We start from the raw sequence: 57,671 nt of genomic DNA, 5'->3' as shown, positions 1-57,671 counted from the left end.
CCACTCGCTCCTAAAATCCCAACTTTTATTTTCATCTTTATCCTTTAAATGTAAAAGGAAGTATTATAAACAAAAAAAGTTAAAAATTTTAACTATTATTCTCTTCAACCTTATCTTTATTGCTCGAAAATCAAAACATCTGAAAAAATAAAATTAATTTAATCATGCAAAATAAAAAATAATTTTAGCAACAAGAATTTAATTTTTAACTAAAATATAAAGTTGTTCATGAAGATGGATATTACGATTTTTAAGATTGCGAGAAGCTCTAAAAGTATTATATTTTTGTTCTAAAATCCGACATTTTCCAAGAGTACTTAAACGCTTTAAAAAAATTTCTTTTTTTACAAAACCTTCACAATTATAAGAAAGTAAAATCACTCTTGCTTTTAAATCATTAATGAGTTCAAATAAAGCGTCTTGGGCAAATTTTGACTTATTAAAAGTACTACGATTCCAATCTTTTGGAATGCCACTGATTTTAGAAATTTCTTCAGGTTTTTTATAATTTGCGATTAAATTTAACATAAAATAATTAGAACTATAAGGATGTTGATTATAAGGAGGATCAAGATAAACCACATCAAAAAAATCAAGTTCTTTTGCAAGCATGCTTGCATCCTTTTGCATCACTTCAAATTCACAAGAAAAATTTGAAAAAATAGGCATTTTAAGCTCTATTTCTCCTTTAATGCGTTTAAGTGCATTTTGTCCTTCGCCACCAAATTTTCCGATACCATCCTTACCCTTATAAAAACCTTTAAAAACTCCACTAGTATTTGAATGCACACTAGCTTCATAAATTAAAGGGGCTATAAAGAAATGTCTCAATTCTTTTGGAATTTCATTTTCAATTCTTTGTCTCATAGTATCAAGATATAAAGCATTTTTAAAAGTATAAAAAACCCTTTCATTTTTTTTAATATCATCATCATCTTTTGGAGCATAAAGCTCACTGATAAAACCTTTTTGAAAACCTAAATTTTGGATTAAATTTTTATAATACTTTTTTATATTTTGAAGCAAATCTTTGTCTTTATTAGCAAGATAACACTCATTGATGAGTTTTGAATAATCTTCTAAATCATTGGCTAAAATATAATTTGAGTGTGCTTTTGCAAAACGACTTACAACACCTGAGCCACTAAATATATCACAAAAACTAAATTTATCTTTACCAAGTTCTTTTTTAGCTACCTTAAAGCCCTTATTTAAAAAACTTAAAAGTGCTCTTTTATTTCCAAGATAAGTTATAATTTGCTCTTTTAAAAAAGAAGGATTTTCTTTCAAAATTTAAAACCTTTAAAAGCTTTATCCACAAAAATGGATTAAGCTTTTTTTGGAGTTACAAGCATATTTACATAACGACCTTCAAAATTTGGCTCTTTGTCACGATTAGCTTCATTTTCTATCATAGTCCAAATTTTTTTAAGCAAGGCTACACCTGCTTCAGGAGTTGCCATTTCACGTCCTTTTAAGAACACACGAAATCTCACATGCTTACCTTGTTCTAAGAATTCTAAAGCATGTTTTACCTTGTAATTAATATCATTTTGAGCAATTTTTACAGAAAGTTTGATTTCTTTTATATCAATCACTTTTTGTTTTTTCTTTGCTTCTTTTTGTTTTTTCTCTTGTTGATAACGGAATTTACCATAGTCCATGATCTTGCAAACAGGTGGCTTAGCATCTGCAGCTATCATTACAAGATCAAGTCCTAAACGATTTGCAATTTCTAAAGCTTCATCACTACTAATAATACCATAAACCTTGCCATCATCGCCAACACATCTGATTTCATCCGCTCTTATTTCTTCATTGAGCAATACTTCTTTTTCTTTACTCAAAAGTGTACCTCACTCATTTTCTCCTTAACTAATTTAATAAATTCATCCAAGCTAAGATTTTTTTGTTCTTTAGCTCTTCTATCTCTTAAAGCAACGCTACGCTTTGCCACCTCATCATCGCCTAAAACTAAAATCATAGGTAATTTTTGTTTTTCAGCGATACGAATTTTCTTACTTAAACTCTCATTTTTTTCATACACCTCGCTATCAATATTAAGCTCTAATAATTCTTTTTGAATTTCTTTTGCGTAAGCAATATGTGCTTCGCCTATTGGCACTATACCCACCGCAGTTGGTGCGATAAAAAATGGAAACTCACCCGCACAATGCTCGGTTAAAATTCCTATAAATCTTTCAAAAGAACCTAAAATCGCACGATGCAACATTACAGGTTGTTTTTTTTCATTATCACTATCAGTGTATTCAAGTTTAAAACGACTTGGCAGGTTAAAATCTACTTGTATGGTTCCGCATTGCCACTTTCTTTTTAAAGCATCGGTGATTTTAATATCGATCTTTGGACCATAAAAAGCCCCACCACCTTCGTCAATACCGTATTTTAAACCTTGTTCATCTAAAGCTTCTTTTAAAGCCTTAGTTGCTACTTCCCAAATTTCATCATTACCTATGGCTTTTTCAGGTTTAGTTGAAATTTCCATCTCATAGCTAAAATCAAATAATTTCATCAAATTATCCACAAAAGCTAAAATTTCTAAAACCTGCTCTTTAATCTGACTTGGCATACAAAAAATATGTGCATCATCTTGAGTGAATTCTCTCACCCTAAAAAGTCCATGCAAAACCCCACTTTTTTCATGACGATGCACTACGCCATATTCAAAAAATTTCAAAGGCAAATCACGATAACTTCTTACATCACTTTGATAAATTTTAATATGCCCCACACAGTTCATAGGCTTAATGCCATATTCTTGTTCATCAATTTGTGTAAAATACATATTTTCTTTATAGTTTGCATAATGCCCACTGATTTTCCATGCATCTGCTTTTAAAAGTTCAGGCCCACGCACAGGTTCATAACCACGCAAACGATGGATCTTATAAAGCATGTGTTCAAGTTTAGATCTAAGTCTTGCACCGTTACTCAACCAGATAGGAAGACCTCCTCCAATCTCATCATCAAAAGTAAAAAGCTTAAGTTCTGTTCCAAGCTTTCTATGATCGCGTTTTTTAGCTTCTTCAATAATAGTTAAATACTCTTTTAAACTTTCCTTATCTGCAAAAGCGGTTCCATAAATTCGAGTAAGCATTTCTCTTTTTTCATCGCCACCCAAATACGCTCCTGCAACACGAGTGAGTTTAAAAAAGCGTAAAAATTTCGTATTTGGCACATGAGGACCACGACACAAATCTTCAAATTCACCTTGTTTATAAATACTTACAGCTCCATCAGGAATACGCAATAAAACTTCTTGTTTTAAATCATCATTTTGAAATTTAGCCAAAGCTTCGCTTTTTGTGATTTCATATTTTGAAATTTCAATCTTTGCTTCAGCAAGTTCTTTCATCTTTTTTTCAATTTTTACTAAATCTTCTTCGCCAATCTTACTTTCTACACGAAAATCATAATAAAATCCATCTTCTATAACAGGACCAACGAAAAATTTAGCTTCAGGATACAAACTCTTAATCGCCTGTGCCATTAAATGCGCACAAGAATGACGGATTACTTCTAAACTTTCTTTAGAATTATCAAAATAAATTTCTTTTAAATTTGTATTTTTCACACTTTGAGAGTCAATTATTGTCTCATTGTCCAAATACGCAATAACTTCTTTTTCCATATTTTTAACCCTTTGTCGCTCACTTACCCTGTGAGTGTTTATAAAGTTCTAATTTTAACTTTCTAAGACTTAATTATTTTTGAAATTCAGCTTATTTTTAAAAAAATCTTAGAATAAATTTAATATTTATTTATAGCTTAAATTCACTTCCAGCATTTAAAATCCCACTATAATACACATAAAAGAAAATAAGCCCCAAAATAATGCGATAAATTCCAAAAGGGATAAAATTAAATTTAGAAATAAATTTTAAGAAAAATTTTATAACTAAAACCGCAACGACAAAAGCAGTGATAAAACCTATGCCTAAAGGAATTAAAGAATTTGCGTTACTCAGTAATTCAGGCTCTTTATAAATACTATAAGCTGTAGCAATAATCATCGTTGGAATGGCAAGCAAAAAACTAAACTCAGCCGCAACTTTTCTATTAAATCCTAGCAAAAGTCCACCAATAATACTTGCTCCACTTCTTGAAGTTCCAGGAATCATGGCTAAAGATTGAAAAATACCTATACAAAAAGCTTGTTTAAAGCTTATTTCTTCTAAAGAATTGATACGATATTGTTTATTTTTGTGCGCAAGTTCTATAAGAATAAGCACAACACCACCAAAAATGAACATTCCAACCACAACCCAACCATTAAATAAAGCATTTAAGTATTTTGCCACAAAAAGCCCTATAACTCCAGTAGGAAAAAATCCCACTGCAAGTTTTAACCAAATATCAAGCCCTTGAAACAATTTACGCCAAAATACAAAAATTACCGCCAAAATAGAACCAAGCTGGATAATAATCAAAAAACTTTTCCAAAGCTCATCTATATCAATACCTAAAATAGTCGTACCTAAAATCATATGTCCTGTTGAAGAAACAGGTAAAAACTCAGTCAGACCTTCTATAATTCCAAGTATTAAAGCATATAAATTTTCCATTTTAATCCTTGAATGATAATTACAAAAGAAAAATTATATCAGAATGGATTAAATGGGGTTTTAACCCCAAAAATTAAGCATCTTTTTTAACAATACGCTTAATGAAATATAATACAACTCCCACAAAAAAGATAAGTGCTAAAAGCTCGCTATCATGAAAATTTGTTAAATTTAAAGCTAAAGGATTTTCACTACCACCCATACTTACTGAAAATACAGTAATTCCTGCGATAATTACCCCAAAAATACTTTCACCCACTATAAGCCCTGAAGCAAAAAGCGTGCCTCTTTGCTCACAACTTGCAAGTTTTTCTTCTTTATGAGAATTTTTTGCATATTTTTTAGTCAAGTATTGCATTACAATATATTTTAAAATTCCGCCTATAACTAAAGGTATATTTACAGCAGGCGGAAGGTAAATACCTATTCCAACGGCTAAAGGCGGCAAAGACATTTTCTGTGTTCTTCTTAAAATTTTATCTATAATAATCATTAAAATTCCTACAAATACACCAAAAGCCATATAACCCCACTCTATATTGTGATGAAAAATTCCTTGAGCGATAGTACTCATTAAATTCGCTTGCGGTGCTGCTAAAGCCGATGAAGCATCCATACCTTCTCTTGGCATTGCTCCAACAAAACCATAGGCTTGATAAAGCAAATTTAAAACAGGAACTATAGCCAAAGCACCAAAAACACAGCCTACAAGTAAAGCAACTTGTTGCTTCCAAGGAGTAGCTCCGACTAAATGTCCTGTCTTTAAATCTTGTAAATTATCATTCGAAATAGCAGCTGTAGCCAAAATAACACTAGTAGTAAAAATAGCTAATGCTACTGCAAATTTAGAAAGCATAGGATCTTGAAAAAGTTCCACACCTAAAACCAAAAAAACAATAGAAGAAATAATAACACCAATAAGTCCGATTCCAGAAATAGGACTAGAAGAAGATCCTACAAGTCCTGCCATATATCCGCAAGCTGCTGCAACAAAAAAACCTATTAAAACAGAAACTAAAGTTCCAACAAATGAAAATAGCATTTGATAATAAATACTTAAGTTAGCATCTTCAACAAAACTATAAAAAGTAATAAATAAACCCACAACCATTAAAACAAAAAGTATAAAAATACTTTTTAAAGAAAGGTCTATATTTGTTCTTTCATTTTTTTCTTGATTAGTAATTTTAACATTTTTAACAATTTCTTTAATACCTTCAATAACGGGTTTTAAAAGTTCTATTAAAGTCCAAAGCGCTGCTATAGCAATAGCTCCTGTTCCTATAAGCCTTACTTTAGAACTCCATACACTAGAAGCTAAATCTACGGCATTTTTTGCACTATCGAATTCAAAATTTGAAAGATAGGGAGTAAAAATACCCCAAGCTAAAAACATACCTACAAAAAGAGCTATAGCACCTGCTAAACCAACTAAATAACCTGCTCCTAAAAGTGCCAAAGAATATCCCATAGAAAAACCAAAAGCCATTTTATTCCAAATAAAAGCAAAATTACTCTCACTTGCGGCGAGTTTAAAACCATTGCTTAATAAACTAAAAATAGCAGCTATAAAAGAGCCTAATGCTATTTCTTTAATGCCTTGTTTTCCTTTTTTATTACTCTGATCTTTATTGGCTACTTTTAAAATTTCAGCTGCGGCTCTACCCTCAGGATAAGCAAGTTTGCTTTCAACCACCATAGCCCTTCTTAATGGTATAGTAAAAAGCACTCCAAGTCCGCCACCACAAAGACATATCATAAAAGTTTGCCAAAGTGGAAATTCACTCCAATACCCACACATAAAAAGCCCTGGGATAACAAAAATAACTGATGATAAAGTTCCTGCTGCTGAAGCTTGAGTTTGAACCATATTATTTTCTAAAATATTTGAAGTCTTAAAAAGACTCAAAACCGCCATGGAGATGACCACAGCTGGAATTGATGATGAAAAAGTAAGTCCCACTTTTAACCCCAAATATACATTTGAAGCTGTAAAAATAATAGTTAAAATACTTCCCAAAATCAAACCCCTTAAGGTAAGTTCTGGTAAATTTTGTTTTTTGTACATCATTTCTCCGTTTTAAAATTTACTTTCAACTTAAAAAATATTCTTATAAGTTTAAATTTATAATTTTTCTCTAAAGCAAAATAAAATAATACAAAAAAACGCTTATATTTTTATAAATTTTTGACTCAAAAATATCATAAAACAATGAACCAATCATTGAAAAATTAAAAGTTCTTTTATTTTAATTATATTATCCCAGCTACCTCAGCAAAAATCAAGCAAATAATACTTATACCCCATATATAAAAAAAGCTTCTTTTGATATGATCTTTAATATTAACCTCTGCTAAACCGCAACCTAGCAAAGTTGCAGGCACAACAGGAGAAATAAATGTCGCACAATTTCTTGCTATCACCATGATAATAGCTATAGTCAAAGGTTCAGCGCCAAAAGCCTTAGTTACACTCAAAACTATAGGCATCACTCCATAAAAATAAGAATCTGTACAAAAAATAATTGCCATTGGAACAGCCAATATCCCTACCATCAAAGGAATATAAGCACCTAAATAATCTGGAACAAAATTTAAAATCAAAACACCCATTTTCTCCATAATACCACTTTTATCAAATACACCTATTAATATCCCAGCACCAATTAAAGTAATATACATAAGCATTGCACCAGCACTTGCACGATCTAAAACTTTTTTAGCTATTTTTAAATTAGGATAATTAAGCGGTAAAATTATTGCAAGTCCTATCATAAAGCAAATATAACTAGGAAAAATACCACTAATTAAAAGCCCAATAACCCCAATAGCTACAAGTAAATTTAACCAAAACCATTTTTCATTATGGTGTTCGCTTTTTTCTATATTTAAATTTATTCCAGACAAGTTACCTGCGCCTGCACCTCTTTTTATTTCTATCTTAGCAATCCAAATTGCCAAAAGAAGGGATAATACCAAACCTACAATCTGAATAGGTATAATATGGTGCCAAAGCAAATTTGCATCCATTCCTATATTAGTAGCCGCTCTTAGAGTAGGACCACCCCAAGGAATAACATTCATAACCCCCATAGCCGAAGTAATAATCAATAACATTGAAGTCTTTCTTATACCTAGGCGCTCATAAATAGGTAATAATGCAGGTATTACAATAAGAAAAGTAGAAGCACCTGAACCATCTAAATGTACAGCAGCAGTAATAAAAACAGTAAGAATGCAAACTTGATATACATTAGCTTTCATTTTTGATAAAAACGCATTTAAAATTTTAGTAAAAAAACCACTTGCATTTAAAACACTAAAAAAGAGTATAGAAAAAACAAACAAAGCTGCCGTATCCGTTACGCTTTTGACTCCATCTTTAATAAAAGCAACCAATGTTTTAATATCAAAAACACCTCCTTTAACCCCTAAAGCTGCACCCACGCCAAAACCAAGCTGTTCAAGAATAAGTAAAATACAAGCTACGCTAATACTTACACTTATAAAAGCTAATGCCGGAGTAGTATAATCTTTTAGCAAAAGCCAAACTATCAATCCTAATGAGAAAAAACCCAATAAAGCTAAAAAAAATTCCATATCCTATCCTTTTGTATCATTTTTATTCAATAATAAAATGGATATTTTAAGTCCAACTTATATGTGTTTAAATTTATAGCTTTTTGGAAAAAATATATTTTCTAATGTAACTATTTTAAACAAGAATAAAAAATAATTTTTAATTATTTTTGATAAAGTATTCACTCTTTTAAATTTACAACTAGAAGTAACGATAGTCAAAATATAATAAGTTGCATAATATTATCAAAACTAAAAAGTCAAAATTTTAACTTCACATTCACTTCACTTAAAAAGTTTATAATGTTATCACTTTACATTACAAGGAGAAATAATTATGAAAAAAAGTATTTTATTTACATCAGCACTTTTAGCTAGCTCAATGCTTTTTGCAGATAGTCTAAAACTTGAAGGTACTATTGCACAAATTTATGATAACAATAAAACCTTGCTTATTGACTCTATTTATGGCGGACAAATGGCTATAAAAGTTCTACCAAATACCGAAATAGAAATGGATGATTGTGGTATTTTTGGAACAGATAAAGATGGAACTTTTAAAGATTTACAGGTTGGAAATTTTTTAGAAAGTAAAATTTCTTATGGAACACCTGCTACGCCAAATACTCAGGCTATTCCAGTAGCTAGAAAAATTGAAATTCAATGTTATAAAAAAGCTTATTAATATAAATCCCTTAACAAGGGATTTATAAAAATCATTCTTTGCTAAACTACTTCATTACTCTTAAATAAAAATTTAAACTCTTTTTTAACAAGCAATTTATAAAATAACACTTATATTTTCATCCAAGGCAAATAATGAAAAAATGGATTTTTATTGTTTTTTGTTTTATATTAGGTTTTATTATTCATATATTTTATATAGGATACACTAACGAACTTTTATTTAATAAATTTATTAAAAATAGCAATCCTGATTATACAATTACAGATATTTACTTCAAAAAAGGTTTTTTAACTTCTAAGGGAAGTTTTACTTTAAATCACTCTCATACACAGCTTTCAACCAAAATCGACCTTAAATTTAATAATTATTTTTTGTTAAATAAAATTATAAAAGGAAATTTTACAAATCCTTTTGATTTTTTAGATGAAGTGTTAAAAAACAATAAATTAGGAACTTTTACTCTCAAATTACACGATAATAACTCTAAAATATTTCTAAATATTAAAGATATAAATTTAAGCAATGAAGGCGGAGATACCATCATAAACGGCGGATATATTGAAGTTTTAATGAATAAAAATTTAGAAATTAAAAACATGAAAATACATTTTGATATGATTGATTTTTCTCAATTTTATACTAAATTTGTATTACAAAATTTAAATTACGAACAATTTTTTAACAATCCTGTACAATTTTATGAGTTAAATTTATTTAGCGATAGCCAACAAGAGATCAACTTTGATTATCTTGTGCTAGATAACAATAAAATCAATTCTTTTTACAGCAAAAACCAAGTAAATTTTAATGAAGAAAATTCAGCAGTAAACTTAAACATACAAGGAAAATCCAATGAAATTGATCTTAAATCTTTATTGGGTCAGAATTTGAATTTTGACAAAACAAAATTTAATATAACCATAAACAAATTTTTTAATTCAAATTTCAATATCTCTCATTTTATTCAAAAAAATCTTGATCTAAAAATACAAAATTTAATCCTTGAAAAAAATAAACAAAATATCAGTTTACAAGGCAATTTAAATATTAACAACTCTTATCAAGCAAAATTACAAGTTATCAGTTCAGACGAGCCTGATGAAATTTTTCCTTGGACAAAGGATTATGGAGGTTTAAATCAATATTTTTTAAAAGAAAATAATAACTTTTTTCTAAATTTATCTTATGATAGCTTGGCCAATCCTCAACTAAAAATTAATGGTAGTGAATTTTCAAATATGGATTTAAATTAATGAGCCTAGCTTTGACCTTTCGCCCTGAAAATTTTGATGATATTTTAGGACAATATGAGCTTATAGAAATTTTCAAAAAATTTACTGCTTTACAAAAACTTCCTCATAGTATTTTTTTTGGAACAGCAGGTTCTGGAAAAACAACTTTTGCTAGAGTTGTAGCAAAAGAATTTGGCTTAGATTTTTATGAATTTGATGGAGGAAATTTTAAACTCGAAGAACTAAGAAAAATTTTAGATAATTATAAAAATAGTCTTTATAAGCCTTTAATTTTTATTGATGAAATTCACCGCCTTAGCAAAACCCAACAAGAAATGCTTTTAATTCCTATGGAAAATTACCGTTTAATTTTAATTGGTGCAAGCACTGAAAATCCCTATTTTGTTTTAAGTTCTGGTATAAGAAGTCGTTCCATGCTTTTTGAATTTAAATCTTTAGGGGCAAAGGAACTTGAAACTTTACTCTTACGCGTACAGGAAAAAATGAAATTTAGTATTGATAAAGAAGCTAAAGATTTTCTACTTAAAAGTGCTGATGCAAGAGCTATGCTAAATTTGCTTGAATTTGTCTTGGTTTTAGATGAAAAACATATCAGTCTTGAAAATCTTAAAAAACTTCGCAACACCATAAATAGTGAAGGTGTTAGCTCAAAAGATACACATTATATTTTAGCAAGTGCAATGATAAAAAGTTTACGCGGAAGTGACGTTGATGCAGCTATTTATTATCTTGCAAGACTTATTGATGCAGGAGAAAGTGCAGATTTTATCGCTAGGCGTTTGGTGATTTTTTCAAGTGAAGATGTCGGAAATGCCGATCCAAATGCTTTAAATTTAGCAGTTTCGACTCTAGAAGCTGTTAAAAATATAGGTTATCCTGAAGCAAGAATTATCCTAGCCCAATGCATAGTTTATTTAGCAAGCACAATCAAATCTAATGCAAGCTACAAAGCTATCAATGAAGCTTTAAGCTATGTAAAAAACAATGAAGCTTTAGAAATACCTAATTATCTTAACAACAATCATCAAGAAAAACAAAACTATCTTTATCCACATGATTTTGGTGGCTGGGTAGAGCAAAAATATCTTAGTAAAAATTTAAAATTTTATCATAGCAAGGGCTTAGGAAAAGAAGCAAAATTGTTAGATAATTTATATAAATTAAAAAATTATAAAGCTTAATTTTATTATTTAAAATTTACAAAATAAATGCTAAAATCAATATTTTATTTTCAAGGAAAAAGATGATTAAAATAGGAATTTATGGCGCTAAAGGACGCATGGGAAAACAGATTGAAGAATGTTTAAAAAGCGAAACGCAAGCACAAATTTCGATACTTTATAATAAGGGTGGAAATTTAGAAGAGCTTTTTGAAAAAAGCGATGTGATTATTGATTTTTCTTCCCCAAGTGGAACTCATGAGCTTTTAAATTATGCAAGAACTATGCCTAAACCTTTGGTAATAGGTACAACAGGACTTGATGAGAAAATTTTACATTTGATGCAAAGTGCTAGTGAAGTGATGCCGATTTTTTATGCGACCAATATGTCTTTAGGTGTTGCAGTTTTAAACTATCTTGCTAGTAAAGCCAGTCAAATGCTAAGAAATTTTGATATAGAAATTTTAGAAATGCATCATCGCCATAAAAAAGATGCACCAAGTGGTACGGCTATGACTTTAGCCCAAAGTGTAGCAAAAGCTAGAAATTTAGAACTTGAAAAAGTAAGAGTAAGTGGAAGAGATGGCATTATAGGTGAAAGAAGCAAAGATGAAATTTCTGTGATGAGTTTAAGGGGTGGCGATATAGTAGGACGCCATACAGTAGGTTTTTATGAAGATGGGGAATTTTTAGAACTTAATCATACCGCTACTTCAAGGGCGACTTTTGCTAAAGGTGCGATTAAAATCGCTATTTGGCTTAGTAAGCAAGAAGCAAAAATGTATTCAATCAATGATTTTTTAGGAATTTAAAATGTGTGCAGTTGTAGGAGTTATCAATTCAAAAAATGCTAGCACTTATGCGTATTATGCACTTTTTGCTATGCAACACCGTGGGCAAGAGGCAAGTGGTATTAGTGTGAGTAATGGTAAAAATATTAAGACTATTAAAGCTAAAGGTGAAGTGAGTCAAATTTTTAATCCTGATAATCTAAAAACTTTAGAAGGTGAAATCGCTATAGGGCATAATCGCTATTCTACAGCAGGAAATTCAAGTTTAAATGACGCTCAGCCCATAGCAGCTACTTCGGTTTTAGGTGATATTGCTTTAGCGCATAATGGAAATTTAGTTAATAAAGAAGAAGTAAGATCAAGACTTATTCAAGATGGGGCTATTTTTCAAACCAATATGGATACAGAAAATCTTGTCCATCTTATCGCAAGAAGTAAGCAAGAAAGCTTAAAAGATAGATTTATTGAGAGTTTAAAAGAATGTATAGGGGCTTATTGTTTTGTTTTAGCAAGCAAAGATAAACTTTATGTTGTAAGAGATCCTCATGGAGTACGTCCTTTATCTTTAGGACGTTTAAAAGATGGAGGCTATATAGTTGCTAGTGAAACTTGTGCTTTTGATCTTATAGAGGCTGAATTTATTCGTGATGTTAAACCAGGGGAAATGCTTATTTTTACTCAAGGAAATGATAAATTTGAAAGTATAGAACTTTTTTCTCAAACTCCTAGAATTTGTGCTTTTGAATACATTTATTTTGCTAGACCTGATAGCATAGTAGAAGGCAAAAGCGTGTATGAAGTGCGTAAAAAAATGGGCGAAGCTTTAGCTAAAAAATTTGTTTATAAAGCAGACTTTGTCGTGCCTGTGCCAGATAGTGGAGTAAGTGCAGCTATAGGTTTTGCGCAATATTTACAAATCCCTCTTGAAATGGCAATAGTAAGAAATCATTATGTAGGAAGAACCTTTATAGAGCCAACTCAAGAGCTTAGAAATTTAAAAGTAAAACTAAAGCTTAACCCTATGCGTAAAGTTTTAGAAGGCAAAGAAATTGTAGTCATTGATGATAGCTTGGTGCGTGGCACTACTTCTAAAAAAATAATTTCTTTACTTCGTGCTGCAGGAGCGAGCAAAATCCATCTTGCCATAGCTTGTCCTGAGATCAAATTTCCTGATACTTATGGCATAGATACTCCAACTTTTGAAGAACTTATCAGCGCAAATAAAAATACTGAAGAAGTGCGTGAATATGTAGAAGCTGATACGCTAAGTTTTTTAAGCATAGAAGAATTAACCCAAAGCATAGGCAATGAAAGGAAATATTCTTTAATCAGTTTTGATGGGGATTATTTTATTAAATAATTTTATTTTAAATTAGGATTAGGCAAGGTTGCACTTGCACTTCCTACATTTATATTTTGAGTTGGTGGCAAAGGAGTATTTGGTGTATCAATTTGACTTAAAAGCTCTAAAGTTTGATTAAATTCGAAGCTTTCTTCAGGATTTTGCCCTAAGAATTTTTGCATAAATTCTTTTTTAGAAATAGCTTCATCAAGTTCTTTATCACTTCCTTTTTGATAGGCACCGATGCGAAGCAATACTTCATTTTCTTTTAAAAGCGAGTTTAAACGCTTAAATTTTCTTGCCCAAAGTTTATGTTCAGGACTTATAATGTCACTCATCACCCTTGAAGCAGAGTTTTGTATATTAATAGGAGGATAAATTCCAAAGTCTGTTAATTCACGACTTAAAACAATGTGTCCATCTAAGATAGAACGACTTTGATCAGCAATTGGATCGCTCATATCATCTCCATCTACCAAAACGGTAAAAAAGGCTGTTATAGTGCCTTTACCTTCTTCTTTACCCGTTCTTTCCATGAGTTGAGGCAAAAGACTTAAAACACTTGGTGGATAACCTTTGGTTGTAGGAGGTTCTCCAAGAGCTAGTCCTATTTCTCTTTGCGCCATAGCAAAACGCGTTACACTATCCATGATAAAAAGTACATCTTTACCTTGTTCTTTAAAGTATTCTGCCACACTCATTGCACAAAAAGCACCGTATTTACGCATCAAAGCACTATCATCACTTGTAGCAACAATAATCACTGTATCATCGAGCTTTCCGCCTAAATTTTTTTGTATAAATTCAGGAATTTCACGCCCCCTTTCTCCTATGAGTGCCACTACCTTTATAGGAGCTTTGGAATTTTTAACTATCATTCCCATAAGAGTGGATTTTCCTACCCCGCTTCCTGCAAAAATACCAAGTTTTTGCCCTACACCACAAGTTAAAAGTGCGTCTATGGTTTTAACACCCACGGGAAAAACTTCTTCTATAAGCCCTCTTTTCATCGCATCAATAGGTGCACGCATTATAGGCATATATTTACTTACTTCTATAGCTCCTTTACCATCTTTTGGACGCATAAAAGGATCTACTACTCTGCCTAAAAGTTCATCGCTAACGCCTATTTGCATACCTGCATCACTTATGAAAGCACGATCGCCTATCTTAAAACCTTCTATAAAAGAAAATGGGCTTAAATAGCTAAATTGTTCTTTGATTTCTACGACCATAGCTAGAGTGTTTAAATTTTCATTTTCATTGGAAACTAACTTCACTATATCTCCAACCCCTGTTTTAAGCCCACGAATTTCTATACTTGTAGCAGAAATTTTTGTAATCTCTCCAAAAATAGCACTTAAATTTTCTTTACCAAGTTTGGAACGTAGTTTTTCAAGATTCATTAAAATCTTACCTGTTTAGCAGAGTTTATGAGAGAAAAAAATTCCTCTCTAGTTTTTTCATTTTTCAAGAAAATTCCACGCAAAGCTGAAGTTGTAGTGGTGGAATTAGCTTTTTGTACTCCACGCATTTCAACACACATATGTCTTGCTTCTATGACTACACCCACACCTTTTGCATCGACATTTTCCATTAAAGCTTGTGCGATTTGTTCGGTAAGTTGTTCTTGAATTTGAAGTCTTCTTGCAAACACTTCTACAAGGCGTGGAATTTTGCTTAAACCTACTACTTTTTTATTAGGGATATAGGCTACATGAGCACGCCCAAAAAAAGGTAAAAGATGATGTTCGCAAAGACTGTAAAATTCTATATCACGCACCAAAACCATTTCATTATTAGAGCTTTCAAATAAAGCATTATTTAAAATATCTTTGACATTTTGCGTATAACCACTAGTAAGAAATTCATAAGCTTTAAAAACACGATTTGGTGTTTTAATCAGTCCTTCACGATTTGGATTTTCTCCTATAATTTCAAGCATAGTTTTAACACAATCTTCAAATTTTTTTTGCAAATTTTTCTCCAAAAATATTTTTATTATTTTAATAATAATGTAATATTGCAATTTTATCATAAATTACTTTAAAATTTTATGCAAGTAATAAGGAAAAATTTGCTATGATTGAAAGCAAATTTTATTTTATAAGGAAAAAACTATGGAAGTAAAGGCAAAGCAACTAGATTCTGTTAATGCGACTGCTAGTGTAAAAATTCCTTCAGGAATGATCAAAAGTGAAGTAGAAAATTTAGCAAAAAAAGCTTCTAAAAGTGTAAAAATGGATGGGTTTAGACCAGGAAAAGTTCCTGTAAGTGCTGTACTTAAAAGATATGAAAGAGAACTCACTCAAGACGCGGAACAAAATCTTTTTAAATCTGCTGTAAATAGTGCTTTACAAGAACTTAAAAAAGAAAGTAAAGAGCTTGTAGGTGAGCCATATTTTGAAAAATTTGATCGTAAAGATGGAGAAATTATTGCTGAGTTAATACTTTCTTTTAAACCTGAAATCAAACTTGAGGGTTATGAAAAACTCATTCCTGAATACCAAACTCCAAAAGTAGGTAAAAAAGAAATTGATGAGAAAAAAGATGAACTTTTAAAGCGTTTTGCTACTCCTGAAGCTATAAAAACAAAAAGAGCTTTAAAAGAAGGTGATTTTGCAAAATTTGATTTTGAAGGTTTTGTAGATGATAAAGCTTTTGAAGGTGGTAAAGCTGAAAATTATGTTTTAGAAATTGGTTCTAAGCAATTTATTCCAGGTTTTGAAGATGGTATGGTAGGAATGAAAATAGGTGAAGAAAAAGATATCAAAGTAACTTTCCCTAAAGAATACGGTGCAGCGCATTTAGCGGGTAAAGATGCCGTATTTAAAGTAAAACTACATGAAATTCAAGAGCTTAAAATTCCAGAACTTGATGAAGAAATGCTTAAAAAACTTTTACCAGGAGAAGAAAAAACTAGTGTTGAAGTTTTAGATGAAAAATTAAAAGAGCAAATCAAAAACGAAAAGCTTTTTAAACTTGTAAATGACGAATTAAAAGGTAAATTTGCAGATGCTTTGATTGAAAAATATAATTTTGATTTACCTAAAGGCATAGTAGAACAAGAAACTGATATGCAAATGCGTGCAGCTTTTAATACTTTTAGCGAAAAAGAAATTGAAGAGCTTAAAGCAAGTAAAGAAAAATATCAAGAAAAACGTGATTCTTTTAAAGAAGAAGCGCAAAAAAGTGTAAAACTTACTTTTATTATTGATGAGCTTGCAAAATTGCGTAAGATTGAAGCAAATGATCAAGAATTGATTCAAGCGATTTATTTTGAAGCATATCGCTATGGTATGAATCCAAAAGAGCATTTAGAAAACTATAAAAAACAAGGAGCTTTACCTGCTGTGAAAATGGCTTTAATTGAAGAAAAACTTTTTAATGATATTTTTATGCCAAAATCGGAAAAATCGGAAAAATCGAGCAAAAAAGAGAAAGAAGATAAATAATGTTTATTCCTTATGTTATTGAAAAATCCAGTCGTGGTGAAAGAAGTTATGACATTTATTCACGCCTTTTAAAAGATAGAATTATTATGCTAAGTGGCGAAATTCATGATGAACTTGCTGCTTCTATCGTAGCACAACTTCTTTTTTTAGAAGCTGAAGATCCTACAAAAGATATTTATCTTTATATCAATTCTCCAGGCGGTGTCATTACAAGTGGTTTTAGTATTTATGATACTATGAACTATATCAAACCTGATGTTTGTACGATTTGCATAGGACAAGCTGCTTCTATGGGAGCATTTTTGCTTAGTTGTGGCGCAGAAGGAAAACGTTTTGCTTTGCCTAATTCACGCATTATGATTCATCAACCTTTAGGTGGAGCTAGAGGTCAAGCCACAGATATTGAAATTCAAGCTAAAGAAATTTTAAGACTTAAAACTATACTTAATGATATTTTGGCAAAAAATACTAAGCAAAAAGTTACAAAAATAGCAAAAGATACAGAAAGAGATTTTTTCATGTCAGCACAAGAAGCTAAAGAATATGGACTGATTGATAAGGTTTTGGAAAAAAGTTTTAAATGATTTCTTTGGAGATCATTTAAAACAAAGGTTTTTTAATGGTTAGAAAAATTATCACTTATCCTAATCCTAGACTTTTTTTAAACTCTGAAATTGTAAATAAATTTGATACAGAACTTCACACCTTGCTTGATGATATGTATGAAACTATGATAGCAAGTAATGGAGTAGGTTTAGCAGCTATTCAAGTGGATATTCCTTTGCGTGCTTTACTTGTGAATATTTTTGATGAAAATGATGAACAAAAAAAAGAAGATTTGCTAGAGATTATTAATCCTGAAATTATTCCTTTAGATGAAGAAATGATCACTTGCACAGAAGGGTGTTTGAGTGTGCCAGATTTTTTCGAAGAAGTAAAACGCTATAATCATATCTTACTTAAATATCAAGATCGCTTTGGAGAATTTAAAGAACTTGAAGCAAAAGGTTTTTTAGCTGTGGCCATTCAACACGAAAATGATCATTTAAATGGACATTTATTTATAGAAAAAATTTCTTTTGCTAAGCGTCAAAAATTCGATAAAGAATTTAAGAAAAAGAAGAAAAATCATAAAAAAGAGAAATGAAAAAACTAAAGTGCATAAGCTTTCATGAAGGCTTAGACATTATAGAGGTAGAATCCACTTTTACAAGAGGTTTGCCAAATTTAAGCATAGTAGGACTTGCAAGTGTAGCGATTAAGGAAAGTATCGAACGCATCAAAGCCACGCTTTTAAGTTGTGATTTTGCTTTTCCTGCTAAAAAAATTACTATCAATCTTAGTCCTTCAGGCATCCCAAAAAAGGGATCTCATTTTGATTTGGCCATTGCTTTATTAATCCTTTTGCAAAATGAAGAATTAGATGACTTTTTTGTAGTAGGAGAATTAGGACTTGATGGAAGTATTAAAAGCACTAACGAGCTTTTTTCTTTGCTTTTGTTTCTCTCTGCTAAAATTAAAAAAGCTAAAATCGTTGTTCCAAAAAGCATAGCTCAAAAAGCTTCCATGATACCAAATTTGGAGGTTTATGGACTTGAAAATTTAAATGAAGCAATAGAGTTTTTTAAAGAAAAAAATTATGAAAATTTTCACTTCTCGCACAATCATCCTTTATTTACAAACCCTTTGCAAATAGAAAATGAAATTTTTTTACAAAATATGGATTTTAAACTTGATTTTAAAGACATCAAAGGGCAGGAAAAAGCTAAAAGAGCTTGTATGATAGCTGCTTTAGGTATGCATAATATCTTATTTGAAGGAAGTCCAGGAAGTGGTAAAAGTATGTGTGCTAAACGTCTTGTTTATATCATGCCTCCTCAAAGTTTAAGTGAAATTTTAATGCAAAATGCTTATATGTCTTTAGATTCAAAAGATTGTGAATTTACTAAAATTCGTGCTTTTCGTCATCCTCATCATACTTCTACAAGAGCAAGTATTTTTGGCGGAGGAACAAAAAATGCTAGAATTGGAGAAGTCGCACTTGCAAATGGTGGAGTATTGTTTTTTGATGAATTTCCACATTTTAACAAGCAAATCATAGAGAGTTTAAGAGAACCTTTAGAGGATTATAAAATTCATATTTCAAGAGTAAATTCTAAAATCACTTATGAAACAAAATTTAGCTTTATAGCCGCTCAAAATCCTTGTCCTTGCGGAAATTTATTTTCTAAAAATCTTTCTTGTGTTTGTAGTGAAAATGAGATTAAAAAATACAAAAATCACATTTCAGCTCCTATTATGGATAGGATTGATCTTTATGTAGCTATGGATGAGATTAGTAAGGATGATAAAACGAGTATAAGTTCTAAAGAAATGAGTGAAAAAATTTTACAAGCTTTTATTTTTGGTAAAAAACGAGGGCAAAAAGAATTTAATGGGAAATTAAAAGATGAAGATTTGAGTCGTTTTTGTGTATTGGAAAAAGATGCCAAAGATACGCTAGATTTAGCAATTTCACGTTATAATCTTTCTTTGCGATCGCTCAATAAAATTTTAAAAGTTTCAAGAAGTATAGCGGATTTAGAACAAAGTCTTAATATTAACAAAACTCATATTTTAGAAGCTTTAAGCTTTAGAGCAAGGAATTAAAATGGAAAATAAAAGTATAGCTATCTTTATAGATGCAGAAAATATCCCTGCAAAATATGCTAAAAGTATTTTTGATATCGCTTCAGATTATGGAGAAGTTATCATTAAACGCATTTATGGGGATTGGACTCAAAAAAATATACAAGGTTGGAGAGAGCAAATTGCTGAATATTCTTTAATCGCTATGCAACAATTTAATTTTGCGGCCAACAAAAACTCAAGTGATATGTATTTAATCACTGAAATCATGTCCATATTTTATGAAAAAAATATAGATATTTTTGTTATTGTTTCAAGCGATAGCGATTATACTTCACTCATTCAAAAATTAAGAGAAAATAAAAAACAGGTTATAGGAATGGGGCTTGAAAAATCTATAAAATCCTATGTAAATGCCTTTAGTGAATTTTTTTATTTAGATAAAGATGAGAGTAAAAAAGAAGATATTTTAAGTAAGGATTATTTAAGAGCTTTAATCAATATCACCGAACAGCTCATCGATGAAAAGGGGCGTGCCGAATACGCACTAATACGCACTAATATGAACCGCAAATACTCGGATTTTCATCCGCAAAATTATGGTTTTAAGAATTTTCGTGCTTTGATCCAGAAATTTTTACCTAAAATGAAAAAATTTGAAGAAGAAAGAGAAAAAAATATATATTTTTTGGTGAAAAAAGATTATGAAAGCTATTATTGATAATATAAACATTTTAGAACAAAATGCTATAAATAAAGGCTTAGATGAGCTTATTTTAATGGAAAATGCGGGATTAAATTTAGCCAAACTAATTAAAAAAGAAGCTAAAAAAATCTGCATTCAACGCAAGATTAAAAAAGTAAAAATACTTTTTTTATTAGGCGGGGGTAACAACGCTTCAGATGGCTTGGTGGCTTTAAGAAATTTAAAACACGCTAAAGCTTATAAAGTAGGCTTTAAAGAAAATACGCTTTTTAAAAAACAAGAGCAAATTTTACAAAATTATGCTTTTAAATTTTGTAAAAAAGAACCTGATTTTAAAAAATTTCATATTATCATTGATTGTATTTTAGGCACAGGCTTAAATCGTTGCTTAGATGAAAAAACAAGTTTAATAATTCAAAAAGTTAATCAAAGCAAGGCTTTAAAAATAGCTTGTGATATGCCTACAAATTTGGGATTTTATCCTTGTTTTAAAGCTAATATTACACTTTGCATGGGAGCCTTAAAGGAAATTTTACTTGAAGATTTTGCTAAGGAATTTGTAGGAAGGATTAAAATAGCCAATTTAGGCATTAGCTCTAAGAAATTTTACCCTAATTCTCAAGCTTTTTTGCTTGAAAAAAAAGATTTAAAAACTATAGATAGAAAAATCAACGCTAATAAAGGAAATTTTGGCCATATTTATATAGTTGCCAATGCAAGCGCTGGAACTTTAGCAGGACTTGGAGCCTTAAATTTTGGAGCAGGTCTTGTTTCTTTAGTAGCACAAAAAAGCTTCTCGCCTCTTTTGATGTTAAAAGAAAAAATTGAAAATAATGCAAGTGCTATTGCTTTAGGTATGGGGCTTGAAAATTTGGATTTTCTAAAAGATGAAATTTTGCAAAACACTCCTTTGATCTTGGATGCAAACTGCTTTTTAAGTGAAGCTTTGCTTTGGTATTTAAACAGAAAAGATGTCGTTATAACCCCTCATCCAAAAGAATTTATAAGACTTTATAAAATATGCTTTGATGAGGATTTAAATATAGAAACATTGCAAAAAAATCGCTTTTTCTACGCTAGAAAATTTTCACAAAATTATGATTGTGTTCTTGTTTTAAAAGGAGCAAATCCTATTATTGCACAAAAAGAAAAATTATTTGTTGTAAATTTAGGAAATCAAGCCTTAGCTAAAGGTGGGAGTGGAGATGTTTTAAGTGGAATGATTGCTGCGCATTTAGGTTTTGGTTTTAGTGCTTTAGAAGCAGCAAAAAATGCTACTTTAGCCCATGGACTTGTTGCAAAGAAATATAAATTTAATAAAAATAGCTTTGATGCTTTAAAACTTATCAAAGGATTAAAATGCTTGTAAAATTAGCTGTACTTTTTAGTGGAAATGGAAGTAATTTAGAAAATATTTTAGAAAAACTTCATAAAAAAACTATAGGAGAAAATACCTATGAAGTAGTACTTTGCCTTTGCAATAAAAAAGATGCTTTTGGTATACAAAGGGCAAAAAAATTTGGTCTTGATACTGTGATTGTTGATCATAAGGCTTATAATACTCGTGAAGAATTTGATACGATTTTGGTACAAAAGATCAAAGAAAGTGGAGCAAATCTTACTGTATTAGCAGGTTTTATGAGAATTTTAAGTCCTGTTTTTACAAAAAATATTAAGGCAATTAACCTTCATCCTTCTTTATTACCCCTTTTTAAAGGAGCACATGCGATTAAAGAAAGCTATGAAAGTGATATGAAAGTAGCTGGTGTGAGTGTGCATTGGGTCAGTGAAGAACTTGATGGTGGAATGATTATAGCTCAAAAAGCTTTTGAAAAAAGAAATTTGAGTTTTGAAGAATTTGAAGAAAAAATTCATAGTCTAGAACATGAAATTTTACCCTTAAGTGTGATTGAAATTTTTTCTTAAAGAATTAAAGGTATTTGCTTTAAAACTATAAAATATCGCTTTAAAAAATTTTAAAATTTTCAAGGAAATTTATGTTTGAATGGATATTTAGTATTGATGCTTGGATTACTTTAGCTACTTTAAGTGCTCTTGAAATTGTACTAGGGATAGATAATATCATTTTTTTAGCTATTTTAGTAAGTAAACTACCCCCTGAACATCGTGATAAAGGACGTATCTTAGGTTTAGCTTTTGCAATGATTACAAGAATTTTACTTCTTTTATCTCTTTTTTGGGTGATGAAACTTGTAACACCTTTGTTTAGTGTATTGGGCAATGAAATTTCAGGTAGAAATCTAGTTCTTTTACTAGGTGGGCTTTTCTTGATTGTAAAGTCTATTAAAGAAATTAAAGAGCAAATTTCTCATCAAGAAGAAAGCCAAAGTCATTTTAAAGCAAGCAATAAACTTTGGATAGTTGTAGCTGAAATTGCTGTGATTGATATAGTATTTTCACTTGATAGTGTTATTACCGCGGTAGGAATTGCTCAAGATGTAACCATCATGATTATCGCTGTTATTATCGCAGTAGCTGTGATGCTTTTTGCTTCTAAACCTATAGCAGATTTTGTTGAAAAATATCCAAGCATTAAAATTTTAGCCTTAGCTTTTTTGGTGCTAATAGGCGTAGTTTTAGTTGCTGAAAGTTTTGATATTCATATTGATAAGGCATATATTTATACTGCTATGGCTTTTGCTTTAGTGGTGCAAATTTTAAATATTTTAGATCAAAGAAAGGAAAAAAATGGCTAAAGACGCTAATGGAACAGAACTTAACGCAGGTGATAGCGTGAGTGTAATAAAAGATCTTAAGGTTAAAGGTGCAAGTACAACTTTAAAACGTGGAACTACTATAAAAAATATTAAGCTCACTTCTAAAGAAAATGAAATTGAGGCTAGAGTAGATAAATTTGGCGTTATTGTTTTAAAAACTGAATTTTTAAAGAAAATCTAGGCAAAAAATGTGCGAATCTTACTTGTTTTAAGAGGGAATTATTACGCAGGACAAGAAGAATTTATCAAAAATAATAAACTTCAAAATTATACACTTGATTTAAATGCTTTGCGTCTTTTATCAGGAAGCATTAAAAATATAGTCAGTGAATATAAAATTTTAAATGTTAAAAATGATGAAGATTTGAGTAAAATTTTACTCAAACTTCTAGAAATGCGTATGCAAAAAGGTGAGTTTTGCATCATAAACGCTTACAATGAAACATTAAAAATTTACAAAGACTTAGCTAAACAATATCGCTATAAAATGTATGTTATTGTTTTTGATAGCTCTTTAAAACAATGTCAAGAAAAAAATCTTTTAGAAGCTAAAAAAAATGGATATATCATCCCTTATGCTCTTTTGGAAAAAACTCAAGATTTACTCAAAAAAAATCCAAAAAAATACCCAATTTTAGACTCGAGCGATTGGAAAAAATGTCTTTACCAAATGCCAAATTTAAGTAAATATAAAAAAATTCATCATATAGGAGATTTACAAGGTTGTTATAGTGTTTTAAAAGAATACATTAAAACAATCAAAGAAGATGAATTTTATATATTTTTGGGAGATTACATCAACAGAGGTATAGAAAATGGCAAAGTAATAAAATTTCTTTTAAAAATTTGCGAAAAAGAAAATGTATGCTTATTAGAAGGAAATCACGAAAGACATCTTATAAAATGGGCTAATGGAGAATTGTCAAATTCCAAAGAATTTAATGAAAATACTTTAAAGGATTTTAGAAAAGAAAAACTTACTCCAAGAGATGCTAGAAAACTCTATCCTCATCTAAAAGAATGTTTATACTACAAATTCCAAAATAAATTCATATTTTGTTCACATGGAGGAGTAAATTTTATACCCTCCAAACCTGAAAAAATAAGTTTTATACCAAGCCATGATTTTATTTATGGTGTAGGTGGATATGAAGACAGTCAAAAAGTGGCAAATCAATTTTGTAATTTCACCTCGGACAATCTTTATCAAATCTTTGGACACAGAAATAAAGAAAAACTTCCTATGAAAATAGCCAAAAGAGTATTTTTATGCGAGGGTAAAATAGATGATGGTGGATATTTACGCGTAGTTACACTAGATAAAAAAGGTTTTGAGTGTATTGAAATTAAAAATCAAATTTACAAAAAGAAATAAGCCTAAAGAGGCTTATTCTTCATCTTTATTTGTTTTTTTAACTACCTTAACACGCTCTATAGAATTCCCATCCATTTTTTTAACTTCATAGTAACAAAGTTCATCTTCAATGCGATCTCCTACTATAGGCAAGCGTCCTAAAAGATTAAATACATATCCACCTATAGTAACCTGTTCTAAATCCTCATCATAGTTTATTACAAGCATTTCTTCAACAGTTTCTATATCGCATCGTCCTTGAAATTCATAAATATTTTCAGCAAGTTTTTTATAGCTGTCTTCTTCATGCTCGCTTTTAATTTCGCCAATAATTTCTTCCATGATATCTTCCATGGTTAAAATTCCAGCAGTTCCACCATACTCATCAACTACTAATGCAGTATGAGAGCGTTCTTTATTCATCATTACAAGTACTTTTGAAATGCTGATATTTTCAGGAACCAAAATCAAAGGTTTAACAAAAGTATCTAAATTTTGACTTTTATGGCTTAATTCATTTTGTATTATATCTCGTATGTGTATCATCCCTAAAATAGTATCTTTAGAACCGTCAATATAAGGAAAGCGAGTATGTTTATGTTCACAAATGATTTGCATATTTTCTTCGTAACTTTTTTGTTTATTTAGACAAATCATATCTTTTCTAGGAGTCATAATCTCTTTAGCAACAGTATCTGAAAAATCAACAGCATTGCGTATGATCTCTGTTTCAAATTCATCTAAAACTCCACCTTTTTGACTCTCACTTGCTATGATTTTAATTTCTTCTTCGCTATGAGTTAGTTCGCTTTCTTTAGCAGGTTTTATTCCAAAAAGTTTCAAACTTATAGCTGCTAAAAAATCGAAAATTTTAATACAAGGCAAAAAGAGTATCCAAAACCAATGAAGCGGTCTAGCTATAAATAAAACCGCTTTATCCGCAACTGCAATAGCTATACTTTTTGGCACAAGTTCTCCTAAAACCACATGTAAAAGAGTAATAATACTAAAAGCAATAATAAAAGCTATAGTATGGATAATAACAGTGCTAAAACCAAGATTAATAAGCGGAATTTCTAGCATTTTTGCAATAGCGGGTTCACCTATCCAACCAAGAGCTAGAGAACTTAAAGTGATTCCTAATTGACAAGCACTAAGATAAGTATCAAGTCTTGAAGTAACCTCCAAAGCTTTCTTAGCACCAGCTTTTTTTTCTTTTACCATCTCTTCAAGCTTGGAACGACGTACTTTAACAATACTAAATTCAGACAAAACAAAAAAACCATTTAAAAACACTAGAGCAAGTGCAACAACAACCATAAGTATAGAATATCCTGCATCAAAAGATGCTGTAGAAGTTTGGTTTAAATCCAAAACCTGACTGGGGTCCAATGAAGCTCCTTAAGAAATAAAATATTATTAAACCTTATTATACACAATTAAAAGTAAAATTTTTGCTTAAAGACTCTTTTAATTAAACTTTAATTTTTGTTATAGTTTAATTAAAATTATGAAAATACTAAAAATTTTAATTATTTTTTGTGCCCTATTAACCTTAGCTATCGTTTATGCTCCACAACCTATAACTCCTTTACTTTCTAGTTATTTTAATGTGAGTTTGCATCAAATTTCTTGGGTGATTAGTATCACACTCATTCCTTTGGCTGTAGCTCCTTTAATTTATGGATATTTGCTTGAAATTTTTTCTTTAAAAAAAATTCTTATTTTTTCTTTGTTTATGTGTGCATTTTTTGGAATCATCGGAAATTTAAGCAATAATTTTTATTTTTTTCTTTTCTTTAGATTTTTACAAGCTCTTTGCATACCTGCTATACTTACAGCACTTCTTACCTTACTTAGTCGTTTAGAAAATGAAAATATACAAAAAAATATAGCAATTTATATAGGTGCTACAACTTTTGGAGGTTTTGTCGGTAGAGTGTTTGGGAGCTTTTTAAGTGATCTTTTTTCTTGGCATTTTGCTTTAAATTTTTTTGCTATTTTAATGCTTTGTTCTGGTTTTTTGTTTTTATTTTTTAAAGAACACTGCACCAATTTAAATACGCAAATTTCACTAAAAGATTTTTTACCTTTTATCAAAGAGGTTAAATTTATAGTGATTTTATCCTGTGTTTTTATCATCTTTTTTTCCTTTCAAAGCATAGTAAGTTTTTTACCCTTCCATTTAAAAGAAAGTGTAGCCAATATCACACAAACACAAATTGGACTTGTTTATTTGGGCTTTTTAACAGGAGTTATTAGCTCCCTACTTATAGGAAAAACTATAGCTTTTTTTGGTTCAAAAATTCGCACAGCCATTTTTGGTTTTGTTGTTTTTATTACAGGTTGTTTTTGTATGTTAATAAATAATTTTTACTTCACATTTTTTGCCATGTTTGTGTTTTGTAGCGGAATGTTTATTAGTCATTGTATATTTTCAGGACTTTTAAATTCATCTACCAATAAAAAAGGATTGGCAAATGGGCTATACTTAGCATTTTATTACAGTGGGGGTGCTATAGGTTCTGTATTGCCAAGTTTTTATTATGAAAGTTTTGGCTGGGAATTTTTGTGTATATTCACAGCCTCTTTGCTTTTTATTGCTTTACTTGTTTTTATTAAATTTAGATATTTTTATAGGCACTAATGTTTTTTATAAGCTATGTTTTTCTCAAATTCTTTTAAACGCTTATGTATACTTCTAAGTTGAGTGATAGTTGTCCAGTTTGTGATAAAAACACTAAAAGAGCTTCGCACTTGATCAAAAGCATTGTTAATCTGCATTACAATACCAAGTCCTATAGCTCCAGCAAAAAGCCCTGGTGCCATGATTAAAAATGGCACTATAACTATCATTTGCTCAAATAAAATGAGCCAAATATTAAAATATCCATAATGTAAAAAAAGTCTTTTATAGTTAAATTTAAGTCCTGTAAAAAGCTCTATCATAGTCTCATTTTTAGCGTATTCTTTGCGATTATCCTCAGCATAAACAAGCTCTTTTCTAAAAGCTGCTTCAGCTTTTTGATTATTGTATTCAAGTCCAGGAAGCTTAATACCTACAAACCATGACACAACCAAGCCTCCTAAAGAAATCAAAAGTGCAATATAAACAAGCAAACCATCAATGTTTTTTAAAAAATAAAAAGAAGAATTTTCACTTAAATTTGCAAATAAAGCTTTACTCACAACATCACTTAAACTCCATAAAATCGGAATAAATGCTACAAGGGTCATCAAAGCTTTTATAAAACTAAGTCCTAAACTCTCTACGATTTTAGAAAAATTATAAGTATCTTCTTGAATTCTTTGTGAACTTCCTTCTATATTATCATCTTTATTTTTCCAAAATTTTAAATAAGAAAAAGTCATAGCCTCACGCCACTTAAAAGCATATACACTAGCAAAATAAATATTAATCGTAGCGATTAAAACATAAGGAATAGCAATAGCTAAAAAAACTAAAATCAAAGCATAAAAATCATTTGCTGAATAATTCGGCTTTTCAATCATAGCCCTAGAGTTGAAAAAATATTCTAATAAATTTTGATAATAATACAATGCACCTTTATTGATAAAATTAGCTTTTTGGAAATTTTGTTCAGCTCTTTGATTAGCCTCTTGGATTAAAGTGGCATTATTTTCGAAATTAGTTTCTATTTTTTGTGTTGAATTTGAATCTAAAATTTCTATTTTAGGTTTTTGCAAGACATTATAAAAATCACTATACCATGAATTTATAGCAACATTAAGACTTGTTTGAATAAAAAGAAAAAACAAGAGTAAAAAAAGTCCTAAATAAGCCCATAAAGCCCATTTTTTACTTGCAAAAAATGAAGAAAACATGCTACCACCTTTTAAAATAAAAATTTTAATCAACTTTATTTAATCAAGAGTTTATTTTTTACCTAAATAGTCTTTAATATTGTAATCAATAGGCATAACAAAACTGATTTTATCACCATTTTTTAACATTTCTTTAGGCGGTTTTGGCAATGGAGAAGCTCTTTTAAATAAACTTAAAACTTCATCATTGAGCGCTGCATAAGGGCAAGATTTTTTAAGCTCTTTGCTTAAGACATTTCCGCTTTCATCAATGCTTACGCGAATTCTTACAACGCCTTCTTGTTTTTGCATTATCGCTTCTTGAGGATATTTTTTAAATTTAGTCAAATGAGCCATAAGCAAAGCTTGATAGCTTTTAACTTGTTCTTTGGCATTGCCACTTACTATAGTTTGTGTTTTATCTTCATTACTTTGTAGCGGAGCACTGAGCGATTCATTTTTAAATTTTGAATTTTCACTTGCATTAGCTATTTCTTTTTGAGCTTGGTTTTCATCTTGCTTTTCAATCTTTTTTTGAACTTTTAATACAGCATTTTTATCTTGAGAATTAAGACTTATTCTTTCGTCTTGTTTCTTGTTTTTATCTTGAGAATTACTCTTTTTTTGATCGATCGAAACTTCTTTTAATTCCCCGATAGGAAGCTCTGATACCATCATAATGGAAGTAAATTCCGCTCCTTGTTTAAAATCAACACCACTTGATTTTTCTTGAGTATAAAAAGAAAAAAGGAAAAACATTAATACCAAAGTATGCAATATCAAACTTAACACAAACCCAAAAATCACACTAGACTTCATACTAATCCACCTTTTTACTTGAAAGAGCTATTTTTCCATAGCCATTCTCTTTTAATTTTTGCATTACTTGCATAATATCTTCATACTTTACACTTTTATCGATATGAAAATAAATAATTTCTTCTTTATTGCCTTTGGTTTTTATATCTAAAGCACTTGAAAGATTTTCTAGGCTTAATTTATCATCATTAATAGCCAAAGTATTATCAGTATTTAAATAAAGTATGATGGGATTTTTAAGCTTATCCTCTGCTTGCTGCGAACTCTTGGGTAATTCTATTTTGATAGAACTTGTGATAAGAGGAGTAACAGTCATAAAAACAATTAATAATACAAGCATAATATCTATAAAAGGAGTTATATTGATCTCACTTAACTCCTCTTCTTTATGAGCCATTTCAGTTTTTATCATTAAAATAACTCCTATGAAAAAGTATATAGACAAAATTTGCAAGCTCATCTAAATGGTGCATAAGTCTTAAATTTTTTCTTGTAAGATAATTATAAAAAAGCACTGCAGGGATAGCAGCTATCAAGCCAAAAGCTGTAGCAAATAAGGCTTCAGCTATACCAGGTGCAACGACTGCCAAAGAAGCATTGCCAAGATTTGCTATACCTATAAATGCATTCATAATTCCCCAAACTGTTCCAAAAAGCCCTATAAAAGGTGCGCTAGCACCTATACTCGCAAGTAAACTCAAACCATTTTTGCTTGCTGTGATTTGTTTTGAGACGGTATTTTGTAAACGCAATTCTATACGCTCTTTTATGTGATCATTTTTATATTCACTTTTTTCAAGCTCATCTTGAATTTCTAAAGATAAAACACCTGCAAAATCCTTTGTCTGATCTAATTCATTGAGATTTTTTAATTCTTTTATCTTGTGGATAGACAAGTCTAGATTTTTCTTCATAAAATAAAATTGCATAAGCTTGGAAATAAAAACTGCCCATGCTAAAATGGAAAATAAAACCAACATATAAATAACGCCTTTTACCACTTTATCGGCATTCTGATAAAGACTAGAAAGAGAAAGCTCTATTTTAGGTGCTTCGATTTCTATCTTGGGAGAATCAAACGATAAATTTATATCTGTTACATTTACTTCTGCATTTAAATTTAACAATAAAAAACAAAATAAAAACATTTTTTTTAACATTTGTATATTCCTTAATATTTATATTCAAAACTTACTATAAAAGTACGGCCGCGAGCAGAGTTATTATAAATATAAATAGGATCAAATAACCCTCCAGCATTTTGACTATCACCAGTATTATAAGTATAAAGCGCATCCATATAGTTTTTGTCAAATAAATTTTGTATCTCTGCTTTGATTGTAAAGTTTTTCAAAATTTTATAATTTACATAAAGATCAACGATAGTTGGTATTTTTGGTAATTCATCTGTAGTTTTAAGCGGAGCCATAGCATCAGGATTACTTGGATCATCATCCAAACTGCCTACAGGAGCTACTCTCTTTGCTTTTCCTGTATATTTAGCAAGAGCTCCTAGGATTAGTTTTTCTTCAAATAATCTTACACCCATATCAAGATTAGCATAATGCTCTGGAAGTTGAGCAAATTGACTTTGGCCTGATTGTGCTCCACCTGTTTCTAAAGATTCTGTATCTGAAAATTTATGCTTGGATTTTTGATAAGTATAAGATAGTATAGAATAAAAAAACCCCGTATCGTATTTAAACTCAAGCTCAACTCCGTGGAATTTAGCTTTTTCATCATCATTTAATTGCATAAGAAAGATAGTATTGCCAGCTTTTTGCCAATATCTTCTATTATAAATATAATTTTTCACCTTAGTATCATAATAAAGCACTTTAAAACCTAAAGTATCATTATTGTTTAAAATTTCATGTGCAAAAGAATTGAAACCAATTTGATAAGTATCTGCACTTTCAGCCTTTAAAAATGTATTCATATTATGCTCAAAACTTGCATCATGAGTAAAAAAATACTCTTGAACATTTGGGATTCTATGGCTTTTAGAATAAGAAATAAAAGGATTGAAAAGTGGATGGATATCTGCTGAAAGCATTAAAGAATAATTAAAATTATTGTAATCCTTTTCTAAATTTGTCGCATTTTTTGGCTGACAATAAGGATTAGCCATGCTACAAACTCCCTTATATCCACTTAATTGTGCATTGATCCAATTGACATTAGAATTTAGGGTGAAAATTCCCTTTGTAAAACTCGTATCCAAATAAAGGGTTTTAATATCTTGTTTTCCTTTAGGATAAAAACTAGTCAAAATATAAGGCAAAAGCACTCTATCTTTTGGAAAATCATTGCTATAATGATTATTTAAAATATTAATCCCATAAGTAAAATACAAATTTGAATCTTGTGAAAATTCTTTATTCATGGTATTGCTAAGATCAAAAGTTACCGCTCGATTTTTAGTCTTAACTCCACTCATATCGTGATAACCCCAAGTGCTGCCTTGATTATACTTTTGCTTTCCGTCATTATAAGCAAATAAAAATTTTAAATCCAAAAGATTAGAATCAGGATTTAAACGATAGTCAATTTGATAAGTATCATTTGCAATCTTTCTACCTGCAAGATTGTTCTTATAAGCTCTATAGTTTAAAATCGCCTCATTGATATCAGATTTGTATTCTACTTTAAAGAGTTGACTTCTAGGCTGATTATAAAGATTGTTTGGATTTATAGGTGCTGCTAAATTATCATCTGGAATGCCATCATCATCAGTGTCAATTGGGGGTTTTTGATCGCCTATATAGCCTCCACCTCCGATTTTATAATTTTGAGAAACATTTTGCCCACTATAAGCAAATAAAATGCCTAAATTAGCATTATTTTCTAACATAGTTTTTCCTGCTATAGCACCCATAAAATCAGGCCCTATAGCATTGCTACCATAAGAGTATTTTCCCAAAAAACCAAAAACTCTTCCTTCTTGTACTATATCATCTACACCTATAGTTCTAAAATTAGCCGAACCCATTAAAGCATTAACCCCATTTGCTCCATTAAAAGTTCCACGATTAACATCTAAGGCGACTAAAAAATTTTTATCTATTGGAGCTGTAAAACTTGAAGTTCCAATTTGCCCATGAAAGCTATCATCACTTGCAGAACCAAAAAAAGTTTGAGTTACGCCATCAATTTGTGTATTTACTCTTCCAAGTCCTGTCATACCGCGAATATTTACTGAAATTCCCCCCCCCTGTGCTTGATCTACTTGAGTATAAGCACCAGGAACACTACGTACTATAGAATCTATACTTTGAGTGCTTGAATTTAAATTATCTCTTGTGCTTGTTGCTCCAGGAGTTACAAAGGGCTTTTCATCGTTTTTGATTTTTGAGCCTGAAATTTCAAGACTATCAAATTCTAATTCTTCGGAAAAAGCATAATTAGCAAAACATAAACCCATAACACAAAATAAACTTAATTTTTTCATTAATTTTTCCTTAATAATAAATAAAAGTATAATCACTGTCTTTTAAATCCATTCCTCCATAGTTTAAATTCACTACAACTATTTTTTTGCTGCTTTTAAAATCTTGTATATGTAAAGGAATTCCTATTTTTTTACTTGTATGATAGCTTCCAGCTAGCAATAAAACTTTATTTGGATGATGAACCAATACATCCGCCATACGCCTGTCTTTAAATTGCTGAATTTCTACTAATTTATCTACCAATTTTTTATTTTCTTCAGGATTTAACTCATGGCTTAAGGATATAATGTCAAAAAGTTGTTTTTTTACTTCATTTGTGGTTGAAACATAACCCTTTAAGGGCTGAGCCCCATTATAAATACTTGTAATTTCTGAGCGTGAAAGATTTGCACCTAATATTTTTGACCTTGAATAAAAAACCACATTGACAAATTGCTCATAATCTTTCCATTTCCAGCTTTTATCCCAGTTTAGCGCATTAGCAAGTTCGTTAGCCTTAATGTTTTTTTTATTTTTTAAGGCTTTATCCAAGTGATTTTGTTCCGTGCTTGCTAGCATTTCTAAAGCTACATCAAAGCTGATATTTTGAGAACTTAAATTTCCTTCTAAAGCATTAAAAATCATAACTTGACTTATCTTGTGCTTTGCTTCATCGTGTTTTTCGCCAAGCAGTATCACATCTGCTTTTAGCAATTCTAAAATCATATCTTCAAAAGAAATCTTTTTTTGAGTATGCATATCAAGTATATAAAAATCTTTATTTTCTTGAAGTGGAGATGATTTTTGCAAAACGGTACAAGCATTAAAGATAAAACCTATAAATAGCGTGCCTAGTATAATATAAAATTTCATTATTATTGTTACCTTCTTAGCAAATAATTTTTGATATTGAATATTAATATTTTATATATAAAAATACTCTTAAATATTTATATTAAAATTTAATTAATTATAATTATTATCAAAATTTATTATAATAAAATGAAAATATTTATCAGTTATAAAATTATTAAATTATTTTATATTTACTTTTTAATATTAATATTTCTTATCAAAATATTTAAAAAGGAATTAATGTCTATGAAAAAAATAATTTTATTTTTACTATGCGTTGGCTTTGCTTTTGCTTGCTCTGAACATTCTCATACTGATTTTAAAGATCTTAATAAAACCAAGTATAATTCTCAATAAAGGATAAAATATGAAAAAAATCTTCTTTATGTTTTTAACGGCTTTTTCATTTTTAGGTGCTAGCGAGCTTAATATTTACTCAGCAAGACATTATGATGCTGATTTTGAAATCATAAAAAAATTCGAAGAAAAAACAGGCATTAAGGTCAATCATACTCAAGCTAAAGCTTCAGAACTTATTAAAAGGCTTTCTCTTGAAGGAAATAACTCTCCTGCTGATATTTTCATCACAGCTGATATTTCAAATCTTACAGAAGCTAAAAATTTAGGACTTTTATCCCCTGTTTCATCAAAATATTTAGAAGAATTTATACCTGCTCATTTAAGAGATAAGGATAAAGAATGGTTTGCGATTACAAAAAGAGCAAGAATTATTGCTTACAATAAAAACGCAAATATCGACATTAGCAAAATGAAAAATTATGAAGATTTAGCAAAAGCTGAATTTAAAGGAGAAATTGTCATGAGAAGTGCTACAGCTCCTTATAGCAAAACTCTTTTAGCATCTATTATAGCTAATGATGGAAGTAAAGAGGCTAAAGCATGGGCTAAAGGTGTACTTGAGAATCTTGCGACAAACCCAAAGGGTGGGGATAGAGATCAAGCCAGACAAGTATTTGCAGGCGAAGCTAAATTTGCAGTTATGAATACTTATTATATAGGGCTTTTAAAGAATTCTAAAAATCCAAAAGATATAGAAGTGGGGAATTCTTTGGGTATTATTTTTCCTAATCAAGACAATAGAGGAACGCATATTAACATTAGCGGTATTGCTATGACAAAATCAAGTAAAAATCAAGATGCGGCTAAAAAATTTATGGAATTTATGTTAAGTCCTGAAATTCAAAAAATTCTTACTGATAGTAATTATGAATTTCCTATAAGAAATGATATAGAATTAAGCCAAACTGTAAAGGATTTTGGAACTTTCAAAGAAGATCAAATTCCTGTGAGTAAGATAGCAGAAAATATTAAAGAAGCTGTTAAAATTTACGATGAAGTCGGTTTTAGATAATGTATAAAACCCTAAAATACTATAAACTCGGGGCAATTTTACTTGCCCTTTTTCTTGCTTTACCTATTTTTGGTATTTTTGCTGAACTTTTTTATATTTTATTTCAAAATTTTAATACAAGTAATTTAACCCAATTTTCATCTATTAAAGAAAATTTGAGTCATTTTTTTGATTATTTATTTTTAAAATTCATCAAAGATACTTTTATAATTAGCGTGGGAGTATTGTGTTTAAGCTTGATTTTGGGTGTGAGTTCTGCTTATTTGATTGCAAATTATGATTTTTATTTCTGTAAAATTTTAGAAAAATTACTCATTTTACCCTTGGCCATACCTGCTTATATTTTAGCCTTTGTTTATGTGGGAATTATGGATTTTCAAGGATTTTTTCATGAAAATTTTGGCTTTAGGATAGATTTTTTCAATCATTATGGTGTTATTTTTGTTTTGGCTATTTCTTTATATCCTTATATTTATTTATTTGCTAAAACAGCTTTTAAGAGTGAAGCTAAAGAGGCTTATGAAGTAGCTAAAATTATGAAATATTCTGAATTTAGAATTTTTACACGCGTGGCACTTTTGAGTGCAAGACCTGCCATTTTTTCTGGAGCTTTATTGGTTTTAATGGAAACTTTAAGTGATTATGGTGCAAGTGCTTATTTGGGAGTGGATACTTTTTCGGCTGGAATTTTTAAACTCTGGTATGATTTGAATGATTCTTATTCTTCTAGTGTTTTATCGGGTATTTTAATGCTTTTTGTATTTTTGATTATGTATGTGGATTATTATTATAAAAATAAACATCATTATAGTTTTAATCAAAATTTAACTCTTTTTATCAAAAAAAGAAAATTAAATCCTATTAAACAAATTCTATCCTGTATTTATTGTTTTATGATTGCTTTGGTAGGTTTTATTTTACCTTTTCTTTGGCTAGTTTATTGGGGGCTAAAAGATCATAAGCTTTTTGAATCACAATTTTATATTATCAGTTTTCAAACTATAATCTTAGCTTTAATCACTGCTTTAATTACCACTCTTTTAGCTTATTTTTTGATGTTTAGTTCTAGGATAGTTAAAAATCATTTTTTTAATTTATTTATTTTAAAAATAAGTTCTTTGGGTTATTCTATACCTGCTGCTGCTTTAGGGATTAGCATTATAGTGCTTTTTGTATTTTTGGATAAAATTTTTCACACGAGTTTATTGGGAAATTCTTTATTTGTTCTTGTTTTTGCTTATATAATTCGTTTTTTAGCGAGTGCAATTTATTCTTTAGAAGGAGGTTATAATAAAATTCATCTAAATATTGATGAGGCAAGTTTAAATTTAAGAGCGAGTTATTTTATTTTATTTTTTAAAATTCACACACCTTTAATGAAACATTTTTTATTTTTAGCTTTTATTATTGTTTTTATTGATACGATTAAAGAACTTCCTTTAAGTAGAATTTTAGCACCTTTTGGCTTTGAAACTTTAAGTGTTAAAGCTTTCTGGTTTGCAAGTGATGAAAGAATTTATGATGCAGCTTTGCCTTCCTTGTTTATCGTTTTTCTTTCTTTAATGGTTGTTGTTTGGATGGATAAAATCACAAGGAAAGATGATGTTAGAAATTAAAAATTTATCTAAAAATTTTGGAAAAATACAAGCTTTAGAAAATATCAATCTTCATGTCAAAGAAGGAGAATTTTTAAGCATTTTAGGAGGTAGTGGAAGCGGAAAAAGCACGCTTTTAAGGATTATTGCTAAGCTTGAACAAGCTAGTTCTTATGATTTGTTTTCTTGCAAAGGTGAAGTGGCTTTGATGTTTCAAAATTATGCTTTATTTCCTCATTTAAATGTTGAGAAAAACATACTTTTTGCACTTTACGATAAAAAAGATAAAAATCAAATTTTAAATCATTTGCTTAAAACTTTTGAAATTGAAGATTTAAGATATAAAAAAATCGATGAAATTTCAGGAGGGCAAGCGCAAAGAGTGGCTTTTGCTAGAGCTATAGCAAGAGGATGTAAGCTTTTGCTTTTAGATGAACCTTTTTCTAATTTGGATCAAAATTTAAAACAGGATTTAAGAAGAGAATTGAAAAAAATGATAGAAAATCAAGGCATTACGGCTATTATGGTAACTCATGATATTGAAGATGCTTATTGCATGTCTGATCAAATCGCTTTTTTAGAAAAAGGAAAAATCTTAGCTCATGCAAATCCTAAAGAGCTTTATTTTAAGCCTGATTTTAAAAGTGCGCAAATTTTACCTGATTTAAATATCATAGAAGAAAAACTTGATTTAGAAGATGAATTTTTTGCTTGGATAGCTTCAAAAAATTATATTTTTGGTTATGCAGAGCTTAAAATAGGAAATCGCTTTGAGGCTAAAATTTTACAAAAAGAATTTTTAGGGGCTTTTTATAGACTTAAGTTAAGATATAAAAATATAGAATTTTTTATGTTATTAAGTTCAAATTATAACTTAGAAGAAAAAATAAATTTTGATATTATCAATTTTTAGCTAAAATTCCTAAAAATCTTTTAAGGACAAATTTCATGAAAAATCTTTTAATCATAGGCGCAGGCGGGGTAAGTCGTGTGGCTACTGTAAAATGCGCAATGAATTCTGATACTTTTAGCAAAATCACTTTAGCTAGTAGAACAAAAAGCAAATGTGATGAGATCGCTGCTTTTATCAAAGAGCGTTTAGGGGTTCAAATTGAAACGGCGCAAATTGATGCTGATGATAGCAATGCGGTTGTAGAACTTATCAAGAAAACAGGAGTGCAAATTTTACTCAATGTTGCTTTGCCTTATCAAGATTTGAGTTTAATGGATGCTTGTATAAAAGCAGGGATTGATTATGTAGATACAGCAAATTATGAACATCCTGATTTAGCTAAATTTGAATATAAAGAGCAATGGGCGAGAAATGATGAGTTTAAACAAGCAGGAATTTTAGGACTTTTAGGAAGTGGATTTGATCCTGGTGTAACTAATGTTTTTTGTGCTTATGCACAGCAAAATTTATTTGATGAAATTTCTTATATAGATATTTTAGATTGCAATGCAGGTGATCATGGCTATGCTTTTGCGACCAATTTCAACCCTGAAATCAATCTACGTGAGGTTTCTGCTAAAGGGCGTTATTGGGAAAATGGCAAGTGGATAGAAACGCAGCCTATGGAAATAAAAATGGAGTGGGATTATCCAGAAGTAGGTGTGAAAGATAGCTATTTGCTTTATCATGAAGAACTTGAAAGCTTGGTAAAAAATATCAAAGGTTTAAAAAGAATACGCTTTTTTATGACTTTTGGACAAAGTTATTTAACTCATATGAAATGCCTTGAAAATGTTGGAATGCTAGGGATTAAACCTGTGATGCACCAAGGAAAAGAAATCATTCCTATAGAATTTTTAAAAACCTTACTTCCTGATCCTGCAAGTTTAGGACCACGCACCAAAGGTTATACCAATATAGGTTGTGTGATTCGTGGTAAAAAAGATGGAAAAGACAAGCAAGTTTATATTTATAATGTTTGCAATCATGAAGAATGTTATAAAGAAACTGGTGCACAAGCTGTGAGCTATACTACAGGTGTTCCTGCTATGATAGGTACGAAATTAATCGCTAAAGGGATTTGGCAAGGAAAAGGCGTGTTTAATATGGAAGAATTTGACGCTAAGCCTTTTATGGAAGAGCTGAATTCTCAAGGACTTCCTTGGAAGATTATCGAAATGACTCCAAGCTTAGGAGAGTAAGTGCTAGAGCACTTACTTTTGTCCTATATAAATAAAGTGCTCCACACTGCCTTCAAAATTATATAGATTAATTAATTCATAATCTCCCCAAAATAAAGGTTTAAAAGGTTTAAAATCTTCTTTTAATTCTTCTATGTCTTTAGTAAAGCGTATATATGAAGAACCGCTCAATCTACCACTTGGACATCCTTTTACTTCACGTAAGCCATTATCCATAAGTTCTCCTCTTTCATACATACTATAGCCTTTATCACTCATCATAGTTGCAAATATAATAGCTCCTTCATTGCATAGTTCATAAAATTCTTGCACAGCTTCTTTAAAAGCTTGTTTTGTAAGATAATATAAGCTTTGATTTGCAAATATAAAATCCATTTTTGTATTGAAGAGTTTTTTAAAGCTAGAATTAGGAGATATGATGTGAAAATTTTTAGAATCTAAGCAAGGATCTTTTTCCCAAACTTTTTTTAAACTAGGAACTATATCAATGCCATAAGGCTCTATACCCCCCCCCAGTTATATTTTTAAAATACTTAGAATGCACTCCATTTCCGCAACCAAAATCAAGTAATTTTCCACTTGTTTTGCTTAGTTTGTATTTTAAGATTCTCTCGTAAAATCTTATAATATGACCATCAGGATATTGAAGTCCATAACCTTCTTTGTCATATTTTTGAGTATATGCAGATAAAGAATTATCCATTTTTGCTCCTTTTCGTATAGAATTTTGACATTAAGCCAAAATTCATTCTAACACAAAAAGGATTAAAATTATTTTACAGGGTGAAGTTCATTTGCATAAAAACTAACTGATCCCATACCTTCTTTTAAAGCCCATTCATAAGCTTTTGCAACAAATTCCCAATTGATATGAGCATAGAATTTCTCTAAATAAGCAGGGCGTGCATTACGATGATCTACATAATAAGCATGTTCCCAAACATCTACAACAAGTAAAGGAACTTTATCTTCAGTAATCGGTGTAGCTGCGTTTGAAGTGCCTACAAATTCTAGCTTTTGATTTTTAGTATTATAAACTAACCAAAACCATCCTGAACCAAAAACTCCTGTAGCACCTTTGATGAATTCAGCTTTGAAATTTTCTAAAGATCCAAATTCTTTTTCTAGCGCCGCTTGTAAATTAGCATCTATACTTTGACATGAACCGCCACAACCACAGCCTGTACTTGGCTTAATGCAATCAAAATAAAAATCATGATTATAAACTTGAGCTGCGTTATTAAATACGCCCCCATTTGAAGTTTTGATAATACTTACAAGATCTTTACCTGCAAATTCAGTATCTTTGATAAGATTATTTAGATTTGTAACATAAGTATTGTGATGTTTTCCATGATGATAGCTAAAAGTTTCAGCACTCAAAAAATCACCAAAAGCATTGGTATCATAAGGTAATTTTCTTAATTCAAACATAATTTCTCCTTTATTTTTAGTTTGATATTGAAAATATTACCATAATAATATTAAAAAGAGTAAAAATATCTTAAAAGCTTAGTGGGTAAAATTTCTATTTATTTAATCTAAATAAAATAAGATATATTTATAATATATTTTAATAATAATTTAAATGTATATAAAAAATTATATTTTTTGAAATATTTTTACAAAAAATATCTATTTGTTGGTTTTTAATAATTACAATTAATTTGCAACTAAAAATTATTCATAAGGAGGAAAATATGAAAAAAGTTGTACTAATCTCAGCATTACTAGGTGCTCTCGCAGCTAATGTTTTTGCAGCTAATACTCCAAGCGATGTGAATCAAACACATACAAAAGCTCATCATTCAAAAGCTAAAGCTGATAAAAAACATGAAGCTAAAACTCACAAAAAAACAAAAGAGCAAACACCAGCTCAATAATGCCCAGCCTTGATATAAGTCTATAATAGACTTATATCAAAAGCTATCCGTATTCTACAAAATAAATTATTAATATTTATTAAATTTTAATAGAAAAATGAAAAAATAGTTATTTTAAAAGAAAAATTAAAAAGTGGTGACCCATACGAGACTCGAACTCGTGTTACCGCCGTGAAAGGGCGATGTCCTAACCGCTAGACGAATGGGCCACTTTTAAGGAGTAAAAAATAAAAATGAAATTGAATTATATATATTTATTTCTTAAAATTTAATTAAATATATCAAAATTATGTGATTTTTATCTTTGTTTGATTATAATTTCATCTTCAATTTTTTATAAAATTTTAGGATTTATTATGGATTTTTATAGTCTTATTTTTTTATCCTGTGCTTTAGGAATGGATGCTTTTGCTGTATCACTATGCAAAGGTTTTAGTGTTAAAAAACTACATTTAAAACATTATCTTATTGTTGGAATTTATTTTGGTGGATTTCAAGCCTTGATGCCAACTATTGGTTATTTTATAGGTATAACTTTTGCATCTTTTATTGCGAGTATTGATCATTGGATAGCTTTTATTTTACTTTCTTTAATAGGATTAAAAATGATCAAAGAGTCATTGGAAAATGAAAATTGCGATAGTAATGCCAACCAATTTGGCTTTAAAACCATGCTAGCTTTAGCAATTGCTACGAGTATCGATGCACTAGCAGTTGGTGTGAGTTTTGCATTTTTAAATGTAAATTTATTATTAGCCATATTTTTAATAGGTATTATTACCTTCATTTTATGTATCATTGCTCTAAAAATAGGAAATAAATTTGGAATTTATCTTAAAAATAAAGCTGAACTTTTAGGCGGATTGGTTTTAATTATATTAGGAGTAAAAATTCTAGTAGAACATTTATTTTTCGATTGAAAATTTCATTCTTAAAGTAGCTAAAGCTTTATCAAATTCCAAGGCTTTACTTTGAAATTTTTTATTAAAAGTTCTTTGTCTTTTGGCAAGTTGCGTAGTATGTATCGAGATTAAATTTTCAAGCTCTTTAAAGGAAATTTCTCCATCTAAATATTCTTTACACTCTTTCAAACCTATAGAATTTAATGCTTTAAGCTTATGATCAAATTTAGAAAAAAGAATTTTTGCTTCATCTAAAAGTCCATTATCAAGCATTTCTTTTGTTCTAGTTTGAATACGTTTTTTTAAAATTTCTTTATCCCACTCAAGCTCATAAATTTCTATATCTTTAAGCACCCCAGTTTTTTGTGTTCTTTTTAAAAATTCACTAGGAATTTCTCTTGTTTGCTCATAAATACCCAGCCATTTTTTTAATCTATAAGTATCATTTTTTTCTATTTTATAGTTTGGATCAATATTTAATAAAAGAGCATAAATTTCATCATTATTTAAAGAACTCTTTGACTCTAAGGTTTTTTCACTCAAACCATCTATCATAGTTTTTAAATAAAATCCAGTTCCACCTACTATAATTAGAGGTAAATTTCTAGCTAAAGCAAATTCTTTTGCTTTTTGATATTCTCTTATGAATAGCTCAACATTAAAATGTTCATTCACACTCAATAAATTTACCCCAAAGTATTTTATACTCGCAAGATCATCTTGTGAAGGCTTGGCACTTGCTATATTAATTTCTTTATAAACACAAAGACTATCAAGACTTAAAACAACAGCATCAAATTCTCTTGCTAAAGTATTAGCTATGTATGTTTTTCCACTCGCGGTTGTTCCTATTAATGCTATTTCAAAAAACATTTTAATATTTATCCTAAAATTTATAAAAATTTTAGTAAAATCATAGCAAAAAATATTTTAAAGTAGAAAAATGAACACATTCTGGATAAAATTTAAAGATATTTTAGAACTTGTAGTATTTAAGCATTCTATTTTTGCTTTGCCTTTTTTATTTTCCTCTATGATTGTAGCATCAAAACTTGCAAATGACACTGCTTGGTTTGGTTTTAAGGCATTGATTTTAGGCATTATTTGTGCGGTAAGTGCAAGAAATTTTGCCATGGCTACAAATCGTTTAATGGATGAAGATATAGATAAGGATAATCCTCGTTGTGCAAATCGTCCTAATGTCAGTGGAAAAATAGGTAGAAAAAGCGTATGGATTTTTATTATTATTAATGCACTTATTTTTATATTATGTTCTTATTTTATTAATACCTTGGCTTTTTATTTGTCTTTTCCTGTGCTTTTTGTATTGGCTATTTATTCAGCTTTTAAACGCTTTAGTTCTTTAGCGCATTTAGTTTTAGGATTTTGTTTAGGACTTGCGCCTATTGCAGGAAGCGTTATAATTATGGGTGAAATTCACATTTATAGCGTTATTTTATGTTTAGGTGTAACTTTTTGGACAGCTGGGTTTGATCTACTTTATTCTTTACAAGATATGGAGTATGATAAAAAAATAGGACTTCACTCTATCCCTGCTAAATTTGGCTCAAAGGCTACTTTATTTATATCAGCTTTTTGCCATATTTTAGCGGTATTATTTTGGCTTCTTTTTGTGTGGGAAGTTTGGGGTGTAGCACTTGGAAAAATAGCACTTACTGGGGTAATTATAAGCGGTATTATTTTAGCCTTGGAACATAAAATTGTTCACAAGAATTTTGCTCATATTGATAGAGCATTTTTTACTCTCAATGGTTATTTAAGTATTATCTTTTTTATTTTTATTTGGATTGATTTATTATGGAATTAACACTTTTTAAAGCAGGATTTGAAGCTCATTTAGAATGTTGTAAAATAGAAAATAACCGTTTTCTTGGAGAATACCTAAAACTTGGAGCAATTTCTCAAATTTTAAAATGGAAAAAACTTGCTTTACGTATTGATTTTGACGAGGGTGAAAAAATTATTTTTGATCTTCTTATAAGTCTAAAAGAAGATATTTTAAGGCTTGAAAATTCTTTAGATAAAAATAAAGAACTTATACCGCTTAAGCAAAAAGGGGTAGTAGAATCTTTGAATTTTGAATATCTAAATTTTTTGGATACTATTTTAGAAGAAGATAAAGAATATTATTTAAGATTTGATTTAAATAATCAAAAAATAGCTATTTTTATCAAAGCTCAAAGTCAAACATTGGCAAAAATTATCAAAATTAAGCCTGAAGACAAAATGGCTTTTGATGCTTTTGTTGTTGAAATTCAAAGAAATATGATAAGAAATAAGAAAGGCCAAGAATGAGTGATGATGTACTTTATTTAGTTTTTATAATTGTGCTTTTAATTGCAATGCTAGCCTATATGAATATCAAAGAAAGAGAAAATAATGCAAAAATAGCAAAACTTCAAAATGTGATAGAAGATATTACCAAAGAACTTCATTATTTTCGTAAAGAATTAGGGGTTAAAGATGATAGCGAAGAGGATGAAGACTATAAAATCTCTCTTTTAAAAGAAGAAATTATGATTGAACTTGATAAACAAATCAGTTCAAAAATCACTCCTGTTTTAAGAACACTAAAAACTATGGAACATATCATAGAAGATTTTCAAAATGAACAACAAAATCGTCTTTTAAATTTGGAACAAAAAGCACAAAGCATGGCTAAACTTACACCAAATTACGATACAGAAGAACAAAAAATAGAAAATCTTTTCAAAGAAGGGAAAAGCATAGAACAAATCGCTAAAGATTTACGCATTGGCACTGGAAATGTAGAACTTGTCTTAAAATTTAAGAAATTAATAAAATAGAATGGAAAATAAATGCTTATAGATCAATTCGGTAGAAAAATAAATTATCTTAGAATTTCGGTTACACAAAGATGTAACTTTCGCTGCCTTTATTGTATGCCAAAAATTCCTTTCGATTATCAGCCAAAAGAAAATTTATTAAGCTTCGAAGAACTTTTTTTATTTATCAAAGCGGCTATAGACGAAGGAATTGAAAAAATCCGTATAACAGGTGGGGAACCTTTATTAAGAAAAGATTTAAGTATTTTTATAAAAATGATTAGCGATTATAAAAGCGATATTGACCTTGCTATAACTACAAATGGATTTTTACTAAAAGACTTTGCTAAAGACTTAAAAAATGCTGGACTTAAACGACTTAATATTTCACTTGATACCCTAGATCACAAAAAAGCAAAAACTCTTGCGCAAAAAGATGTATTAGATAGTGTTTTATCTGGAATTGATGAAGCTTTAAATCTAGATTTGAAAGTAAAACTTAATACTGTAGCTCTTAAAAATTTAAACGATGATGAACTGATATCTCTTTTGGAATTTGCAAAATCAAAAAAAGCTCAAATTCGCTTTATAGAATTTATGGAAAATACTCATGCTTATGGTAAATTACAAGGATTAAAAAGAGATGAAATTATACAAATTTTGAGTCAAAAATATCAAATTCAACTTATAAAAAAAGATGAAAAAGCACCTGTGAGTATTTACAAGGCAGATGATTATGAATTCGGAATTATAGATCCTCATAGCCATGAATTTTGCGACTCTTGCAATCGCATACGCTTAAGTGCTGAAGGCTTGTTAATACCTTGCCTTTATTTTGATGAAGCATTAAGTATAAAAGAAGCGGTTCGAAAAGGTGATATTAAAGCCGCTGTAGAAATATTACAAGAAGTATTAAGAAATAAACCAGAAAAAAATAAATGGAGTGTTGTTGATAATAAAACCTCATCTCGTGCTTTTTATCAAACTGGAGGTTAATTTTGCAACTTGTTGAAAGTTTCTTAAGTATTCAAGGAGAAGGTAAATATAATGGAAAATTAGCTATTTTTATGCGTTTTGCTGGCTGTAATTTCAACTGTTTAGGTTTTAATGTAAAAATATCAAAAAACAATAAAACTCTCATCGGATGTGACACGATAAGAGCTGTTTTCACAAAAGATTTTAAAGAAAGTTATGAAACTTTAAATGCTAATGAACTTTTAAAAAGAGTGATAAAATTAAAACAAGGCTTTAATCCTATAGTTGTTATCACAGGTGGAGAGCCATTAATCCATTATGAAAATCCTGAATTTATAGAATTTATCCAAATGTTATTAAAAAATAAATTCGAAATACACTTTGAAAGCAATGGAAGCATAGAAATTGATTTTGATAGATATCCTTTTTACAAAGAATGTATTTTTGCTTTAAGCGTTAAACTCCAAAATAGCGGGATAAAAAAAGATAAACGATTAAATTTTAAAGCTTTAAAAGCATTTAAAAATTACGCAAAAGATAGTTTTTATAAATTTGTTTTAGATGCCAATACCCTTGATAATTCATTTTTAGAAATCAATGAAATTCTAAAAGAAGCTCCAAATCAAATTTTTTGTATGCCTATGGGTGAAAATGAGCAAAATCTTAAAAAAAATGCTCAAAAAATTGCTGAATTTTGTATTAAGAATGGTTATAATTACTCTGATAGAATTCATATTCGTCTTTGGAACAATAAAGAGGGTGTATGATTATAAGAAAATTATTTGAATTTGAAAACGCACACATTGTTAGATTTTGTTCTTCTAAACGTTGCAAAAGTAGCATTCATGGACATTCTTACAAAGTTGAAGTTTTACTTGAAAGCAAATATTTAGATAATGCTGGAATGGTCTATGATTTTGGACTTTTAAAAACCTATATACGCCAAATTATTGATAGTTTTGATCATGCTATCACTCTTTTTAAATATGATGACGCAAAATATTTAGAAGAAATGAAAAAATATTCAAGTCGTTGGATTTGCCTGCCTGTTAATGTAAGTGCTGAAAATTTTTGTCGTGTATTTTTCATACTTATAGATGCTTTATTAAAACAAACAAAAATGGTAAATGGGGAACAAGGAGTGACTTTACAAAGCATCATTGTTCATGAAACAAGAACAGGCTATGCACAAGGTTTTAGAGAAGATGCCTATAGTGAGCTAATGCCAAAAATTTCACTTCAAGACATAGAATTTTCCAATGGCATTAAAGCAGAATGGAATGATATAGATTTTTATAACAAATTAAAAAATGAAGAAATTTTTATAAATCCAAAGGAGATTTAATGCAAAAAGCTAAAATTTTAATTGCCTTAAGTTTTTTTTTATTAGTTTTATCTGCCTGTTCTAATGATGAAAAAAATATTTCCAAGACTCAAAATACAGATCAAGAAGTAGTTCAAATAGAACAAAACGATGAAAAAACAGAATTAAGTGACTCCAACCTGCCTTTACCTGTAGATGATGAAGCACAAAGTTCAGATGATGAACATGAAGCCAATCCTACTATTATCAACTCTTTATATAAACAAAAATGCGCCACTTGTCATGGAGAAAAAGGGGAATTAAAACCCAAAAACAGCACAGCCATTAAAACCTTGGGCAATAAAATTTTTATACAAAAAATAAAAACGATAAAAGATAAAAACCATAGTTTTTTAAGCGATGAACAAATTCAAAATTTAGCTGATTTTATAAACAAAGGAAAATAATGGATCAAAGTTACGAATTCTTTTTAGCTTTACATCTTTATAGTCTTTATGCGAGCGGTTTTTTAATGCTTTTTTATCTTATACTAACACAAGGAAATTTTAAAACCGAATTCATTTTTATTCGCAGAATACGATTATTTTTACCAATTTATTATTTATTTTTAGCTTTGATTATTTTTACAGGTTGTTTGTTATCAGCAATGAAACAATTTCAAATGAATGTCAATATCTGGGTAATGATTTTTTCTTGGATCTTAATTTTTGCCTTAGCAATTTTTCACTTTGTTTGTTTCAAAAAAGCAAGAAGATTTAGAAAATATGCCACTTTTAGATGGATTAGTTGTTTGATTTTACCTTTTGAAATTTTTTTATTGTTTTTGCCTTTTTTAATAGAAAGATATCTATAAAATGCAATTTTTGTATAACAAGCAAGCTGGAGAAGAGTTTATACAACTTCAAGGTGAAAACTTTAACCATTTAAAAGTAAGAAGAGTAAAGGAAAATTCGGAGCTAAATCTTAGAAATTTACAAGATAATTTTCTTTACAACTATACAATCACAAATTTAACAAGAAATTCTTGCACTTTAAAATTTTTAAACAAAAAATCACAAAATATAAAACAAAGTGAATTAAACTTAGCCTTAGCCATTATAGATATTAAAATTTTAGAAAAAACTCTACCTTTCTTAAATGAACTTGGAGTAAAAAAGTTACATTTGGTTTTTACAAATTTTTCACAAAGAAATTTTAAAATCGATTTAGAAAGATTTGAAAAAATCATTATTTCTTCTTGTGAACAATGCGGTAGAAATACTAAAATGGATTTAATTATCCATCAAAGCACTCAAGAATTTGTTCAAAAATTTCCAAATGCAATTATGGTTGATTTTCAAGGAGAACAACAAAGTCATTTCGATGAAAAAGAATTGTATTTTATAGGTCCTGAAGGTGGATTTAACAATGATGAGAGATTATTGTTTAACCGGAAAATCTCTCTTAAAAGCTCTAATATTCTAAAAAGTCAAACAGCTATTATAGCTATAGCTTCAAAAATTTTGCTTTAACTTTTCTTAAATTAATCTCTTTTTTATGTTAAATAATTTATAATCACGGCTTATTGTTTTAATTTTTAAGGAAAACTAATGAAAAAAGAAATTCACCCAGAATATGTAGAATGCAAAGTAAGTTGTGCTTGTGGAAATACTTTTACAACAAAGTCAAACAAAGCAGAATTAAAAGTAGATATTTGTTCAAACTGCCATCCTTTTTTTACAGGTAGTGAAAAAATTGTAGATGCTGCAGGTCGTGTAGAGAAATTTAAGAAAAAATACGCAATGCAATAATTATGCTTTATTTTATTCCTACTCCCATAGGAAATTTAAGCGATATTTCTTTTAGAGCCTTAGAACTTTTAAAGACTTGCAATCTTGTATTTTGCGAAGATACGAGAGTAAGTAAGTCTTTGGTTTCATTATTAAATGCAAAATTTCACACTGATATACATATTTCTAAATTTATAGCCTTACACCCCCATAATGAAAAAGAGGTTTTAGCAAGTATTGATTTAAAAATATTTGAAAAAAATGTAGCTTATTTAAGCGATGCAGGAATGCCAGGGATTAGTGACCCTGGCAAGGCTTTGGTAGAATTTGCACAAGAAAATAATATCGCCTATGAAATTTTACCAGGTGCAAATGCAGCCTTAGTTGCTCTTGTAAGCTCGGCATTTTGTCAAAAAGAATTTATCTTTATCGGTTTTTTAGCCAATAAAGGCAAAGAAAGACAAAAAGATATAGAAAAAATTTTAAACTTTCCTTATCCAAGTATTATTTACGAATCCCCCAAGCGTATTTTATCTTTGATAGAACAAATTATGATTCTAGACAGCCAAAGAGAAATTTTTTTGATTAAAGAAATCAGTAAAAAATTTGAAAATAAATTTAAAGGCAATGCTAAAGAGCTTTTTGAAATTTTAAAAAAGTCTAATTTAAACGGTGAATGGGTTGTAGTACTGCAATCAAAAGAGCAAAATTTTTTGCAAAATACTCTTTGTGAAAAAGATATTATGGATTTAGAGCTGTCTTTAAAAGCAAAAGCAAAATTATTATCAAAGATCAATGGAAAAAATGCAAAAGAAATTTATCAAAAACTGCTTTTAAGTCAAGATTAGGTAAAATTTTAATATGATAGTTTATGGGAAGCAAATATTTTTTTATATTTTAGAATATCATAAAGACTATATCAATGAGCTTTATTTAGCAAAAGAATGTGATAAAACTACTTTTTCCAAAATCGCAAAATCAGGTTTTAAAATCAAAAAACTTGATTTTAAAACTGCTCAAGCTTATGCGAAAGGTGGAAATCATCAAGGTTTTTTGCTAGATATTAAAGAAAGTTCTTTTGCGAATTTAAATGAGATCAAAAAAAATGATTTTATTGTTATGCTTTATGGAATTAGCGATGTAGGAAATATAGGGGCTATCACGCGTACAGCTTATGCTTTAGGGGTTGGGGCTTTAATTTTTATTGGTGAAAAATTAGCCATGGAAGGAGTAATTCGCACAAGCAGCGGAGCGGCTCTTGATTTACCTATTGTGATAAGCAACGATGCTTTAAGTGTAATAAATGAACTAAAACAAGTGGGTTTTTATTTTTATGCGAGCGATGGCTCGGGAAAAGAAATTCACAGTGTAAAAATAAGCAATGGTAAAAAAGTTTTAGTTTTGGGTAGTGAGGGTTTTGGTTTAAGCTCTAAAATTGTAAAAAAATGCGATGAATGTGTGGGCATTGCGATGAAAAATAATTTTGATAGTCTTAATGTCAGCGCTGCTTTTGCAATACTTTGTGATAGGATGTTAAATGCTTAATTGGAAAAAAATACAAGAATTAAATTTAAAAGAAGTTGCAGCAAAAACGCAAATTGAACTTGATTTTCTTGAAGCTTTAGCAGAAAAGAATTTTGCTGTTTTAAGTCGTTTTAATGTTAAAGGTTTTGTTAAAATTTTAAGCAGAGAATACGAACTCGACTTTAGTGATTTTAATGAAGAGTATGAAGCTTATCTTAACGAAAACAATCCTACTCCACAAACAAAATCAAAAATGATAACCCCAAAACTAGATGCTTATAGTCAAAAATCCTCTAATGCTTGGCCTTTTTTGATTGTTCTTATTGTTTTAGTGATTATAGGAAGTGGAATTTATTATTTTGATACACTTAAAACTTTTTTCAAAGATGAACAAAATAATACTAGCACAACAGTTATAGATATCATAGGACAAGCACAAGAAAATTTAAAATCTTTAGGTGGAAATAATGTTGTTGTTATAGACAACAATAAAGCACAAGAAACAAATCAAACAGAGAGCGTTTTACCAAGCCAAAACATCTCGTTACAAGAAAATGATAAAAACATAAGCATAGAAAATAATATCAGTGAAAATAACACAACCTTACTCGATGAAGAAAAAAATACCCAAATCCAAGAAGACATAAATACACCAAAAACTGATTCTTTAAAAGAAGCACATTTTAAAACCTCTACCAAGATTTGGATAGGTTTGATAGATTTAAAAAGCCTTAAAAAAACAAGCTTTGTTAAAGAAAAAGATTTTAATATTTCTTTAGATAAAGATCAGTTAATTTTAACAGGAGCTGCAGCTTTAACAATGTTTGATCAAGAAAATAAAGAACAAAAATTTCCTGCAGGAATTTCAAAACGTTTCTTGATTAAAGATGGAAAAATTACAAGTATTTCAGCTGCTGAATTTGCAAAATTAAATAAAGGTAAAGAATGGTAAAAAAAATTATTATTCTTACTCTTTATGTTAATATATCTTTTGCAATCTCAAGTCTTGATTTGGCAAAAAATTTAATAAACAATCCTAGTAAAAATTCTCAACTAGAATTATTATTTTCAAATAATTCTTACATAGATAATAATGGAAATTGTGATATTGCAAAAATATCTCAAATATTAAAAACCAATTCTTTAATTGCCTTAACACTATCAAATCCTCAAAGTCTAAGACTAAATTTTAAAGCAAAAGCTGATGAAGTTATGTTTTTTAAAATTTTATCCGATGTTTTAACAGATGCTGGATATATATATTTTATCCCTACAGATTTGATTTTAAGAGAAGGAAATATTGACTATACCATACAAGTAGAATCCCAATATGTTTTAGATCCTGGAACGCTTTACAATCTCTTAAAAGAAAATTCTGTCTATATAAATAATATTAAACGTATTGGGGCATATGACTATGAATATGATTTAAATTTTTCCAATGCTGTATTAAAAACCAATACAAATGTTAATTTAAATACTCCAAAATCATTAGAAAAACCCCTTAAAGACTATGTGCTTGATTTAAAAAATGCTACAAATTTGATTATTGATGCAAATGATTTAGACAATTGGTTTCCTAAAATCTTCTTTTTAGATAAAAATCTAAATCTAATTAAAGCAGTAAAAAGCGAAAATAAAAATAATCATTTTTCAGAACTTATTCCAAATGGTGCTATATATGCTATTGTAAGCGATATGTATAGTTTAGATAATATACGCAGGGGTTTAAAAATCACACTTAAAAAATAAAGGATTAAGAAATGTTTGATGAAATCCGTTTTAATACCATAGAAAGACTTCCAAATTATGTTTTCGCAGAAGTAAATGCGATAAAAATGGCAGCAAGACGTGCTGGAGAGGATATCATCGACTTTTCAATGGGAAATCCCGATGGTAAAACTCCACAACACATTATAGATAAACTTTGTGAAAGCGCTAACAAAGATAAAACCTCGGGATATTCTACATCCATGGGGATTTATAAACTTCGCTTAGCAATTTGTAATTGGTATAAAAGAAAATATAATGTCAATCTAGATCCTGAAAATGAAGTTGTAGCTACCATGGGTTCAAAAGAGGGTTTTGTAAATCTTGCAAGAGCGATTATAAATCCTGGAGATGTTGCTATTGTGCCAACTCCTGCTTATCCTATACATACTCAAGCTTTTATTATAGCAGGAGGCAATGTAGCAAAAATGCCTTTAGCTTATAATGAAAAATTTGAGCTTGATGAAAATCAATTTTTTGAAAATTTACATAAAACTTTAAATGAAAGCATCCCGCGTCCAAAATATGTCGTTGTTAATTTCCCGCATAATCCAACAACAGTAACTTGTGAGAAAAGTTTTTATGAAAGATTGATAGCAACGGCAAAAAAAGAAAGATTTTATATTATTTCAGATATTGCATATGCAGATTTAACTTATGATGACTATAAAACTCCTTCTATTTTGGAAATTGAAGGTGCAAAAGATGTAGCGGTAGAAACTTACACTCTTTCAAAATCTTACAATATGGCAGGCTGGCGTGTAGGTTTTGTAATAGGAAATAAACGCTTAGTCAGCGCGCTTAAAAAAATAAAATCTTGGTTTGATTATGGTATGTATACACCTATTCAAGTAGCAGCTACCATAGCTTTAGATGGAGATCAAACTTGTGTGGATGAAATCCGTGCAACTTATGATAAAAGAATGCGCATTTTACTTGAAGCTTTTGAAAATGCAGGCTGGAAACTTCAAAAACCAAGAGCAAGTATGTTTGTTTGGGCAAAACTCCCTGAAAGCAAAAGACATTTAAAAAGTTTAGAATTTTCAAAGCAACTTTTACAACGTGCTAGTGTTGCAGTAAGTCCTGGGGTAGGTTTTGGCGAAGCAGGTGATGAGTATGTAAGAATTGCTTTAATTGAAAATGAAAATCGCATACGCCAAGCTGCACGCAATATCAAAAAATATTTAAAAGAGTAAGTTATGAAAGTAGCAATTCTTGGTTATGGCACTGTTGGAAGTGCAGTGGTTAAATTTCTTTTAGAAAACAATAAACTTATTCGTGCGAGATGTGGGCAAAGCATAACTCCTGTGATCGCTCTTGCTAGAAGTCCTAAAAAAAACGCTTTAATTCCAATTACTCATAGCGTTGAAGAAATTTTAAATGCTGATGTAGATGTTTTTGTGGAGTTAATGGGTGGAGTGGATGAAGCTTTTAAAATAGTGAGTGAAATTTTAAAAAAGAAAAAAGCCGTTGTTACTGCAAATAAAGCTATGCTTGCTTATCATCGTTATGAACTTGAAAATTTGGCTAAAAATTTAGCCTTTGGTTATGAAGCAAGTGTGGCTGGAGGAATTCCTATTATAAAGGTTTTAAAAGAAGGTTTAAGTGCAAATAATATTTTGGCTATAAAAGGGATTTTAAATGGTACGAGTAATTATATTTTAAGTTCTATGAGTCAAAAAAATATGAGTTTTAAACAAGCCTTACAAATAGCTCAAAATTTAGGCTATGCAGAAGCTGATCCAACTTTTGACATAGAAGGACAAGATGCAGCTCATAAACTGCTTGTTTTATCAAGTATCGCTTATAATCTTAAAGCTAAACCTGAAGATATTTTGATCGAGGGTATTAGCGAAATTGCGCCTGAAGACATGTATTTTGCTAATGAGTTTGAATTTACCATAAAACTTTTAGGTATAGCCAAGGTGCGTGAAGATAAAGTAGAATTAAGAGTGCATCCTACTATGATAGATAAAGAAAAAATGCTTGCAAAAGTCGATGGAGTGATGAATGCTATAAGTATTAATGGAGATTTGTTGGGTGAAAGTTTGTATTATGGAGCAGGAGCAGGAGGAGAGGCCACTGCAAGTGCTGTGATTTCAGATCTTATGGATATAGCAAGAGATCAGGTAAAAGCACCAATGCTTGGTTTTGTGAATACTTTAGAATACGAGCTTTTAAGCAAAGATGAAATTTATACAAAATATTATTTAAGGGTGAAAGTTGAAGATAAAATAGGGGTTTTATCTAAAATCACACAATTGATGAGTGAAAATAATATTTCTATCGATAGTTTTTTACAAAAACCTAAAAAAAATGATGAAAATTACAGCACTTTATTTTTTACTACGCATTTAACTTATGAAAAAAGCATACAAAATTTGCTTGAAATTTTACGCAAACAAGATTTTATAAAAACCAAGCCTTTTATGATGCGTATAGAATAATGGGTGTAAAAGCTTATTTAGATGGAATTTTAGGTGAAGATAAGGCTTGTAAATTTTTAAAAAAACAAGGCTTTGAAATTTTAAAAAGAAATTTCCATTCTAAATTTGGGGAAATTGATATAATAGCCCAAAAAGATGAAATTTTACATTTTATAGAGGTTAAATTTACTCAAAATAATTATGAAGTTTCCGAGCGTTTGGATAGAAAAAAACTTGAAAAAATTTTAAAAACTATAGAATTTTATCATCTTAAAAATGGAATTTCATCGGATTTTCAAATTGATCTGATTTGCATTAAAAATGATATGATACAATTTTGCGAAAATATAAGTTTTTAAGCTGATATTTAAAAAAATAAAATACAATTAGACAAAAATTAAAGAAAGGAAAAATTATGGGAAAATATATTGAATTAACAAGTGATAATTTTGCTCAAGCAAAAGAAGGTGTAGCTTTAGTTGATTTTTGGGCTCCATGGTGCGGACCTTGTAGAATGCTTGCTCCAGTTATTGATGAACTTGCAAATGACTTTGATGGTAAAGCTAAAATTTGCAAAGTAAACACAGATGAACAAGGTGATTTAGCAGCTGAATTTGGTGTTCGCTCTATTCCTACGCTTATTTTCTTTAAAAATGGTGAAGTTGTAGATCAACTCGTTGGTGCACAATCTAAACAAGCAATTAGTGATAAACTAAACTCTTTACTATAAACTAAAGGCTAGTATAACTAGCCTTCTTCTTAAAAATTTCAAATTTATACTAAATAATAATTTTTATTAACTACTATTAAGAATAATTTTTATATCATTATTAATAATAAAATTCAATATAAAGGAAATGTAAATGTTAGATGTAGCAATCATAGGTGGAGGTCCTGCTGGACTTAGTGCCGGACTTTATGCAACTAGAGGTGGTCTTAAGAATGTAGTAATGTTTGAAAAAGGTATGCCTGGCGGACAAATTACCTCAAGTTCTGAAATAGAAAATTATCCAGGTGTAGCCCAAGTTATGGATGGAATTTCTTTTATGGCTCCTTGGAATGAACAATGTATGCGCTTTGGTTTAAAACATGAAATGGTTGGAGTAGAACAAATTTTAAAAAATAGTGATGGAAGTTTTACCATCAAATTAGAAGGTGGTAAAACAGAACTTACTAAAGCTGTGATAGTTTGTACAGGTTCAGCTCCAAAAAGAGCAGGTTTTAAAGGCGAAGATGAATTTTTTGGAAAAGGTGTAAGCACTTGTGCAACTTGTGATGGATTTTTTTATAAAAATAAAGAAGTTGCAGTTTTAGGTGGTGGAGATACGGCTTTAGAAGAAGCTTTGTATCTAGCAAATATTTGTTCTAAGGTTTATCTTATCCACCGCAGAGATGAGTTTAGAGCAGCTCCATCTACAGTAGAAAAAGTTAAGAAAAATGAAAAAATAGAACTCATTACTAGTGCAAGTGTAGATGAAGTATATGGTAATAAAATGGGTGTTACTGGTGTAAAAATAAAATTAAAAGATGGTAGTATTAGAGATTTAAATGTTCCAGGAATTTTTACTTTTGTTGGTCTTAATGTAAGAAATGAAATTTTAAAACAAGACGATGGTAAGTTTTTATGCAATATGGAAGAAGGTGGGCAAGTAAGTGTTGATCTTAAAATGCAAACTAGTGTTGCTGGACTTTTTGCCGCAGGAGATCTTAGAAAAGATGCACCTAAGCAAGTGATTTGTGCTGCAGGTGATGGAGCTGTAGCTGCATTAAGTGCTATGGCTTATATAGAAAGCTTGCATTAAGATTTTATAAAGTTGCTAAAAGCAACTTTATTTTTATTTAGCTTCCTATCACTCCACCATCAAGTTTTCTTATCATCATTACACTCGATCTTGGCGTTTTTCCATAAGGAAAAGTACTACCTTTTAAACCTTCTCCTGGATGTTGTATGCCTACAAACATTGTAGTATAATCCTCACTAAAAGCAATCCCTGTTAATTCACAAGCAATAGGTCCTGTTAAAAAGCGTCTGATTTCCCATGCCTTCGTATTCATCTTTATTAGAATAAGATCCATCTATTTGTATCCAAAGTCTTCCATCTCTATCAAATTTAAGTCCATCAGGAGAATTAAATTTATTTTCACTTGTAATATTATTTGAGCCTTTATATAAGCCTTGTTGGTTATCAGGATTTCCAGCAAGAGCAAAAATTTCCCAAGTAAAATCATCGTCTTTATGAGAATTTCTTGGCATCCATTTTAAAATTTGTCCATAAACATTTTTAGTTCTTGGATTTGCTGCATTAGGTTTTTGGCGATTTTTGTTGTTCGTTAGTGTTGCAAATACCTCTTTAGAACCACTTTGTCTATGGCTTGCTATCCATTCACATCTATCCATGGGAGTTGCACCTACAATGCTTGCGGCAAGACGCGTATTGATGAGTACTTGAGCTTGAGACTTAAAACCATTTTTTTCATCTAGGCCGTTTTTGCCATATTCTAAGGCTATCCATTTTCTCTGTCCTTTAAAATCTCCCACATTGCCGTTAAACTGTCCTACATACAAAGTGCCTTCATCTAAAATTTTACTTGTATCAGCACCTTTTTTGTATTTATGTTTGCTAACAAATTTATAAATAAATTCATTCATCTCATCATCACCCATATAAACTATAACAGAACCATCTTTTTCTACGATAATTTCTGCATTTTCATGTTTAAAACGCCCTAAAGAAGTTCTTTTAACAGGTGTGCTTTTTGCATCAAAAGGATTGATTTCCACTATCCAACCAAAACGATTGGCTTCATCGATATTTTTAGCTCAATCGAATCTTTCATCAAATTTTTCCCATCCATAAAGACTAGTTTTGTTAAATCCATAGCGCTTAAAGGCATCATTAAATTCTAAATTTTCATCTAAACTTCAAAAAATCGTCAAAATTTTCTTCACAGGTGATATAAGTTCCCTAAGGTATTTGTCCATTTGCATAATTTGCAAAAGTTCCATGAATAAATTTTTCATTTTTTAAAACTTCTTTTTTAGCTGCTCATTTACTTGCATTTTAGTGTTTACATCGATTCTGCAGTTATACTTAGAGTCTAAAAACAGTCCAATCATCATCTTTTTTTCGATTTCTAAGATACTCACACCCACACTGGATTGATCATATAAAACATCTTCTTTGCTTAAATTTTTGCTATGGATGATTAAATATAATTTCAGGATTTATATATTCATTATTAACGGCTAAAATTGCTCTATTTTTTGAAAGTGGAAAAAATTCATACCATCATCGTTATCTCTAAAAAACCAAATGAGCATTTTAACTACATTTATATCGATGATTTTTTCATCATAAGGTTTTACTTTGCTAAAAAGTGGATCATCTCAAGAAATTAAAACCCTTGCTTCATAACCTTGTGGTGCTATAACTTTATCTTGTGTGCTTGCATCAATAACTTTAAAACCTAGAAAATCCTTATCCTTAAGCATAGCAGCACTTAAATTTGAACTTAAAAAAAGCCACCATAGAACCTAAATCTAAACCTTTTAAAAACAATATTCTTTCCATTTATTTTTACTCCATATTAAAATTTAAAACAATGGAAATATAAAAATATTTGGAAACTTTTTAGAAATTTTGATGAAAATTTAAATCGAAGGAAAAATTTATACCTAGTTTTTCACTAGGTATAAATGACTAATTAAAATCTCTTCTTCTTAACATCTTCTAAGATATTATTAGCTATATCACTTACTGTACTAGAAATAATAGCTGATTCATTAGCAATTTCAACATTATCTTTAGTAGTTTGATCAATTTGTGCTACGCTATCATTGATTTGAGTAATACCTGCAGTTTGTTCTTTAATACTTTCTGCCATATCATTGATAGATTGAACAAGTAAATTAGTATTAGCTTCTATTTCAGATAAAGACTTTTGAGTTCTCTCAGCTAG

At 29.6% G+C, this 57,671-nt stretch carries 62 protein-coding genes, 1 tRNA gene and 2 pseudogenes (1 of these 65 running past the window's edge); 42 read left to right on the top strand and 23 right to left on the bottom strand.

The annotated features are described in order from the left end of the window. The 7 genes from argC to AJ936_RS06510 all read right to left on the bottom strand — a co-directional run. Positions 1-35, bottom strand: partial view of an N-acetyl-gamma-glutamyl-phosphate reductase gene (argC, locus tag AJ936_RS06540; protein WP_044778733.1) — the start only. The gene continues 994 nt to the left of window position 1, outside the view; the window shows 35 of its 1,029 coding nt (coding positions 1-35); its start codon is at positions 33-35; the stop codon falls past the left edge of the window. A 163-nt stretch (positions 36-198) separates the two neighbouring features. Next, positions 199-1,290 carry a DNA adenine methylase gene (locus tag AJ936_RS06535; RefSeq protein ID WP_070243087.1) on the bottom strand — a complete coding sequence of 364 codons (1,092 nt, stop codon included), beginning with the start codon at positions 1,288-1,290 and terminating at the stop codon, positions 199-201. 38 nt (positions 1,291-1,328) lie between these two features. After that, positions 1,329-1,847 carry a translation initiation factor IF-3 gene (gene infC / locus AJ936_RS06530; RefSeq protein WP_070243085.1) on the bottom strand — a complete coding sequence of 173 codons (519 nt, stop codon included), beginning with the start codon at positions 1,845-1,847 and terminating at the stop codon, positions 1,329-1,331. Beyond that, positions 1,844-3,652 (bottom strand): threonine--tRNA ligase, encoded by a 1,809-nt coding sequence (gene thrS / locus AJ936_RS06525; protein ID WP_070243084.1) that lies wholly within the window; start codon positions 3,650-3,652, stop codon positions 1,844-1,846. Before thrS ends, infC begins: the two co-directional genes overlap by 4 nt. Before the next feature lie 130 nt (positions 3,653-3,782). Continuing rightward, positions 3,783-4,586, bottom strand: coding sequence for an undecaprenyl-diphosphate phosphatase (locus AJ936_RS06520; protein ID WP_070274223.1), 804 nt, complete (start codon positions 4,584-4,586; stop codon positions 3,783-3,785). A 73-nt stretch (positions 4,587-4,659) separates the two neighbouring features. Continuing rightward, complete coding sequence (locus AJ936_RS06515; protein ID WP_079861675.1) at positions 4,660-6,657, bottom strand: OPT family oligopeptide transporter; 1,998 nt, start codon at positions 6,655-6,657, stop codon at positions 4,660-4,662. A gap of 182 nt (positions 6,658-6,839) precedes the next feature. Continuing rightward, entirely contained in the window at positions 6,840-8,186 is a 1,347-nt protein-coding gene (locus AJ936_RS06510; protein ID WP_002880928.1) for a CitMHS family transporter, read from the bottom strand. A 316-nt stretch (positions 8,187-8,502) separates the two neighbouring features. Between AJ936_RS06510 and AJ936_RS06505 the strand changes: the two genes are divergently transcribed. From AJ936_RS06505 to purF, 5 genes are all read left to right on the top strand, one after another. Beyond that, positions 8,503-8,850, top strand: coding sequence for a hypothetical protein (locus AJ936_RS06505; RefSeq protein ID WP_002861010.1), 348 nt, complete (start codon positions 8,503-8,505; stop codon positions 8,848-8,850). A 134-nt stretch (positions 8,851-8,984) separates the two neighbouring features. Continuing rightward, entirely contained in the window at positions 8,985-10,106 is a 1,122-nt protein-coding gene (locus AJ936_RS06500) for a hypothetical protein (protein WP_002880932.1), read from the top strand. Next, on the top strand, positions 10,106-11,287 hold the full coding sequence (locus AJ936_RS06495; RefSeq protein ID WP_070274221.1) for a replication-associated recombination protein A: 1,182 nt from the start codon (positions 10,106-10,108) through the stop codon (positions 11,285-11,287). The genes AJ936_RS06500 and AJ936_RS06495 overlap by 1 nt, the downstream gene beginning before the upstream one ends. Before the next feature lie 62 nt (positions 11,288-11,349). Beyond that, entirely contained in the window at positions 11,350-12,078 is a 729-nt protein-coding gene (gene dapB, locus AJ936_RS06490) for a 4-hydroxy-tetrahydrodipicolinate reductase (protein ID WP_002880934.1), read from the top strand. Position 12,079: 1 nt separating this feature from the next. Further along, positions 12,080-13,417 carry an amidophosphoribosyltransferase gene (gene purF / locus AJ936_RS06485; protein ID WP_002880935.1) on the top strand — a complete coding sequence of 446 codons (1,338 nt, stop codon included), beginning with the start codon at positions 12,080-12,082 and terminating at the stop codon, positions 13,415-13,417. A gap of 2 nt (positions 13,418-13,419) precedes the next feature. On the opposite strand, the gene fliI is transcribed toward purF, so the two are convergent. After that, a complete protein-coding gene (gene fliI, locus AJ936_RS06480) occupies positions 13,420-14,805 on the bottom strand; it encodes a flagellar protein export ATPase FliI (protein ID WP_002854283.1) in 1,386 nt (461 codons plus the stop codon). Beyond that, a complete protein-coding gene (gene folE, locus AJ936_RS06475) occupies positions 14,805-15,377 on the bottom strand; it encodes a GTP cyclohydrolase I FolE (RefSeq protein WP_002880936.1) in 573 nt (190 codons plus the stop codon). The genes fliI and folE overlap by 1 nt, the downstream gene beginning before the upstream one ends. Before the next feature lie 142 nt (positions 15,378-15,519). Between folE and tig the strand changes: the two genes are divergently transcribed. From tig to AJ936_RS06425, 10 genes are all read left to right on the top strand, one after another. Further along, complete coding sequence (tig, locus tag AJ936_RS06470; protein WP_032599953.1) at positions 15,520-16,854, top strand: trigger factor; 1,335 nt, start codon at positions 15,520-15,522, stop codon at positions 16,852-16,854. After that, positions 16,854-17,438 (top strand): ATP-dependent Clp endopeptidase proteolytic subunit ClpP, encoded by a 585-nt coding sequence (gene clpP / locus AJ936_RS06465; RefSeq protein WP_002861003.1) that lies wholly within the window; start codon positions 16,854-16,856, stop codon positions 17,436-17,438. Before tig ends, clpP begins: the two co-directional genes overlap by 1 nt. Before the next feature lie 35 nt (positions 17,439-17,473). After that, positions 17,474-18,001 carry a peptide deformylase gene (def, locus tag AJ936_RS06460; RefSeq protein WP_002861002.1) on the top strand — a complete coding sequence of 176 codons (528 nt, stop codon included), beginning with the start codon at positions 17,474-17,476 and terminating at the stop codon, positions 17,999-18,001. Then, positions 17,998-19,503 carry a YifB family Mg chelatase-like AAA ATPase gene (locus AJ936_RS06455; protein ID WP_070274220.1) on the top strand — a complete coding sequence of 502 codons (1,506 nt, stop codon included), beginning with the start codon at positions 17,998-18,000 and terminating at the stop codon, positions 19,501-19,503. The genes def and AJ936_RS06455 overlap by 4 nt, the downstream gene beginning before the upstream one ends. Position 19,504: 1 nt before the next feature. Beyond that, a complete protein-coding gene (locus tag AJ936_RS06450; RefSeq protein WP_052949937.1) occupies positions 19,505-20,203 on the top strand; it encodes an NYN domain-containing protein in 699 nt (232 codons plus the stop codon). Then, positions 20,187-21,557, top strand: coding sequence for a bifunctional ADP-dependent NAD(P)H-hydrate dehydratase/NAD(P)H-hydrate epimerase (locus AJ936_RS06445; RefSeq protein WP_070274219.1), 1,371 nt, complete (start codon positions 20,187-20,189; stop codon positions 21,555-21,557). The genes AJ936_RS06450 and AJ936_RS06445 overlap by 17 nt, the downstream gene beginning before the upstream one ends. Beyond that, positions 21,548-22,114: a phosphoribosylglycinamide formyltransferase gene (gene purN, locus AJ936_RS06440; RefSeq protein ID WP_002866343.1), complete on the top strand. Its 567-nt coding sequence runs from the start codon at positions 21,548-21,550 to the stop codon at positions 22,112-22,114. Before AJ936_RS06445 ends, purN begins: the two co-directional genes overlap by 10 nt. Before the next feature lie 71 nt (positions 22,115-22,185). Next, positions 22,186-22,905, top strand: coding sequence for a TerC family protein (locus AJ936_RS06435; RefSeq protein WP_070243065.1), 720 nt, complete (start codon positions 22,186-22,188; stop codon positions 22,903-22,905). Then, positions 22,898-23,107, top strand: coding sequence for an alkylphosphonate utilization protein (locus tag AJ936_RS06430; RefSeq protein WP_002870680.1), 210 nt, complete (start codon positions 22,898-22,900; stop codon positions 23,105-23,107). The genes AJ936_RS06435 and AJ936_RS06430 overlap by 8 nt, the downstream gene beginning before the upstream one ends. Positions 23,108-23,116: 9 nt before the next feature. Next, complete coding sequence (locus tag AJ936_RS06425) at positions 23,117-24,301, top strand: metallophosphoesterase (RefSeq protein ID WP_070243059.1); 1,185 nt, start codon at positions 23,117-23,119, stop codon at positions 24,299-24,301. Between the two features lie 12 nt (positions 24,302-24,313). On the opposite strand, the gene AJ936_RS06420 is transcribed toward AJ936_RS06425, so the two are convergent. Next, positions 24,314-25,672, bottom strand: coding sequence for a hemolysin family protein (locus AJ936_RS06420; RefSeq protein ID WP_002860995.1), 1,359 nt, complete (start codon positions 25,670-25,672; stop codon positions 24,314-24,316). Between the two features lie 124 nt (positions 25,673-25,796). On the opposite strand from AJ936_RS06420, the gene AJ936_RS06415 reads away from it, so the two are divergent. Beyond that, on the top strand, positions 25,797-26,927 hold the full coding sequence (locus AJ936_RS06415) for an MFS transporter (protein WP_032599166.1): 1,131 nt from the start codon (positions 25,797-25,799) through the stop codon (positions 26,925-26,927). On the opposite strand, the gene AJ936_RS06410 is transcribed toward AJ936_RS06415, so the two are convergent. From AJ936_RS06410 to AJ936_RS06385, 6 genes are read right to left on the bottom strand one after another with little or no spacing between them, the layout of a single operon-like run. Beyond that, a complete protein-coding gene (locus AJ936_RS06410; RefSeq protein ID WP_070243056.1) occupies positions 26,924-28,126 on the bottom strand; it encodes a putative transporter in 1,203 nt (400 codons plus the stop codon). The genes AJ936_RS06415 and AJ936_RS06410 overlap by 4 nt on opposite strands. Before the next feature lie 51 nt (positions 28,127-28,177). Then, a complete protein-coding gene (locus AJ936_RS06405) occupies positions 28,178-28,924 on the bottom strand; it encodes an energy transducer TonB (protein WP_070274218.1) in 747 nt (248 codons plus the stop codon). Position 28,925: 1 nt separating this feature from the next. Then, entirely contained in the window at positions 28,926-29,336 is a 411-nt protein-coding gene (locus AJ936_RS06400; RefSeq protein WP_002870685.1) for a biopolymer transporter ExbD, read from the bottom strand. Then, on the bottom strand, positions 29,323-30,084 hold the full coding sequence (locus AJ936_RS06395) for a MotA/TolQ/ExbB proton channel family protein (protein ID WP_070243048.1): 762 nt from the start codon (positions 30,082-30,084) through the stop codon (positions 29,323-29,325). The genes AJ936_RS06400 and AJ936_RS06395 overlap by 14 nt, the downstream gene beginning before the upstream one ends. A gap of 11 nt (positions 30,085-30,095) precedes the next feature. Continuing rightward, positions 30,096-32,375 carry a TonB-dependent receptor domain-containing protein gene (locus tag AJ936_RS06390; RefSeq protein ID WP_070274217.1) on the bottom strand — a complete coding sequence of 760 codons (2,280 nt, stop codon included), beginning with the start codon at positions 32,373-32,375 and terminating at the stop codon, positions 30,096-30,098. A gap of 10 nt (positions 32,376-32,385) precedes the next feature. Beyond that, entirely contained in the window at positions 32,386-33,228 is an 843-nt protein-coding gene (locus AJ936_RS06385; RefSeq protein WP_052949929.1) for a ChaN family lipoprotein, read from the bottom strand. A gap of 222 nt (positions 33,229-33,450) precedes the next feature. Here AJ936_RS06385 and AJ936_RS06380 point away from each other — a divergent pair. The 5 genes and pseudogenes from AJ936_RS06380 (at position 33,451) to AJ936_RS06360 (ending at position 38,331) form a co-directional block, all read left to right on the top strand. Continuing rightward, positions 33,451-33,581: pseudogene (locus AJ936_RS06380) on the top strand (hypothetical protein). Next, the gene (locus tag AJ936_RS06375; protein WP_070243046.1) at positions 33,578-34,582 is read left to right on the top strand and encodes a Fe(3+) ABC transporter substrate-binding protein; all 1,005 of its coding nucleotides are present in this window, start codon (positions 33,578-33,580) and stop codon (positions 34,580-34,582) included. The pseudogene AJ936_RS06380 and the gene AJ936_RS06375 overlap by 4 nt, the downstream one beginning before the upstream one ends. Beyond that, positions 34,582-36,198, top strand: a complete 1,617-nt coding sequence (locus AJ936_RS06370; protein WP_070243045.1) for an iron ABC transporter permease — start codon at positions 34,582-34,584, stop codon at positions 36,196-36,198. Before AJ936_RS06375 ends, AJ936_RS06370 begins: the two co-directional genes overlap by 1 nt. Beyond that, entirely contained in the window at positions 36,182-37,090 is a 909-nt protein-coding gene (locus AJ936_RS06365; protein WP_072223564.1) for an ABC transporter ATP-binding protein, read from the top strand. The genes AJ936_RS06370 and AJ936_RS06365 overlap by 17 nt, the downstream gene beginning before the upstream one ends. A gap of 35 nt (positions 37,091-37,125) precedes the next feature. Beyond that, a complete protein-coding gene (locus AJ936_RS06360) occupies positions 37,126-38,331 on the top strand; it encodes a saccharopine dehydrogenase family protein (protein WP_052801494.1) in 1,206 nt (401 codons plus the stop codon). Between the two features lie 12 nt (positions 38,332-38,343). Here the strand turns inward: AJ936_RS06360 and AJ936_RS10600 are convergent, their stop codons facing one another. From AJ936_RS10600 to sodB, 3 genes are all read right to left on the bottom strand, one after another. Then, positions 38,344-38,706 carry a hypothetical protein gene (locus AJ936_RS10600; protein WP_002870694.1) on the bottom strand — a complete coding sequence of 121 codons (363 nt, stop codon included), beginning with the start codon at positions 38,704-38,706 and terminating at the stop codon, positions 38,344-38,346. Between the two features lie 109 nt (positions 38,707-38,815). Beyond that, a complete protein-coding gene (locus AJ936_RS10595; protein WP_070274216.1) occupies positions 38,816-39,034 on the bottom strand; it encodes a hypothetical protein in 219 nt (72 codons plus the stop codon). Positions 39,035-39,102: 68 nt separating this feature from the next. Continuing rightward, positions 39,103-39,765, bottom strand: coding sequence for a superoxide dismutase [Fe] (gene sodB, locus AJ936_RS06345; RefSeq protein WP_002851662.1), 663 nt, complete (start codon positions 39,763-39,765; stop codon positions 39,103-39,105). A 266-nt stretch (positions 39,766-40,031) separates the two neighbouring features. Here sodB and AJ936_RS06340 point away from each other — a divergent pair, with 266 nt between their 5' ends. Continuing rightward, the gene (locus AJ936_RS06340) at positions 40,032-40,214 is read left to right on the top strand and encodes a hypothetical protein (RefSeq protein WP_070239765.1); all 183 of its coding nucleotides are present in this window, start codon (positions 40,032-40,034) and stop codon (positions 40,212-40,214) included. Between the two features lie 134 nt (positions 40,215-40,348). Here the strand turns inward: AJ936_RS06340 and AJ936_RS06335 are convergent. Further along, positions 40,349-40,423, bottom strand: a tRNA-Glu gene (locus AJ936_RS06335). 147 nt (positions 40,424-40,570) lie between these two features. Here AJ936_RS06335 and AJ936_RS06330 point away from each other — a divergent pair. After that, positions 40,571-41,134, top strand: a complete 564-nt coding sequence (locus AJ936_RS06330; protein WP_070210601.1) for a manganese efflux pump MntP family protein — start codon at positions 40,571-40,573, stop codon at positions 41,132-41,134. Here the strand turns inward: AJ936_RS06330 and miaA are convergent. After that, entirely contained in the window at positions 41,120-41,989 is an 870-nt protein-coding gene (gene miaA / locus AJ936_RS06325) for a tRNA (adenosine(37)-N6)-dimethylallyltransferase MiaA (protein ID WP_070210600.1), read from the bottom strand. The two genes, AJ936_RS06330 and miaA, sit on opposite strands and share 15 nt — an antisense overlap. A 70-nt stretch (positions 41,990-42,059) precedes the next feature. Between miaA and mqnP the strand changes: the two genes are divergently transcribed. From mqnP to trxB, 19 genes are all read left to right on the top strand, one after another. Then, positions 42,060-42,944 carry a menaquinone biosynthesis prenyltransferase MqnP gene (gene mqnP / locus AJ936_RS06320; RefSeq protein ID WP_002860984.1) on the top strand — a complete coding sequence of 295 codons (885 nt, stop codon included), beginning with the start codon at positions 42,060-42,062 and terminating at the stop codon, positions 42,942-42,944. Continuing rightward, positions 42,935-43,432: a hypothetical protein gene (locus tag AJ936_RS06315; protein WP_070274215.1), complete on the top strand. Its 498-nt coding sequence runs from the start codon at positions 42,935-42,937 to the stop codon at positions 43,430-43,432. Before mqnP ends, AJ936_RS06315 begins: the two co-directional genes overlap by 10 nt. Beyond that, positions 43,429-43,944, top strand: coding sequence for a DUF6115 domain-containing protein (locus AJ936_RS06310; RefSeq protein ID WP_044778712.1), 516 nt, complete (start codon positions 43,429-43,431; stop codon positions 43,942-43,944). The genes AJ936_RS06315 and AJ936_RS06310 overlap by 4 nt, the downstream gene beginning before the upstream one ends. Before the next feature lie 12 nt (positions 43,945-43,956). Beyond that, positions 43,957-44,919: a GTP 3',8-cyclase MoaA gene (moaA, locus tag AJ936_RS06305; protein WP_002860981.1), complete on the top strand. Its 963-nt coding sequence runs from the start codon at positions 43,957-43,959 to the stop codon at positions 44,917-44,919. A gap of 2 nt (positions 44,920-44,921) precedes the next feature. After that, positions 44,922-45,665: a 7-carboxy-7-deazaguanine synthase QueE gene (locus AJ936_RS06300; RefSeq protein ID WP_044779786.1), complete on the top strand. Its 744-nt coding sequence runs from the start codon at positions 44,922-44,924 to the stop codon at positions 45,663-45,665. After that, the gene (locus AJ936_RS06295) at positions 45,662-46,243 is read left to right on the top strand and encodes a 6-carboxytetrahydropterin synthase (RefSeq protein ID WP_002858675.1); all 582 of its coding nucleotides are present in this window, start codon (positions 45,662-45,664) and stop codon (positions 46,241-46,243) included. The genes AJ936_RS06300 and AJ936_RS06295 overlap by 4 nt, the downstream gene beginning before the upstream one ends. Next, positions 46,243-46,668 carry a cytochrome c gene (locus AJ936_RS06290; protein ID WP_002860979.1) on the top strand — a complete coding sequence of 142 codons (426 nt, stop codon included), beginning with the start codon at positions 46,243-46,245 and terminating at the stop codon, positions 46,666-46,668. Before AJ936_RS06295 ends, AJ936_RS06290 begins: the two co-directional genes overlap by 1 nt. After that, positions 46,668-47,075 (top strand): membrane protein, encoded by a 408-nt coding sequence (locus tag AJ936_RS06285; RefSeq protein ID WP_002851635.1) that lies wholly within the window; start codon positions 46,668-46,670, stop codon positions 47,073-47,075. Before AJ936_RS06290 ends, AJ936_RS06285 begins: the two co-directional genes overlap by 1 nt. 1 nt (position 47,076) lies before the next feature. Then, the gene (locus AJ936_RS06280) at positions 47,077-47,733 is read left to right on the top strand and encodes a 16S rRNA (uracil(1498)-N(3))-methyltransferase (protein ID WP_002851903.1); all 657 of its coding nucleotides are present in this window, start codon (positions 47,077-47,079) and stop codon (positions 47,731-47,733) included. A gap of 78 nt (positions 47,734-47,811) precedes the next feature. Next, the gene (rpmE, locus tag AJ936_RS06275) at positions 47,812-48,012 is read left to right on the top strand and encodes a 50S ribosomal protein L31 (RefSeq protein ID WP_002860977.1); all 201 of its coding nucleotides are present in this window, start codon (positions 47,812-47,814) and stop codon (positions 48,010-48,012) included. 2 nt (positions 48,013-48,014) lie between these two features. After that, positions 48,015-48,839, top strand: coding sequence for a 16S rRNA (cytidine(1402)-2'-O)-methyltransferase (gene rsmI, locus AJ936_RS06270; RefSeq protein ID WP_070274214.1), 825 nt, complete (start codon positions 48,015-48,017; stop codon positions 48,837-48,839). A 13-nt stretch (positions 48,840-48,852) separates the two neighbouring features. Then, the gene (gene rlmB, locus AJ936_RS06265; protein WP_070210175.1) at positions 48,853-49,536 is read left to right on the top strand and encodes a 23S rRNA (guanosine(2251)-2'-O)-methyltransferase RlmB; all 684 of its coding nucleotides are present in this window, start codon (positions 48,853-48,855) and stop codon (positions 49,534-49,536) included. Next, positions 49,529-50,467: a membrane protein gene (locus tag AJ936_RS06260; protein WP_044778708.1), complete on the top strand. Its 939-nt coding sequence runs from the start codon at positions 49,529-49,531 to the stop codon at positions 50,465-50,467. The genes rlmB and AJ936_RS06260 overlap by 8 nt, the downstream gene beginning before the upstream one ends. After that, positions 50,461-51,267, top strand: a complete 807-nt coding sequence (locus AJ936_RS06255) for a hypothetical protein (RefSeq protein ID WP_070274213.1) — start codon at positions 50,461-50,463, stop codon at positions 51,265-51,267. The genes AJ936_RS06260 and AJ936_RS06255 overlap by 7 nt, the downstream gene beginning before the upstream one ends. A gap of 11 nt (positions 51,268-51,278) precedes the next feature. Beyond that, entirely contained in the window at positions 51,279-52,481 is a 1,203-nt protein-coding gene (locus AJ936_RS06250) for an LL-diaminopimelate aminotransferase (protein WP_044779791.1), read from the top strand. 3 nt (positions 52,482-52,484) lie between these two features. After that, positions 52,485-53,732, top strand: coding sequence for a homoserine dehydrogenase (locus AJ936_RS06245; protein ID WP_044778705.1), 1,248 nt, complete (start codon positions 52,485-52,487; stop codon positions 53,730-53,732). After that, positions 53,732-54,070, top strand: a complete 339-nt coding sequence (locus tag AJ936_RS06240; RefSeq protein ID WP_002860970.1) for a YraN family protein — start codon at positions 53,732-53,734, stop codon at positions 54,068-54,070. Before AJ936_RS06245 ends, AJ936_RS06240 begins: the two co-directional genes overlap by 1 nt. Positions 54,071-54,126: 56 nt before the next feature. Next, positions 54,127-54,441: a thioredoxin gene (trxA, locus tag AJ936_RS06235; protein ID WP_002778629.1), complete on the top strand. Its 315-nt coding sequence runs from the start codon at positions 54,127-54,129 to the stop codon at positions 54,439-54,441. A gap of 133 nt (positions 54,442-54,574) precedes the next feature. After that, complete coding sequence (gene trxB, locus AJ936_RS06230) at positions 54,575-55,513, top strand: thioredoxin-disulfide reductase (protein ID WP_044778702.1); 939 nt, start codon at positions 54,575-54,577, stop codon at positions 55,511-55,513. 37 nt (positions 55,514-55,550) lie between these two features. Here the strand turns inward: trxB and AJ936_RS06225 are convergent. Further along, positions 55,551-57,283 (bottom strand): annotated as a pseudogene (locus tag AJ936_RS06225) (PhoX family protein). Between the two features lie 133 nt (positions 57,284-57,416). Then, on the bottom strand, positions 57,417-57,671 hold a 255-nt coding region (locus AJ936_RS06220), incomplete at its 5' end, for a methyl-accepting chemotaxis protein (protein WP_032600453.1).

This window comes from Campylobacter sp. BCW_6877 (assembly GCF_001762445.1).
GTDB classification, from domain to species: Bacteria; Campylobacterota; Campylobacteria; order Campylobacterales; family Campylobacteraceae; genus Campylobacter_D; species Campylobacter_D jejuni.
The sequence above is the reverse complement of the archived record's forward strand: the minus strand, read 5'-3'. Positions and strand labels throughout refer to the sequence as shown.

Bases quoted from the DNA above. Each gene is read 5' to 3' on its own strand.
- AJ936_RS06500 (WP_002880932.1), top strand. From the start codon at position 8,985: ATGAAAAAATGGATTTTTATTGTTTTTTGTTTTATATTAGGTTTTATT.
- AJ936_RS06515 (WP_079861675.1), bottom strand. From the start codon at position 6,657: ATGATGTACAAAAAACAAAATTTACCAGAACTTACCTTAAGGGGTTTG.
- AJ936_RS06340 (WP_070239765.1), top strand. From the start codon at position 40,032: ATGAAAAAAGTTGTACTAATCTCAGCATTACTAGGTGCTCTCGCAGCT.
- AJ936_RS06280 (WP_002851903.1), top strand. From the start codon at position 47,077: ATGCAATTTTTGTATAACAAGCAAGCTGGAGAAGAGTTTATACAACTT.
- purF (WP_002880935.1), top strand. From the start codon at position 12,080: ATGTGTGCAGTTGTAGGAGTTATCAATTCAAAAAATGCTAGCACTTAT.
- AJ936_RS06505 (WP_002861010.1), top strand. From the start codon at position 8,503: ATGAAAAAAAGTATTTTATTTACATCAGCACTTTTAGCTAGCTCAATG.
- def (WP_002861002.1), top strand. From the start codon at position 17,474: ATGGTTAGAAAAATTATCACTTATCCTAATCCTAGACTTTTTTTAAAC.
- AJ936_RS06385 (WP_052949929.1), bottom strand. From the start codon at position 33,228: ATGAAATTTTATATTATACTAGGCACGCTATTTATAGGTTTTATCTTT.
- AJ936_RS06390 (WP_070274217.1), bottom strand. From the start codon at position 32,375: ATGAAAAAATTAAGTTTATTTTGTGTTATGGGTTTATGTTTTGCTAAT.
- mqnP (WP_002860984.1), top strand. From the start codon at position 42,060: ATGAACACATTCTGGATAAAATTTAAAGATATTTTAGAACTTGTAGTA.
- rlmB (WP_070210175.1), top strand. From the start codon at position 48,853: ATGATAGTTTATGGGAAGCAAATATTTTTTTATATTTTAGAATATCAT.
- AJ936_RS06430 (WP_002870680.1), top strand. From the start codon at position 22,898: ATGGCTAAAGACGCTAATGGAACAGAACTTAACGCAGGTGATAGCGTG.
- AJ936_RS10595 (WP_070274216.1), bottom strand. From the start codon at position 39,034: ATGGATAATTCTTTATCTGCATATACTCAAAAATATGACAAAGAAGGT.
- trxB (WP_044778702.1), top strand. From the start codon at position 54,575: ATGTTAGATGTAGCAATCATAGGTGGAGGTCCTGCTGGACTTAGTGCC.
- AJ936_RS06400 (WP_002870685.1), bottom strand. From the start codon at position 29,336: ATGATAAAAACTGAAATGGCTCATAAAGAAGAGGAGTTAAGTGAGATC.
- miaA (WP_070210600.1), bottom strand. From the start codon at position 41,989: ATGTTTTTTGAAATAGCATTAATAGGAACAACCGCGAGTGGAAAAACA.
- AJ936_RS06520 (WP_070274223.1), bottom strand. From the start codon at position 4,586: ATGGAAAATTTATATGCTTTAATACTTGGAATTATAGAAGGTCTGACT.
- tig (WP_032599953.1), top strand. From the start codon at position 15,520: ATGGAAGTAAAGGCAAAGCAACTAGATTCTGTTAATGCGACTGCTAGT.
- rsmI (WP_070274214.1), top strand. From the start codon at position 48,015: ATGCTTTATTTTATTCCTACTCCCATAGGAAATTTAAGCGATATTTCT.
- AJ936_RS06370 (WP_070243045.1), top strand. From the start codon at position 34,582: ATGTATAAAACCCTAAAATACTATAAACTCGGGGCAATTTTACTTGCC.
- dapB (WP_002880934.1), top strand. From the start codon at position 11,350: ATGATTAAAATAGGAATTTATGGCGCTAAAGGACGCATGGGAAAACAG.
- thrS (WP_070243084.1), bottom strand. From the start codon at position 3,652: ATGGAAAAAGAAGTTATTGCGTATTTGGACAATGAGACAATAATTGAC.
- AJ936_RS06315 (WP_070274215.1), top strand. From the start codon at position 42,935: ATGGAATTAACACTTTTTAAAGCAGGATTTGAAGCTCATTTAGAATGT.
- AJ936_RS06375 (WP_070243046.1), top strand. From the start codon at position 33,578: ATGAAAAAAATCTTCTTTATGTTTTTAACGGCTTTTTCATTTTTAGGT.
- AJ936_RS06435 (WP_070243065.1), top strand. From the start codon at position 22,186: ATGTTTGAATGGATATTTAGTATTGATGCTTGGATTACTTTAGCTACT.
- moaA (WP_002860981.1), top strand. From the start codon at position 43,957: ATGCTTATAGATCAATTCGGTAGAAAAATAAATTATCTTAGAATTTCG.
- AJ936_RS06310 (WP_044778712.1), top strand. From the start codon at position 43,429: ATGAGTGATGATGTACTTTATTTAGTTTTTATAATTGTGCTTTTAATT.
- trxA (WP_002778629.1), top strand. From the start codon at position 54,127: ATGGGAAAATATATTGAATTAACAAGTGATAATTTTGCTCAAGCAAAA.
- AJ936_RS06255 (WP_070274213.1), top strand. From the start codon at position 50,461: ATGGTAAAAAAAATTATTATTCTTACTCTTTATGTTAATATATCTTTT.
- AJ936_RS06250 (WP_044779791.1), top strand. From the start codon at position 51,279: ATGTTTGATGAAATCCGTTTTAATACCATAGAAAGACTTCCAAATTAT.
- AJ936_RS06245 (WP_044778705.1), top strand. From the start codon at position 52,485: ATGAAAGTAGCAATTCTTGGTTATGGCACTGTTGGAAGTGCAGTGGTT.
- AJ936_RS06410 (WP_070243056.1), bottom strand. From the start codon at position 28,126: ATGTTTTCTTCATTTTTTGCAAGTAAAAAATGGGCTTTATGGGCTTAT.
- AJ936_RS10600 (WP_002870694.1), bottom strand. From the start codon at position 38,706: ATGGATTTTATATTTGCAAATCAAAGCTTATATTATCTTACAAAACAA.
- purN (WP_002866343.1), top strand. From the start codon at position 21,548: ATGCTTGTAAAATTAGCTGTACTTTTTAGTGGAAATGGAAGTAATTTA.
- AJ936_RS06360 (WP_052801494.1), top strand. From the start codon at position 37,126: ATGAAAAATCTTTTAATCATAGGCGCAGGCGGGGTAAGTCGTGTGGCT.
- AJ936_RS06260 (WP_044778708.1), top strand. From the start codon at position 49,529: ATGCTTAATTGGAAAAAAATACAAGAATTAAATTTAAAAGAAGTTGCA.
- AJ936_RS06395 (WP_070243048.1), bottom strand. From the start codon at position 30,084: ATGTTAAAAAAAATGTTTTTATTTTGTTTTTTATTGTTAAATTTAAAT.
- fliI (WP_002854283.1), bottom strand. From the start codon at position 14,805: ATGAATCTTGAAAAACTACGTTCCAAACTTGGTAAAGAAAATTTAAGT.
- AJ936_RS06290 (WP_002860979.1), top strand. From the start codon at position 46,243: ATGCAAAAAGCTAAAATTTTAATTGCCTTAAGTTTTTTTTTATTAGTT.
- AJ936_RS06365 (WP_072223564.1), top strand. From the start codon at position 36,182: ATGATGTTAGAAATTAAAAATTTATCTAAAAATTTTGGAAAAATACAA.
- AJ936_RS06510 (WP_002880928.1), bottom strand. From the start codon at position 8,186: ATGGAATTTTTTTTAGCTTTATTGGGTTTTTTCTCATTAGGATTGATA.
- clpP (WP_002861003.1), top strand. From the start codon at position 16,854: ATGTTTATTCCTTATGTTATTGAAAAATCCAGTCGTGGTGAAAGAAGT.
- AJ936_RS06495 (WP_070274221.1), top strand. From the start codon at position 10,106: ATGAGCCTAGCTTTGACCTTTCGCCCTGAAAATTTTGATGATATTTTA.
- rpmE (WP_002860977.1), top strand. From the start codon at position 47,812: ATGAAAAAAGAAATTCACCCAGAATATGTAGAATGCAAAGTAAGTTGT.
- AJ936_RS06330 (WP_070210601.1), top strand. From the start codon at position 40,571: ATGGATTTTTATAGTCTTATTTTTTTATCCTGTGCTTTAGGAATGGAT.
- AJ936_RS06405 (WP_070274218.1), bottom strand. From the start codon at position 28,924: ATGAAGTCTAGTGTGATTTTTGGGTTTGTGTTAAGTTTGATATTGCAT.
- AJ936_RS06455 (WP_070274220.1), top strand. From the start codon at position 17,998: ATGAAAAAACTAAAGTGCATAAGCTTTCATGAAGGCTTAGACATTATA.
- AJ936_RS06285 (WP_002851635.1), top strand. From the start codon at position 46,668: ATGGATCAAAGTTACGAATTCTTTTTAGCTTTACATCTTTATAGTCTT.
- AJ936_RS06450 (WP_052949937.1), top strand. From the start codon at position 19,505: ATGGAAAATAAAAGTATAGCTATCTTTATAGATGCAGAAAATATCCCT.
- sodB (WP_002851662.1), bottom strand. From the start codon at position 39,765: ATGTTTGAATTAAGAAAATTACCTTATGATACCAATGCTTTTGGTGAT.
- AJ936_RS06240 (WP_002860970.1), top strand. From the start codon at position 53,732: ATGGGTGTAAAAGCTTATTTAGATGGAATTTTAGGTGAAGATAAGGCT.
- AJ936_RS06295 (WP_002858675.1), top strand. From the start codon at position 45,662: ATGATTATAAGAAAATTATTTGAATTTGAAAACGCACACATTGTTAGA.
- AJ936_RS06445 (WP_070274219.1), top strand. From the start codon at position 20,187: ATGAAAGCTATTATTGATAATATAAACATTTTAGAACAAAATGCTATA.